The 55,583-nt window shown below is 68.1% G+C and carries 57 protein-coding genes and 1 pseudogene (1 of these 58 running past the window's edge); 25 read left to right on the top strand and 33 right to left on the bottom strand.

Features of this window, described 5'->3' with window-relative positions; genetic code table 11:
• The coding region (locus tag ABNF93_RS26410; RefSeq protein ID WP_349330888.1) for a hypothetical protein at positions 1-242 on the top strand (242 nt) is incomplete at its 5' end.
• Positions 243-465: 223 nt separating this feature from the next.
• Complete coding sequence (locus ABNF93_RS26415; protein ID WP_349330889.1) at positions 466-1,281, top strand: lytic transglycosylase domain-containing protein; 816 nt, start codon at positions 466-468, stop codon at positions 1,279-1,281.
• A 21-nt stretch (positions 1,282-1,302) separates the two neighbouring features.
• On the opposite strand, the gene ABNF93_RS26420 is transcribed toward ABNF93_RS26415, so the two are convergent.
• Complete coding sequence (locus tag ABNF93_RS26420; RefSeq protein WP_349330890.1) at positions 1,303-2,280, bottom strand: hypothetical protein; 978 nt, start codon at positions 2,278-2,280, stop codon at positions 1,303-1,305.
• Positions 2,281-2,471: 191 nt separating this feature from the next.
• Between ABNF93_RS26420 and ABNF93_RS26425 the strand changes: the two genes are divergently transcribed.
• On the top strand, positions 2,472-3,614 hold the full coding sequence (locus tag ABNF93_RS26425) for a hypothetical protein (protein WP_349330891.1): 1,143 nt from the start codon (positions 2,472-2,474) through the stop codon (positions 3,612-3,614).
• Positions 3,615-3,672: 58 nt separating this feature from the next.
• On the opposite strand, the gene ABNF93_RS26430 is transcribed toward ABNF93_RS26425, so the two are convergent.
• A complete protein-coding gene (locus ABNF93_RS26430; RefSeq protein ID WP_349330892.1) occupies positions 3,673-4,401 on the bottom strand; it encodes a cytochrome b/b6 domain-containing protein in 729 nt (242 codons plus the stop codon).
• Positions 4,391-4,867, bottom strand: coding sequence for an Ig-like domain-containing protein (locus ABNF93_RS26435; protein WP_349330893.1), 477 nt, complete (start codon positions 4,865-4,867; stop codon positions 4,391-4,393). The genes ABNF93_RS26430 and ABNF93_RS26435 overlap by 11 nt, the downstream gene beginning before the upstream one ends.
• Before the next feature lie 179 nt (positions 4,868-5,046).
• On the opposite strand from ABNF93_RS26435, the gene ABNF93_RS26440 reads away from it, so the two are divergent.
• A complete protein-coding gene (locus ABNF93_RS26440; RefSeq protein ID WP_349331009.1) occupies positions 5,047-6,198 on the top strand; it encodes an enolase C-terminal domain-like protein in 1,152 nt (383 codons plus the stop codon).
• Between the two features lie 26 nt (positions 6,199-6,224).
• Here ABNF93_RS26440 and ABNF93_RS26445 read toward each other — a convergent pair whose 3' ends face one another.
• Together ABNF93_RS26445 and ABNF93_RS26450 are read right to left on the bottom strand one after the other, a co-directional pair.
• On the bottom strand, positions 6,225-6,860 hold the full coding sequence (locus ABNF93_RS26445; RefSeq protein WP_349330894.1) for a sulfotransferase family protein: 636 nt from the start codon (positions 6,858-6,860) through the stop codon (positions 6,225-6,227).
• 43 nt (positions 6,861-6,903) lie between these two features.
• Positions 6,904-7,581 (bottom strand): Crp/Fnr family transcriptional regulator, encoded by a 678-nt coding sequence (locus ABNF93_RS26450; RefSeq protein WP_349330895.1) that lies wholly within the window; start codon positions 7,579-7,581, stop codon positions 6,904-6,906.
• Positions 7,582-7,661: 80 nt separating this feature from the next.
• On the opposite strand from ABNF93_RS26450, the gene ABNF93_RS26455 reads away from it, so the two are divergent.
• On the top strand, positions 7,662-7,931 hold the full coding sequence (locus tag ABNF93_RS26455) for a YciI family protein (protein WP_349330896.1): 270 nt from the start codon (positions 7,662-7,664) through the stop codon (positions 7,929-7,931).
• On the opposite strand, the gene ABNF93_RS26460 is transcribed toward ABNF93_RS26455, so the two are convergent.
• From ABNF93_RS26460 to ABNF93_RS26470, 3 genes are all read right to left on the bottom strand, one after another.
• Complete coding sequence (locus tag ABNF93_RS26460) at positions 7,917-8,708, bottom strand: phytanoyl-CoA dioxygenase family protein (RefSeq protein ID WP_349330897.1); 792 nt, start codon at positions 8,706-8,708, stop codon at positions 7,917-7,919. The genes ABNF93_RS26455 and ABNF93_RS26460 overlap by 15 nt on opposite strands.
• A 66-nt stretch (positions 8,709-8,774) precedes the next feature.
• A complete protein-coding gene (locus ABNF93_RS26465; protein ID WP_349330898.1) occupies positions 8,775-10,133 on the bottom strand; it encodes an FAD-binding protein in 1,359 nt (452 codons plus the stop codon).
• A 62-nt stretch (positions 10,134-10,195) separates the two neighbouring features.
• Positions 10,196-11,002 carry an alpha/beta fold hydrolase gene (locus ABNF93_RS26470; RefSeq protein WP_349330899.1) on the bottom strand — a complete coding sequence of 269 codons (807 nt, stop codon included), beginning with the start codon at positions 11,000-11,002 and terminating at the stop codon, positions 10,196-10,198.
• 110 nt (positions 11,003-11,112) lie between these two features.
• Between ABNF93_RS26470 and ABNF93_RS26475 the strand changes: the two genes are divergently transcribed.
• Complete coding sequence (locus tag ABNF93_RS26475) at positions 11,113-12,444, top strand: aminotransferase-like domain-containing protein (protein ID WP_349330900.1); 1,332 nt, start codon at positions 11,113-11,115, stop codon at positions 12,442-12,444.
• A 150-nt stretch (positions 12,445-12,594) separates the two neighbouring features.
• Here ABNF93_RS26475 and ABNF93_RS26480 read toward each other — a convergent pair whose 3' ends face one another.
• From ABNF93_RS26480 to ABNF93_RS26495, 4 genes are all read right to left on the bottom strand, one after another.
• Complete coding sequence (locus ABNF93_RS26480; protein WP_349330901.1) at positions 12,595-13,104, bottom strand: DinB family protein; 510 nt, start codon at positions 13,102-13,104, stop codon at positions 12,595-12,597.
• Positions 13,105-13,257: 153 nt separating this feature from the next.
• Positions 13,258-14,871, bottom strand: coding sequence for a glucoamylase family protein (locus ABNF93_RS26485; protein ID WP_349330902.1), 1,614 nt, complete (start codon positions 14,869-14,871; stop codon positions 13,258-13,260).
• A 24-nt stretch (positions 14,872-14,895) separates the two neighbouring features.
• On the bottom strand, positions 14,896-16,119 hold the full coding sequence (locus tag ABNF93_RS26490) for a LacI family DNA-binding transcriptional regulator (protein ID WP_349330903.1): 1,224 nt from the start codon (positions 16,117-16,119) through the stop codon (positions 14,896-14,898).
• A 48-nt stretch (positions 16,120-16,167) separates the two neighbouring features.
• Positions 16,168-16,500 carry a zinc finger domain-containing protein gene (locus ABNF93_RS26495; RefSeq protein WP_349330904.1) on the bottom strand — a complete coding sequence of 111 codons (333 nt, stop codon included), beginning with the start codon at positions 16,498-16,500 and terminating at the stop codon, positions 16,168-16,170.
• A 200-nt stretch (positions 16,501-16,700) separates the two neighbouring features.
• Here ABNF93_RS26495 and ABNF93_RS26500 point away from each other — a divergent pair, with 200 nt between their 5' ends.
• Positions 16,701-17,924 (top strand): NsdA family TPR-like regulatory protein, encoded by a 1,224-nt coding sequence (locus tag ABNF93_RS26500; RefSeq protein WP_349330905.1) that lies wholly within the window; start codon positions 16,701-16,703, stop codon positions 17,922-17,924.
• Positions 17,925-18,118: 194 nt separating this feature from the next.
• Here ABNF93_RS26500 and ABNF93_RS26505 read toward each other — a convergent pair whose 3' ends face one another.
• The 5 genes from ABNF93_RS26505 to ABNF93_RS26525 all read right to left on the bottom strand — a co-directional run bounded on the left by ABNF93_RS26505 (position 18,119) and on the right by ABNF93_RS26525 (position 23,593).
• Positions 18,119-19,009: an FAD binding domain-containing protein gene (locus ABNF93_RS26505; RefSeq protein WP_349330906.1), complete on the bottom strand. Its 891-nt coding sequence runs from the start codon at positions 19,007-19,009 to the stop codon at positions 18,119-18,121.
• Positions 18,987-21,296, bottom strand: a complete 2,310-nt coding sequence (locus ABNF93_RS26510) for a xanthine dehydrogenase family protein molybdopterin-binding subunit (protein ID WP_349330907.1) — start codon at positions 21,294-21,296, stop codon at positions 18,987-18,989. Before ABNF93_RS26510 ends, ABNF93_RS26505 begins: the two co-directional genes overlap by 23 nt.
• Positions 21,284-21,832, bottom strand: a complete 549-nt coding sequence (locus tag ABNF93_RS26515; protein ID WP_349330908.1) for a (2Fe-2S)-binding protein — start codon at positions 21,830-21,832, stop codon at positions 21,284-21,286. The genes ABNF93_RS26510 and ABNF93_RS26515 overlap by 13 nt, the downstream gene beginning before the upstream one ends.
• 145 nt (positions 21,833-21,977) lie before the next feature.
• Positions 21,978-22,769, bottom strand: coding sequence for a hypothetical protein (locus ABNF93_RS26520; RefSeq protein WP_349330909.1), 792 nt, complete (start codon positions 22,767-22,769; stop codon positions 21,978-21,980).
• A 440-nt stretch (positions 22,770-23,209) separates the two neighbouring features.
• Positions 23,210-23,593 (bottom strand): hypothetical protein, encoded by a 384-nt coding sequence (locus ABNF93_RS26525; protein ID WP_349330910.1) that lies wholly within the window; start codon positions 23,591-23,593, stop codon positions 23,210-23,212.
• A gap of 491 nt (positions 23,594-24,084) precedes the next feature.
• On the opposite strand from ABNF93_RS26525, the gene ABNF93_RS26530 reads away from it, so the two are divergent.
• Positions 24,085-24,969: a DUF6454 family protein gene (locus ABNF93_RS26530; protein WP_349330911.1), complete on the top strand. Its 885-nt coding sequence runs from the start codon at positions 24,085-24,087 to the stop codon at positions 24,967-24,969.
• Here the strand turns inward: ABNF93_RS26530 and ABNF93_RS26535 are convergent.
• Positions 24,948-25,739 carry an SDR family NAD(P)-dependent oxidoreductase gene (locus ABNF93_RS26535; protein ID WP_349330912.1) on the bottom strand — a complete coding sequence of 264 codons (792 nt, stop codon included), beginning with the start codon at positions 25,737-25,739 and terminating at the stop codon, positions 24,948-24,950. The two genes, ABNF93_RS26530 and ABNF93_RS26535, sit on opposite strands and share 22 nt — an antisense overlap.
• A 20-nt stretch (positions 25,740-25,759) precedes the next feature.
• Positions 25,760-26,458 (bottom strand): DUF998 domain-containing protein, encoded by a 699-nt coding sequence (locus tag ABNF93_RS26540; protein ID WP_349330913.1) that lies wholly within the window; start codon positions 26,456-26,458, stop codon positions 25,760-25,762.
• A 201-nt stretch (positions 26,459-26,659) separates the two neighbouring features.
• Between ABNF93_RS26540 and ABNF93_RS26545 the strand changes: the two genes are divergently transcribed.
• Positions 26,660-28,645, top strand: coding sequence for an ABC transporter substrate-binding protein (locus tag ABNF93_RS26545; RefSeq protein ID WP_349330914.1), 1,986 nt, complete (start codon positions 26,660-26,662; stop codon positions 28,643-28,645).
• Here ABNF93_RS26545 and ABNF93_RS26550 read toward each other — a convergent pair.
• The 3 genes from ABNF93_RS26550 to ABNF93_RS26560 form a co-directional block, all read right to left on the bottom strand.
• Complete coding sequence (locus ABNF93_RS26550; RefSeq protein ID WP_349330915.1) at positions 28,635-28,907, bottom strand: hypothetical protein; 273 nt, start codon at positions 28,905-28,907, stop codon at positions 28,635-28,637. The two genes, ABNF93_RS26545 and ABNF93_RS26550, sit on opposite strands and share 11 nt — an antisense overlap.
• Positions 28,908-28,912: 5 nt before the next feature.
• Complete coding sequence (locus tag ABNF93_RS26555; protein WP_349330916.1) at positions 28,913-29,995, bottom strand: hypothetical protein; 1,083 nt, start codon at positions 29,993-29,995, stop codon at positions 28,913-28,915.
• 148 nt (positions 29,996-30,143) lie between these two features.
• Positions 30,144-31,382 (bottom strand): cytochrome P450 family protein, encoded by a 1,239-nt coding sequence (locus ABNF93_RS26560; protein ID WP_349330917.1) that lies wholly within the window; start codon positions 31,380-31,382, stop codon positions 30,144-30,146.
• A gap of 81 nt (positions 31,383-31,463) precedes the next feature.
• Between ABNF93_RS26560 and ABNF93_RS26565 the strand changes: the two genes are divergently transcribed.
• On the top strand, positions 31,464-32,624 hold the full coding sequence (locus tag ABNF93_RS26565; RefSeq protein WP_349330918.1) for a TetR/AcrR family transcriptional regulator: 1,161 nt from the start codon (positions 31,464-31,466) through the stop codon (positions 32,622-32,624).
• A 54-nt stretch (positions 32,625-32,678) separates the two neighbouring features.
• Here ABNF93_RS26565 and ABNF93_RS26570 read toward each other — a convergent pair whose 3' ends face one another.
• Positions 32,679-33,221, bottom strand: a complete 543-nt coding sequence (locus ABNF93_RS26570; protein WP_502877629.1) for an HNH endonuclease signature motif containing protein — start codon at positions 33,219-33,221, stop codon at positions 32,679-32,681.
• Positions 33,222-33,562: 341 nt separating this feature from the next.
• Here ABNF93_RS26570 and ABNF93_RS26575 point away from each other — a divergent pair, with 341 nt between their 5' ends.
• A complete protein-coding gene (locus tag ABNF93_RS26575; RefSeq protein WP_349330919.1) occupies positions 33,563-34,156 on the top strand; it encodes a GNAT family N-acetyltransferase in 594 nt (197 codons plus the stop codon).
• A 537-nt stretch (positions 34,157-34,693) separates the two neighbouring features.
• A complete protein-coding gene (locus tag ABNF93_RS26580) occupies positions 34,694-35,734 on the top strand; it encodes a Gfo/Idh/MocA family protein (protein WP_349330920.1) in 1,041 nt (346 codons plus the stop codon).
• Between the two features lie 147 nt (positions 35,735-35,881).
• On the opposite strand, the gene ABNF93_RS26585 is transcribed toward ABNF93_RS26580, so the two are convergent.
• Positions 35,882-36,844, bottom strand: a complete 963-nt coding sequence (locus ABNF93_RS26585) for an aldo/keto reductase (RefSeq protein ID WP_349330921.1) — start codon at positions 36,842-36,844, stop codon at positions 35,882-35,884.
• 220 nt (positions 36,845-37,064) lie between these two features.
• Between ABNF93_RS26585 and ABNF93_RS26590 the strand changes: the two genes are divergently transcribed.
• Complete coding sequence (locus ABNF93_RS26590) at positions 37,065-38,018, top strand: hypothetical protein (RefSeq protein WP_349330922.1); 954 nt, start codon at positions 37,065-37,067, stop codon at positions 38,016-38,018.
• A gap of 26 nt (positions 38,019-38,044) precedes the next feature.
• A complete protein-coding gene (locus ABNF93_RS26595; protein ID WP_349330923.1) occupies positions 38,045-38,383 on the top strand; it encodes a DUF3140 domain-containing protein in 339 nt (112 codons plus the stop codon).
• An 11-nt stretch (positions 38,384-38,394) separates the two neighbouring features.
• Here ABNF93_RS26595 and ABNF93_RS26600 read toward each other — a convergent pair whose 3' ends face one another.
• The gene (locus ABNF93_RS26600) at positions 38,395-38,880 is read right to left on the bottom strand and encodes a hypothetical protein (RefSeq protein WP_349330924.1); all 486 of its coding nucleotides are present in this window, start codon (positions 38,878-38,880) and stop codon (positions 38,395-38,397) included.
• A gap of 92 nt (positions 38,881-38,972) precedes the next feature.
• Complete coding sequence (locus ABNF93_RS26605; protein ID WP_349330925.1) at positions 38,973-39,905, bottom strand: hypothetical protein; 933 nt, start codon at positions 39,903-39,905, stop codon at positions 38,973-38,975.
• Between the two features lie 188 nt (positions 39,906-40,093).
• Between ABNF93_RS26605 and ABNF93_RS26610 the strand changes: the two genes are divergently transcribed.
• Entirely contained in the window at positions 40,094-40,561 is a 468-nt protein-coding gene (locus ABNF93_RS26610; protein ID WP_349330926.1) for an HIT family protein, read from the top strand.
• 24 nt (positions 40,562-40,585) lie between these two features.
• Here the strand turns inward: ABNF93_RS26610 and ABNF93_RS26615 are convergent, their stop codons facing one another.
• Positions 40,586-41,221, bottom strand: coding sequence for a LysE family translocator (locus ABNF93_RS26615; protein WP_349330927.1), 636 nt, complete (start codon positions 41,219-41,221; stop codon positions 40,586-40,588).
• Between the two features lie 254 nt (positions 41,222-41,475).
• Here ABNF93_RS26615 and ABNF93_RS26620 point away from each other — a divergent pair, with 254 nt between their 5' ends.
• The 3 genes from ABNF93_RS26620 to ABNF93_RS26630 all read left to right on the top strand — a co-directional run bounded on the left by ABNF93_RS26620 (position 41,476) and on the right by ABNF93_RS26630 (position 43,899).
• Positions 41,476-42,102, top strand: a complete 627-nt coding sequence (locus tag ABNF93_RS26620) for a DUF2461 family protein (protein ID WP_349330928.1) — start codon at positions 41,476-41,478, stop codon at positions 42,100-42,102.
• A gap of 2 nt (positions 42,103-42,104) precedes the next feature.
• Positions 42,105-43,097, top strand: a complete 993-nt coding sequence (locus ABNF93_RS26625) for a transglutaminase domain-containing protein (protein ID WP_349330929.1) — start codon at positions 42,105-42,107, stop codon at positions 43,095-43,097.
• A gap of 64 nt (positions 43,098-43,161) precedes the next feature.
• Complete coding sequence (locus ABNF93_RS26630; RefSeq protein ID WP_349330930.1) at positions 43,162-43,899, top strand: nucleotidyltransferase domain-containing protein; 738 nt, start codon at positions 43,162-43,164, stop codon at positions 43,897-43,899.
• Between the two features lie 19 nt (positions 43,900-43,918).
• Here ABNF93_RS26630 and ABNF93_RS26635 read toward each other — a convergent pair whose 3' ends face one another.
• From ABNF93_RS26635 to ABNF93_RS26650, 4 genes are all read right to left on the bottom strand, one after another.
• Positions 43,919-44,485 carry a GNAT family N-acetyltransferase gene (locus ABNF93_RS26635; RefSeq protein WP_349330931.1) on the bottom strand — a complete coding sequence of 189 codons (567 nt, stop codon included), beginning with the start codon at positions 44,483-44,485 and terminating at the stop codon, positions 43,919-43,921.
• Positions 44,486-44,591: 106 nt separating this feature from the next.
• On the bottom strand, positions 44,592-45,506 hold the full coding sequence (locus tag ABNF93_RS26640; protein ID WP_349330932.1) for a phosphotransferase: 915 nt from the start codon (positions 45,504-45,506) through the stop codon (positions 44,592-44,594).
• 238 nt (positions 45,507-45,744) lie between these two features.
• On the bottom strand, positions 45,745-46,266 hold the full coding sequence (locus ABNF93_RS26645) for an HAD family hydrolase (RefSeq protein ID WP_349330933.1): 522 nt from the start codon (positions 46,264-46,266) through the stop codon (positions 45,745-45,747).
• Positions 46,267-46,381: 115 nt separating this feature from the next.
• Complete coding sequence (locus tag ABNF93_RS26650; RefSeq protein ID WP_349330934.1) at positions 46,382-47,332, bottom strand: phosphoribosylaminoimidazolesuccinocarboxamide synthase; 951 nt, start codon at positions 47,330-47,332, stop codon at positions 46,382-46,384.
• Positions 47,333-47,603: 271 nt separating this feature from the next.
• On the opposite strand from ABNF93_RS26650, the gene ABNF93_RS26655 reads away from it, so the two are divergent.
• Together ABNF93_RS26655 and ABNF93_RS26660 are read left to right on the top strand one after the other, a co-directional pair.
• On the top strand, positions 47,604-48,239 hold the full coding sequence (locus tag ABNF93_RS26655) for a hypothetical protein (protein ID WP_349330935.1): 636 nt from the start codon (positions 47,604-47,606) through the stop codon (positions 48,237-48,239).
• A gap of 64 nt (positions 48,240-48,303) precedes the next feature.
• On the top strand, positions 48,304-48,933 hold the full coding sequence (locus ABNF93_RS26660; protein WP_349330936.1) for a chloramphenicol phosphotransferase CPT family protein: 630 nt from the start codon (positions 48,304-48,306) through the stop codon (positions 48,931-48,933).
• Between the two features lie 75 nt (positions 48,934-49,008).
• Here the strand turns inward: ABNF93_RS26660 and ABNF93_RS26665 are convergent, their stop codons facing one another.
• Positions 49,009-50,127 carry a 5-methyltetrahydropteroyltriglutamate--homocysteine S-methyltransferase gene (locus tag ABNF93_RS26665; protein ID WP_349330937.1) on the bottom strand — a complete coding sequence of 373 codons (1,119 nt, stop codon included), beginning with the start codon at positions 50,125-50,127 and terminating at the stop codon, positions 49,009-49,011.
• A gap of 625 nt (positions 50,128-50,752) precedes the next feature.
• Between ABNF93_RS26665 and ABNF93_RS26670 the strand changes: the two genes are divergently transcribed.
• The gene (locus ABNF93_RS26670; RefSeq protein ID WP_349330938.1) at positions 50,753-51,568 is read left to right on the top strand and encodes an IclR family transcriptional regulator; all 816 of its coding nucleotides are present in this window, start codon (positions 50,753-50,755) and stop codon (positions 51,566-51,568) included.
• A 326-nt stretch (positions 51,569-51,894) separates the two neighbouring features.
• Here ABNF93_RS26670 and ABNF93_RS26675 read toward each other — a convergent pair.
• Positions 51,895-53,001, bottom strand: a pseudogene (locus ABNF93_RS26675) (DNA glycosylase AlkZ-like family protein); the annotation flags it as partial.
• 408 nt (positions 53,002-53,409) lie between these two features.
• On the opposite strand from ABNF93_RS26675, the gene ABNF93_RS26680 reads away from it, so the two are divergent.
• The 4 genes from ABNF93_RS26680 to ABNF93_RS26695 form a co-directional block, all read left to right on the top strand.
• Positions 53,410-53,802, top strand: coding sequence for a TOBE domain-containing protein (locus ABNF93_RS26680; protein ID WP_349330939.1), 393 nt, complete (start codon positions 53,410-53,412; stop codon positions 53,800-53,802).
• A 79-nt stretch (positions 53,803-53,881) separates the two neighbouring features.
• Positions 53,882-54,745 (top strand): molybdate ABC transporter substrate-binding protein, encoded by an 864-nt coding sequence (gene modA / locus ABNF93_RS26685; protein ID WP_349330940.1) that lies wholly within the window; start codon positions 53,882-53,884, stop codon positions 54,743-54,745.
• 6 nt (positions 54,746-54,751) lie between these two features.
• Positions 54,752-55,555 (top strand): ABC transporter permease, encoded by an 804-nt coding sequence (locus ABNF93_RS26690; RefSeq protein WP_349330941.1) that lies wholly within the window; start codon positions 54,752-54,754, stop codon positions 55,553-55,555.
• A protein-coding gene (locus tag ABNF93_RS26695; RefSeq protein ID WP_349330942.1) for an ABC transporter ATP-binding protein crosses the window boundary here: on the top strand, positions 55,552-55,583 show its 5' end (the start). 1,105 nt of this gene lie beyond the right edge of the window; 32 of the gene's 1,137 nt are visible here — the first part of the coding sequence; its start codon is at positions 55,552-55,554; its stop codon lies beyond the right edge, outside the window. The genes ABNF93_RS26690 and ABNF93_RS26695 overlap by 4 nt, the downstream gene beginning before the upstream one ends.

The following is a 55,583-nucleotide window of genomic DNA, read 5'->3' on the forward strand; positions in this document are numbered from 1 at the left end:
GGATCACGAAGGCGGCACTGGTGGAAACAGTGGTTCACGTTCCCATCACCCTCGCGGCGGCGGACACGCGGGCACCAGAGCCGACCTTGGAGATCGTCGCCCAACACCGGCCGGAACTGCTTCCGCACCTGCGCGAACCCCTGCCCGGGCGCGCCGGCCTGCTCTCCATCGCGAGGGCGCGGACGTTTCTCGGCTACCAACCGCGGTTCTCTCTGGACGCGGCCTGCCGCGACACCACCTGACCGCCGGGCGGCACGCTGTGCGGTAGGGACACGAGTGGTCGCCGAACGGATCCCGCCTTGTGGGATTGGCGGTCCAGTGTCGGGTTGCTACTGTTCACCGGATGCAGCCCTTGCCACGTAGTGGAAGCAGGGCCGGCGCGAACGTCTGTACGCAGCCGGCGTCGGCTCGCCTTCACGTGTGCGCAAGAGGATCCTTCGATGCACCGGAGAGCTTCGTTTTCCGGTGAGGTGGCCGAACTTCCTCGGCCAGATTTCCGCCCGCGCGGTGGAGATCCGTGACCGCCTGCGCGGCCAGGCTTCGCTGTTCGTCGTCCTTGCCATGGTGGCCACACCGGTGGTGGCGGGGTTCGTGACGAATCTGCGCGGGGCGTCACCGCCACATGACGGACTCCCGGGACATGCCGGCCACCACCAGCGAGGCGAGGATCGCCTGGATGCGTCACCGGTACGCATGTGGGCGGTGTACGCCGGCCAGCGCGCCGGTATTCCCGTCCGGGCGTTGGAGGCCTACGCCACCGCGGAGGCAAGGGTCGGGGCCGACGATCCGGGATGCCGGTTGCACTGGTCCACCCTGGCAGGCATCGGGTCGGTCGAATCGCACCACGGTCACATCGGGGGTCGGCTCCTTCGCGCGGACGGGCGACCGTCGATTCCCATCTTCGGCATCGCGTTGAACGGCGGGCCCGACATCCGTGCGATCCGGGACACGGACGGTGGGCGGCTCGACGGCGACCCGGTGTGGGATCGAGCCGTCGGGCCGATGCAGTTCATCCCGGACACGTGGGCGATCGCTGGCACTGACGGCGACGGCAATGGCCGCAAGGATCCACATGATCTGGACGACGCGGCCATGGCGGCAGCGCGCTATCTCTGCGCGGCGGGAGGCGATCTGAGTACCGAATCCGGCTGGCGCCGGGCGATCCTGTCGTACAACCACTCCAGCGCGTACCTGCGGGACGTCCGCGCCCGGGCGAGCCAGTACGCGAGCGCATCCGCATTCGGCCCGACGTCCGATTCTGGTGGGAGGGGACGGACCTGATCGGCTGCCTCCCGTGCGACCTCAGGACGGGAACTGGCTCGGGTCGAGTTCGGTCGTTGATGCATCACCACCGACGACAGTGTGCAGGGTGATCGTGAATGTTGACTGGTATCCGCTCGGGTAACTGAAGGGCTCGTCGAACTTTTCGAAGCCGCAGTTGCGGGTGAAGCCCTTGGCCCGGGAGTCGAAGTCCTCACCGGTGGCGAAGTAACCGGAGTAGGTGCCATAGCGGATGCCGTGGACGGTGAACGTGCCACCTTTGCGTACGTACACCGAGAAGGTCTGCGACTTGCCCGTCGCGAACGCGACGAAGGCATCCGTGTCGCCGCCGTTGTCGATGACCAGCGTGCCGTTGCCGGTACGCGACCCGGACCGCACGAACTGTCCATGGCGCAGCCGGCGGCTCGACACGTTCGGAACGGCCACCGGGTGGATGCCGGTGTCGTAGCCCCTGGTCTCGAGGCTCCTGACTGCCTGGTTCAACGAAGCGACGTCGAGGTTGGCGACGACGCTCGACGGAGGAACCGCTGCCCTGCAGGAGTTGTCCCGAGCGGGTGACGCCACCGCGCTCTCGGCCGAGACCTGGAAGGACTGGAGGCCGGCGAGGAGTTCGAGGTGGGCCGACTCCTCGCCGTTCGGCGGTCGCACCTCGTCGAGCTTGGCAGCAGTCTCGGCTGCGACGCGCCCTGCCGCCGCCAGACGGTTGTTCAACGTAGGCAGCGATTTCGCCGCCGTCACCTTCGCGAGTGCGGCATCGACGGGCGCGCCCGCAGCCGCCAGCGTCTTCCTGTACTCCTCGGGTGACGTGCTCGGAGTCGGCGACGCGGACCGTGAGGGCGACTGTTCGGCAGCGTCGGTCGGGTCAACGGCGTCACCGCCGGAACCGCAAGCGGCGAGCGTGCTCGCGCCGAGAAGCAGGAACGCCGTCGCGGCGGCACGACGAACGGCAGGCGCCGCGCTCCCCGTGGCCGTTCCCGCGTGCTTCCTGCAGAGGTTCACTCCAAGATCATCCGCTCGTACGAGGCGAATGACCAGCTCTTTCGAACCTGGTCGAAGGACCTGGCAGTGCTCGGCCGTCATGTTTGGTTGATGTGTGTTGCCAAGGCCAAGGTCGACGCCGAAGATCAAAGCTGCTGATCCGCACGACGATGACGACGGGCACCGCGGCCGAACGACGAGGGAGACACCAGATGCCTCGACCACTGACCCGGCGCTGCCTGCTCGCCGGCGTACCGGCAATCGGCCTGGCAGCGGCAGTGCCCGGCACCGCGCACGGAGCGGAGCTGGCCTATGCCGCCTTTCGAGTTGTACGACGTCTACCCGGTGAGCCCAGTCAGCCCGAGATCACGCTTCCCGCCGGCTACGACCTCGTGCCGGGCGCGAACTACTCCGTGGCCTCGCGCGCGGAGTACTACACGTTCGTCCGTGGTCCGCACGACGCCGCGGGCATCGAGGTGAACCTCCGGTGGCCGGACACGACAGTGGAGACTGTCATCCACCAGGACCTGCGGCTGCCGATCCGTCCGGATCCGACCGACCGGCACGGTCTTGCGTTCACCCTCCCGATGTCGCAGGTGTCGGTCAACGCGAACCAACCGACGATCCAGGTGTGGAGCCACCCCGACATCTCGCCTGGGATGAACTGGCGGATCGAGCACAATGACCCCGACCGCGTGGCGGGTCCGTGGACGACGGTGCCGTGGCCAGCCGGCGAAGTCCGGTCCGTGGTGCACCAGCTCGTCGCGGCACATGCGATCTGCCGTGACTCCGGGATGGTGGACGTCGCGGCGGCGAAGGGGCACCGGTTCGTCCTGATGGGTTTCGAGACCAACAACACCCTGCACGCCGACAACCCGCCGCACTGGCACATCTCGTACAACTCAGGTGCGGACTTCAGCGCGCCCACCCACAATCCGCACTTCTGGCTCGATCCCGCGGGCCGCAACTTCTACAACGGCATGGATGTGACTGGGCTCGGACGTTTCAGGTACTACGTCGGCGATCCCGCCCCGCTGTACGACTTCATCGGCGTCGCGAACGGCGGGCGGGGGAACCTCGTGCTCACGTTCACACTTCGCGAAGACGGAGGCATCGACATCGACCCGGCCGATGGCCCGGGTTATGCGATAGCCGCCGGCCGTGACGGCGGCTTGCTGGAGGAGGTGACGGCGCTGCGTGCCGGCGAGCCGTGGCTCCGGATCAGCACCGACGACGATGTCCGGCACGGTGTCCTGGTCGTCCGCGTGACGGATCTCCAGGATCCGGCCGCGTCTTCGACCAAGGTCCACCGCTACGACCGACTGACCGGCGTACTCCACACCGTTCCAGCCTGATAGCTCCGACGGGCACGGTCGCACTTGTCGTCGCTCGCTCCGAATTCCCGGCCGGTCGCTATCGGTGAGCTCCGCGCGCTCTGGTCGCCTGCTCGTCCTGCTTGTCCGGCGCGGCTTCCTGGCGTTCGTACCAGCCCGGCCAGAGCCGGCGAGCCACCGAGACCTCGAGTCGGCCGCCGAGATGCATGGACCTCCACACGCCCCGGTAGCCCGGCAGGATGCCTGCCGCGACGACGATGTGACCGAGGATCAGGGGAGTGACGGCGTACGTGGCCCAGGTGTGCAGGCGTACGAGCACGACGAACGCTGGCCCGCCATGCAGCCAGGCCATCCCCATGCCGCTGCTGATCAGGACGACGAGCCCAAGCGTCAGAGCCACGTTGAGCACCCGTTGACCGGGATCGAAGTGGCCCTCGTGGCGGTCGAACCGGCCGGTGAAGACCGCTCGTGGCCACCGCACGAGCCAGCGTCCGTCCGACCGGTCGACCCGCAACGTCTCCCTGACGAAGACGCGCACCGCGCGGGCGCCGAACGCCAACCCGCCGAGTGAGAGGATGGCGACGACCCAGCCGGTGTTCGTGTGGAGGACCGTGTCAGGAGTCCGGAAGATCCATGCCAGTGGGCTCGGCTGCCCTTCGTGTCCGAGCGTCAGCCACCAGCCGGTCGCCAACAGAATCAGAACGGTGACGTAGATGCCGGCGTGGAACCACCGGGTGCGTCGGTTGTACCGCTCGACTCTGGCCGAAGTCGCCGCGACCGATCTACGCCGCCCTCGTTCAGTAGTCATAGTCCGGCTGGTCGTTTCCGGTGTCGTCCGACGTGTCACCCGAGGTGTCGCCGGAGGGGTCATCGCCGGTGACGTCCACGGTGATCTCCACTTCGTCCCCGGTGGGCGAGTGGTCGGCGTGCTGCTTGGTGATGGTGACGGTGTGCTCGCCCGCAGGCAGCCCTTCGATCTCGAAGGTGTTCTCGGTGACGACGGTGTAGTCGGACTCCTCGCCATCGACGAAGATGTGGACGTGATCCTTGCCGGTTTCCTCCGGACCGATGTCTCCGGCATCGAACTCCAACGTGAACGGCGAGGTCACCTCCGCACCGTCCTCGGGCGACGTGATCGTGAGTGCCTCGCTACCGCTGCCGCCGCTGGCGCTCCCACCCTCCGTCGTCGACGTGCCACTGTCGGAGCCGGCGCAGCCAGCCACCAGGACGGCAACGGCCGCCATTCCAGCGAACATGACGCCAGACCAACGCATGAGTCCCTCCTCGTCCATGCACGGCGACAAGCCCATGCCGGGTGGCGTGGGTCGGACCTCCGTGCTCTAGGACCCCCTACGTCAGGGACGCCGGAAGGTACTCAATCCCTGCGGCACCTCGTTCCAGCGCCGCCCCGCTTCCCGAGCCAGATCGACGAGAGGTGATGTCCGTGAACGCGATGATCGAGAGCGTGTCCGTCAGTGTGTTTCGTACGGTGTCGAAGACATCCAGGGACAGCGACGGGCACACCCATCCCGGCGAGGCCCACGAGGTACGGCAGGCACTGCTGCGCGTCATCGACAGCGACGGCGCGACTGGGTACTGCCTGACATCGGCAGACCAGCTCCGGGAGCCGATCCTCGCCGGCCACGTCAGGAACATCCTTGTCGGCCAGGACCCGAGCGACCGCGAACGCCTGTGGCACGCGATGGCGCAGACCCAGCGCGGGTCCGGCGGCGGCTTCACCGACCGGGCCCTCGGATGCGTCGACATGGCGCTCTGGGACCTGGAGGGACGCCGCCTCGGCATGCCGGTGTGGAAGCTGCTCGGCGGTGGGCGGAGCAAGGTGCCCGCGTACGCCAGCACCATGTGCGGCGACGAGATCGCGGGTGGCCTGGCGACGCCGGAGGACTACGGCGCCTTCGCCGAGCAGCTCGTCGCCCGTGGCTACAGCGCGATCAAGCTGCACACCTGGATGCCGCCGGTGTCGTTCGCGCCGGACATCGGCATGGACGCGAAGGCCTGCGCCGCGGTGCGCGAAGCGGTCGGGCCGGACGTGCCGCTGATGCTCGACGCCAACCACTGGTACAGCCGGCTGCAGGCACTCACGCTCGGTCGGTCGCTGGAGAAGCTCGGTTACTACTGGTACGAAGAGCCGATGGAGGAGGCCTCCATCCAGTCGTACAAGTGGCTTGCCGACCAGCTGGACATTCCGGTGATCGGCCCGGAAACCGCGTGGGGCAAGGGGTTCACCCGCGCCGAGTGGATCGTCGCCGGAGCGTGCGACATCGTCCGGGCCGGAGTCGGTGACTGCGGCGGCATCACGCCGACCATGAAAGTCGTCCACCTCGCGGAGGCTTTCAACATGGAGTGTGAGATCCACGGCGGCGGCGCCGGCAACCTCGCTGTGTTGGGCGGCACGATCTTCGGCCGGTGGTACGAACGCGGCCTGCTGCATCCCCATTACGGCTACGACGAGGTGCCCCCGCACCTCAACTCCGCGATCGACGAGTTGGACGCCGAGGGCTTCGTCCACATGCCGACACGTCCAGGGCTGGGACAGGACCTCAACCTGGCCTACATCGAGGAGAACACCATCACCAGCTGGTGATTCTCGCCTTCTGTCGGGGCTCGGACTCAGGACGCGTCCGCGGCCCGGATCCGGTCCTTGGCGTACTGGCGTCGTTGGGCCGTGGTGTTGAGGCACGGAAAGGGTTCTGACGGGATCGGGACGTCGAGTGCCTGGCACAGCGGCGGCCATCCCTGCTCGGCCTGCCAGACCAGCAGGCGCGAGGAGGGGACGGTGGTGCGTACGTTGTCGAGGTGGCGTTCGTACGCCTCCACGGCCTGTCCTTCGTCGTCCCAGTGCGGGCCGATCTCCCGGGCGAGGAGTTCGAGGCTCATCGCGTGCCGGGACTCCCTACCGGGTTCCGGCGGGCGCCGGACGCGGGGGAGGATGTTCTCGTCGAAGCTGCGCCACCAGGTGCCCGCGTCCTTGCGTACGGACAGCAGGATCAGCGCGTCAGGGAAGGCGGCGCTGATCTCCCGCCAGAAGCTGGACACCGGCCAGTCGACGGCGGCCGTGCATCCCTCGAACAGTGAATGCCACTCTGGCGGCTCGTCGCGGAGGGCGCCGCGCCATTCCGCGACGTGATCGTCGTGCTCGTTGACCGTACGCATGTGGTAGCAGTCGCCACCGAGGATGGTCATCAACGCGGCTCGCAGGGAATAGGTGCCGGTTCTTGGGAAGCCGGCACCAATCACTTTCAGCATGCAGAAATCTCCCATGTGGGTCGACGGGAACGTGGTCGGACTTCTAACGCGACGAGGAAGCTGCCCGATGGGCAAGGAGTTCCGGGGCCAGCACGACAAGGGCGCCTGGCTCGATCCGGATGAGCTCGTCACGTGCGAGGTGGCGAAGGGCTCGGTTGGTGGTCACCCGGGTAGCGCCGATGGCCTCACCGAGGCCCTGTTGCCCTTGGGGCAGAGGGATCCTTCGCCCATGTGTGGCGGCGGCCTGAACGAGCCACGCCGCGGCCCGGGCGGTGGCGTCGTCAAGGGTAGCGCGGATGCGTTCGGTCTGGTGGTGGCGTACCTGTGCGGCGAGGTGGGCAAGGACGTGACGGCGTACGGCGGGAACGTCGTCGACGAGCGCCAGGACCTCGTCGCGGGGGATTCGCCGGAGTCGGGTGGTGCCGCTTGCCTGCCAGGTGGCGGTGTGGCCACCGCTGTCGAGGACGGCGGCCTTGTCCACCGCGCAGGGTGCGTGGAAGTCGCCGAGGTTGACGCGGCGGCCCTGGGTGCTGTCATGGAAGGCGGCCAACGCGCCAGATTCGACGACCAGCAGGTGGGACGCCGGTTCGCCGCGGGTGGCGACCACAGTCCCGCTGGCAATGGTACGAACAGCTGAGTGTGCGGCCAGCCTTCGGAGTCGCTGGTCGCCAAGCATGCTGAACAACGGCACAGTCGCCAACGCGCCGATCTGGTCCCTCACGGCCCCATCCTCACGGCCCACCTCGAGCCCAGTATCGCGCGATACAGCCAACGGCCCGTGGAAGGCCCTAGCGTGCGGGTATGTTCCTCCTCGAACTGAAGTTCAACGATGATCCCCGACGCATGGAATCGCGTCCGGCCCACCGGGCCCGCCTGCAGCAGTTGTACGCCGAGGGCCGGCTCGTGATGGCGGGACCATGGGCCGATGACTCGGGTGCCGCGTTGGTGTTCGACACCGACCGCGCGGGCGTGGAGCAGATCCTGGCCGACGACCCCTACTACGCGACGCCGGGTGTCGAAGTCGTGAGCGTCCGTGCCTGGAATCCGTTCATCGGGTCAGGAGGACGTTGACGGGCCGAGGTACGTGACCGGTGGTGTGGCGAACTTCGGTGTGTCGACGAGGGCCCTCCACGTGTCGGTGTCCTTGTCGTACCACCGCACGTCCTCCCGGTGATACTGCAGCGCGTAGGCCAGCCGCGGCCGGTCCGTGCTGTTGGGGCCGGATCCGTGCACCGTCCACCGGGAGAACGCGACGGCATCGCCCGCCCGCATCCGGATCGGTAGGCAGTGCAACGGATCGACGTCGACCTGCCGGTGACTGTCGCCGTCGTCGCTGGTACGGGAGTCGAGCTGTTCGCGATGCGATCCGGGCATGATCTGCAGGCAGCCGTTCTCGGGGGTCATGTCCTCGAGTGCGACCCAGATGTTGATCGAGCCGAGCGCCGGGTCGTGCCGCGTGTAGTTGTTGTCCTGGTGGAGATGGAATGTTCCACCACCGCCACCGGCCTTCACGGCCGTGAACGGGAGGTACCGGATCGCTCGCCCGCCGATCAGCCGGGACGCCACGTCGAGTGTCGCCGAGCCGTTGATGAGGCTGTCGAGCAGGGAGTCCGCGAGGTACTGCGGGCACTGGCGAAGCTTGTCCGCGGTCTTCGTCGCCCGGGCGAGAGACTCCCGCGACACGCCGTTGGCGTCGAGAACCTCGAACACCTCGGTACGCAGGCCTTCGACGGCGTCGGCCGACACGAACCCGGGCAGGCGGAGGAATCCCTGCGCGGCATAGAAATGGACCTCGCTGTCGGTCAGCGTCAGGGGTTTCACCACTGTCGCGCGATCCGGGACCGGCATGGGCATCCTCCGAGGCAGGCTGGCCAGGGCGTGCGGCGGTTCTCATCATCTCGCGAACGCCCTGTCTCAGAACACCTCGTAGCCGGGAGTAAGGCAGTGCGCCGGGTCGAAGCGTTCCTTCGCGTTGCGCACCACCGGCCACCTGGCACCGAGGTGCTCCTCCCACTCCGAAGGGGTGAGAGGGAAGGCGCTCACGGGATAGACCACCCCGCCAGCGGCACGGATGCGGGGATAGAGCGCCCGGTTCTGTTCCAGCATGTGTGTAACCTGCTGGGTGTCGGTCGAGGCGAACCGGATGAGATTGAAGGTGAACGCGACATCGCCGGCGGGCATCGTCACCAACGGTGTCCTGATCGCGTCAATGGTCAACGGGTAGAACGTGACGAGACCGTGCACGCCGAGGTCCTGGGGCTCGATGTCGGCAAGGACGCCGGCGGCGGTCTCCTCCGCTGCCGAACCAGGCAGGAAGGTCAGCCACCACGGGTGCGGGTTCGCCCACTCACCCGTCGTACGCAGGAGTTCTTCGAACTTGTCGAAGGCCTCCACGTACTCGCGGTACGAGAGGTCGTCGATCTGGGCCTGGGCGCGGTCGTCCGCGAGACCGGCCAGCACCGCGTCGTCGTCCGGCTGGTCGCCTGACGCGTGGAAGACCACCATCTCCAGCTGGTGTCGCCAGCGACCGTCGGGGGCGAGGATCGAGCCTTGGAGATGGTCCGCGCGACCTTTTCGCAGCAGCAGCCGCTGGTCGGCGGCCAGGCTTTCCAGGTCCGGGTAGACAAGGGCGTACCTGCGGGCCCGATCCGGAGCGGCGACGAGCGACAGCGTCGCGCGGGTGATGAGGGCGAACTGCCCGAGCCCGGCGCGTACGCAGTCGAACAGCTCGGGGTTCTCCTCCCTCGAACAGGTGAGAACCTTGCCTTCACCGGTGACCACCTCGAGCTCGCGCACATTGTCGGTCGCCATGCCGTACCTGTGCGTGGTCCCGCCGATTCCGCCGACGGAAAGTGTGCCCCCGACGGAAAGGTCGAGGTAGTTCGTGAGGACCGGCGGCGTGAGCTTGCGCGGCAGCGTGGCGGCGAGCACCGAACGCCACGTCGCACCCGCGCCGACGACGATGTGATCCTCGCCGACGCGATGGATGTCGCCGAAACCTGTCATGTCGATGACGATGCCGGTGTCGACCTGTGAACGGCCGAAGGTGGAATGGCCTTGTCCGCGGGCGGCGATCTTCCACCCGTTGTCCGCTGCCCATCTGGTGACGAGGGCGATGTCCTGGACCGAGCCAGGACGCAGCACCGCCAGCGGCATGCGTTCGACCACGTGCCCGAAGTCGTCGGCGGCGGCCGCTCGGACGTCGGTGTCCAGCGACAGTTCACCGTCGAGCGGCGGTAGTTCTGTAAGCGGAAGACTGCGGCCTTCGTTCACGGCGTTCTCATTCACGTCGGGTTGGTCACCGGACTCGCCACCAGCCAGCTGAAAGATCGAGGCTAAGCGGTTCTGGGCAGGGAGTGAAGCAGTTTCTCGAACGCGGCGTTGAACTCACCGGGTCGTTCGAGGTTGGGCATGTGCCCCACTCCGTCGACGATCGCGAGTGTCGCGTCGGGAATGCGTTCCTGGATGAGCCGTGCGTCACTGACCGGGGTGAACTCGTCGGCGCTGCCCACGACAACCAGCGTCGGCACGGAGATGCGGGCGAGCATGTCCACGTAGTCGCGTCGTTCGGCTCGCCCGCGCAGCGCGGCCGCGGCTCCCGCCGGGGATGTACGCCGCATCATGCCCAGCACGTGCGCGGCGACCTCCGGCATGGCCTCGAGAGTGCGCTGTGCCACCATCCCGGGGAGGAGTTCGGTGGCGTAGCCCTCCATGCCCTCGCGGAGCACCCTGTCGGCGGTGTCGTTGCGTACCTTCTTGCCGTGTTCGGTTTCGCCGGCCGCGAAGGTGTCGGCGAGAAGCAGCGCACGCACCCGGTCCGGAAACAACCGGTAGTACTCCATGACGATCTGCCCGCCCATCGACAGGCCGCCGATGACGTGGTGACCGATTCCCAGATGCTCGAGCAGGTGGGCGATGTCGCGGGCGAACGTCTCCAGCGTGGTGAGTCCTGGAACGACGGTGGATTCGCCGTACCCGCGAAGGTCCGGGACGATCACCCGCCATCCCTGCCTGCTGAAGTGTGCGACCTGTGGTTGCCACATCGAGCGGTCGAACGGATGGCCGTGGACGAGGACGAGTGGTTCGCCACTGCCCTCGTCGGTGTATCCCACGGTGATTCCGTCCAGGGTCACCTTGCTCATGGGTGTGATCCTCTCCCCGCTGCGGCTTGACACGTCGATGCTATTCGGGGCAATCTCTCCTATCAATAAGAATAATGCTCTCGGTGCAATTCTCATGAGGGTGCCAGTGCATGGACGACTACCGAGCGATTGCCGACCAGATCGCCGCCGATGTCGCGGCGGGGCGGCTGCGTCCGGGGGATCGGCTTCCACCGCAGCGTTGGTTCGCCCGGGAGCGCGGTATCGCCAGTTCCACCGCCGCACGGGTGTACGGCGAGCTGGTACGACGCGGCCTTGCCGTGGGCGAGGTCGGACGCGGGACATTCGTACGTGCCGCGACAGGCCCGGTCGATCCCGCTCTCGCCGAACCGGCAGCGGCCGCACGGGTCGACCTGGAGCTGAACTTTCCCGTCCTCCCCGAGCAGGCCGGACTGCTCGCGAAGAGCCTCGCGAGCCTGGTGCGCCCGGACGTGTTGGAGGCGACCCTGCGGCCGGTGGGCGCGGCCGGAACGCCGAGGGCCCGGCAGGCGGCCGCCGCGCTGGTGGCGCGCGGCGGCTGGGCACCCGACCCGGCGGACCTGCTCTTCGCGGGTAACGGCCGGCAGGCGATCGCGGCAGCCATCGCGGCACTCGTCCCGCCCGGTGAACGGCTCGGGGTCGAACGGCTCACCTATCCCGTGGTCAAGGGCATCGCCGCTCGGCTCGGCGTCACGCTCGTACCGCTGGCCATGGACGAGGCAGGCGTGATCCCGGACGCCCTCGCCGAAGGCCCACCACTACGCGCGATCTACGTCCAGCCGACGTTGCACAACCCGCTGGGCCTCACGATGCCGGACAAGCGCCGGGCCGCGCTCGCTGCCGCCATCCGCCAGCAGGGGATGTACGCGATCGAAGACTCGATCTACGGGTTCCTACGCCAGGACCTGCCGCCGCTCGCGGTGCTCGAGCCCGAGCGCGTCATGGTCGTCGACAGTCTCTCCAAACGGGTCGCGCCCGGGCTGACGCTGGGCTTCGTCGTGCCGCCCCGCCGGATCGCCACCGATGTCGCCGCCGCGCTCAGATCGGGGACGTGGATGGCCACCCGGTTCGCCCTCGACGCCGCGACCTGTTGGATGAACGACGGAACCGTCGCCGCGATCTGCGAAGCCAAACGCGAGGACGCGGCCGCGCGGCAGCGGATCGTAGCTGACCGGCTGGGCGCGTTCGACCTTCGTACGGATCCGCATGCGTACCACTGCTGGTGGGAGCTTCCAGAGCCCTGGCGGGCGGACACGTTCGTGGCGGCGGCCGCGCGCCGGGGGATCGCGGTGACGCCGGCGGGATCGTTCACGGTGTCGGCGGGGCATGTCCCCAACGCCGTGCGGCTCGCCCTTGCCTCGCCACCGAGGGACGTGTTGGCCACGGCCCTCGACACCCTCGCGCAGCTGGCGGGCCACGCACCGGAGGACTCGGGCCTGGAGTGACTGGCGGCATGGGCCCGGGCCCATTCGCCGCGGATCCCCGGAGCGCGGGACCGCGGACCGGGCGGCTGCTTCGGGACCGGTCAGTCGGCGTCGCCCGTTTCGACGGCAGGTTCGGCGCCGGGTTCGACGGTAGGTTCGGGCGCCCGGGTTCTATGGCAGGTTCGACGAGAGGTGGCGGTTGGCGTCGAGGAGATGGTGGCGTACCTCGTGCAAGGTGTGGACCCCGACCCAACGCAGGCTGCGTACGGTGGGTTCGGGGTAGTTGTAGACCAGCGTCCGCTCCCAGTCGCCCCGGCCGAGCCGGCTCAGCACGTGGGCGAACAGCTGCGCCGCGTCGGTGAGTTGTCTGGCCACGTCGGCGGGGTCCTGGTCGGCATAACCGTCGTGCTCGACGCGTTCGTCGCGCCCCATCGGCTCCGGTGCCGGTTGCTGGGTACGGCGAGCGTGCAGCACGCGTTCCCGCTGGACGAGCAGGACGTCCCGGAGATGGCAGCCGTACTCGAGCGGGGACCAGACCGTGGGGGCCGGCCGGGTGGTCACCGCAGGGTCGGTACGCCGGAGGAGAGTCGCGTACTCCTCCGCTCCCGCGCGGATCGAAGGACCCGCCTCCGTGGCCCCGCCCAGGTCATAGGTGAACCCGCACTCGTTGCATTGGTCCATGCCCGCACCCTAGTCAGCTGTCATCCGCCGCCGAACCACAAATGACCACGCTGCCCATGCCCGCGGTCCGTGGACAGGTGCCGACACCTGTCCCGGCTTCCGCACGCATGGGCAGCGTGGTCATTTACGGCTCCCCGGTTGCCCGCCCGGGGTTCACTGTCCCGCGCTGAACCTCTCCATCTGCATGAGCGGCTTCAGCTCACTCTTCACCTGGTCAGAGACGAAGTAGCCACGGAGCGAGTCGTCGTCCATGAAGTTGCCGAGCGCGCCCATGATCATGCCCTGGTCGAGGGACAGGTACCGCGTGGCGACCGTTCCCGACCTCACCGCGACGGCGTCGTAGAAGCCGCCAGGCCCGTACGCGTCGAAGTCGGCCCTCAGGTTGGCGAGGTTCTCGAGCGATGCCTTCGGGTCGTACTCCAGAGCGAGGAACACCGCGTGCGGCGTCACCACACCGTCGCCGTAGGCCGTCGGCTCCGGCTCGGCCGCCCGACAGTCGAGGTACGCCGGCGTGACCGTCGTACGCTCTTGGTCCGAGGTGTACCCGCCCGCGGTGGACGAGCCGCCGTCGATGCCCAACTGGTCGACGCCGTACTCGCGGTAGCCGCCGGCCGGGTTGCTGGAGGGCGAGAAGCCCCAGTAGCCGTACTTCGCCTCGTCCATGCCGTGCTCGATCTGCGCCTGTACGTACAACGGGTGGTTCACCCGCCAGGAGTGCGTACCCCAGTCGGACTCGGGCACGAACAGCCCAGGCATGAACGCCTCGAACATGTCGCCGCCCCACGACGGCACGATCCGCTTGCCGCGGTACTCGAAGGCGCCCTCGAAGACCTCTACGCCGAGATAGGTCCGCCACTCACCGACCGGCACCTGCTCGGTCCACGACCAGTCGCAGGTCGGCGGGAACGTCCGCCACGGTCCGAAGTAGTGCTCGCGCGGAATCTGCCCGGTGGCGATGCCGATGTAGGAGGCGATCCGCGGCTCGGAGTTGAACGCGCCGTAGTGGTGGCACGTGTACCAGACGTCCGGCCCGCGGTCGCGGTAGTTGCCCACGATCGAACACTCCGGCGTCGGGTCCGCGTCCCAGAACCCGCCCCGGATCAGGCCGGCTTTGACGTCCTCGCCCTTGGCCTTCGGGTCGTAGTAGAAGCCGAAGTCCATGGACTTGCGCAGCGTACGGGCTTTCGACGTCAGCTGCGGCTCCGCCCGCTCGACCACCATCAGCGCGGCCGCCAGCCAGCCGTTGTCGACGCTGGACAGAAACGGCTTGATCGGATCGCCGCTATCCGGCCACGACCGCAGCACGTCCAGCGTCTTCGGGTCGTACCAGTTGTAGAACATGCCGGAGTCGTCGTGCCGGTCCAGCCGCGCAACGGTGTCGAGGGTCGTAGCGAGCCGTTTCCGCGCGTCGGACCTGCCGACCATGCCGAGGTCGCGCGCGACGATGGTCGACCACATGTACGCACCGATGTTGGTGGGCGAGGTGTAGCCGCCGCGGCCCTGCGGGTCGAGATCGCCGGTGATGTTGTCGTCCGGGAGGCCGGTCTCCGGGTACACCATGGCGTCCATCGAAGCCCAGGTGTCCTCGGCATACGTTCTGAGCGTGGTGTGGTCCGCCGCCGTCAGTTTCTCGCCGGATCTCGAGGCTGTTGCTGAAGATCCGGACGAGGAGCCTGCCGGGGCAGCGGCCGCCGCCGAAAAGGCGGGTAACGCGAGGGCGAGCGCCCCCGCGGCCGCGGCCGCGACCACGCGTCGAGTGGTGGGCATGAACGTACCTCCTGGCGAAGTCGGTCAGCCGGTGCGGCCGACGTGGAGAGGAGCGGTGCCTTGGGTACTTCGGGTGCTGCCTGGTGCGCTTCGTGATGCGCTTCCTGATGTGTCGGTCCCCGCATGTGACCCACAGCTCGTACGGACGACAAGCTGAGTGGGAAGTACGTCGTGAAACGGTGCCGCGGCGGTGCCTTCGACGCGGGCGTGGAGCAGCCGCGCCGCCCGCTCACCGAGCTCGCGCATCGGCTGCCGCACCGTCGTCAGCGCGGGACGGGCGTGCCGGGCGGCCATGATGTCGTCCCAACCGGTGACGGCGATGTCGTCCGGTACGGCGAGACCACGCTCCTCTGCGGCCAGCAGCGCGCCCAGCGCGATCTCGTCGTTGGCGCAGACGAGGACATCCGGCAGCGTCCGGCCCTTGCGGTCGAGCACTCCGCCCGCCGCTTCGTAGCCGGCTTCCTCGTCGAGCGGGCAGCGCACCGGACGACTCGGCGGCCGGACTCCGACCTCGCGGAGCTTCTCCCGGAGTGCGACCCACCGCGCGTGCGTGTCGGGGGAGGACGCCTCGTCGCCGAGGAACGTGAACCGGCGATGGCCGTGGCTGACCAGGTGCTCGACGAGGGCGCGGGCGCCGCCGTCGTTGTCGGCCGTGATGGAGTCGATGCCGGCGACGGCAGGGCGGGCCAGGAGGACGAGCCGGCGACCAGTCGCGGCGATGTGGCGTACGGCGTCGTCGTCGACGGTCCGCCCGAGGACGACCATCCCGTCGACGCGCGAGGCGAGGTCGAGCACCATGTCGCGAGCGGCCGGCCGCTCGTGCGTGGCGAGGATGAGGACGGAGCGGCCGAGTTCGGCGGCCACCTCCTCGTAGCCAAGGACGACCTCCGCGAAGTACGGACCGGACAGGTCGGGGAAGACGATGCCGTGCGCAGCGTGCCGGCGTTCCGCGAGCGACCGGCCGAGTCGGCTGGGCGTGTACCGCAGGTCGTCCACGGCGTCGAGAACCCGGCGGCGGGTGGCGGGGGCGACGCTGGAACTTCCGCGGAGGACGCGCGAGACCGTCGCGATGGACACGTCCGCGCGGGCCGCGACCTCGTAGATCGTGACGCCGGTGCCAGCGTCCGCGTTGTCGTCGGTCGTCGCGGTGTCCCCGGCGTCCGTGGTGCTTGGAGCGCTCGCGCTGTCGTCGGACGGCTGGGCGCTGCGGTCGCCGCCATCCAGGATGCGCCGTGTAAGCGCTTTCATGGTCCGGAGTATGGCAGCACGCAAGCGGCAGCACACCTGCCGTACCGATCACGGCCAACGGCGGGGTTCACGACACCGGCTACTTAGCTCAGTAGTCCTCTGGATCAGGCCCCGCCGGGCGACGTGTTGCAGGTCGAGGTGGGCGAGGATGTTGCCGGCGGCGGTGTGGCACCACTCGCCGATGTCGGCGCTGCACGTCGGGCACACCAGGGACAGGACGCGGGCGGTCGTGTTGAGGTCCACGTCGGTGTAGCCCTGGTCCTTGAGCCGGCCCGACCAGATCCAGTCGAGCAGCCCAGAGTCGAGTGGGTCTACCGGGAAACAACCATCACCGACACGATCCCGAAAAGCATGCACACCAGGAACTTGGCGATCCGCCATCGCACCGCTACCACCTTTGCTCGTCGGGAAAGGAGGGTGCGGCGCGGCGACTGGGATGAGACCCGGGGGTGAGATGTGCAGGGAGGCCAGCCGACCTGCCGCCACGCCACGGTTTGACCTTGGTGTGACCACACGGAAGGGGGAAGGTGCCAGCTGGGTGACATGCCTCTGTCACCGATCGTTCGTGCCACACTCGACGCATGGCCGTGAATCTTCCTGCATGGGCCGAACGGATCCGCCGGGAACGTGTGCTGCGTGGCTGGTCGCAGGCCGATGCGGTTCGGGCGCTGCTGACCCATGGAGGAGACTCGCTACCTGGCCGGGAGCATGTGCTGCGCCGCTGGAAGTCATGGGAAGCCGGTGAGCACAAGCCGGATGACCGGTACCAAGGGCTGATCGCCGCCACTTTTGGAACAGCCCGCCACGCCATGTTCCCCGTTGGCCGGCGCGACGCAAGTGGTGAGCTGGTCGCCGCTACCGGCATGGACACTCTGGAGGTTATCGCCAGGGTGCGTAGATCCGACCTCGACGGGACGACCCTCGATGCCTTGCGGCTCACGGTCGACCGGCTGTGTACCGAGTATGCGTACGTGCCGGCCGAGCAGCTGGTGGTCGACGGACGGGAGTGGCTGGGCCGGGTCGCGGACTTGCGGGACGGTCGGCTCACTCTCGCCCAGCACCGGGAGGTTCTGTCGCTGGCCGGCTGGCTGGCTCTGCTGGTTGGCTGCCTCGAGTTCGACGCCGGGCATGAACCGGCGGCCGAGGCAACGAGGCGGGCTGCACTGTCTCTCGGTCAGGAGTCGGGCGACAGGGAGATCGAGGGCTGGGCACAGGAGATGCGGGCCTGGTTCGCGCTCACATCCGGCGACTACCGAGGTGTGGTAGCGGCTGCCCGTGCCGGTACGGAGGCCGCCAAGGACCACTCCGTATCTGTCCAACTCGCGGCGCAGAAGGCGAAGGCGTGGGCGCGGATTGGCGACCGCCGGCAGGTGGAGGTGGCGCTGGACCGTGGCCGGCAGATTCTGGACGCTCTCCCGTACCCCGACAACGTTGCACACCATTTCGTCGTCGACCCCAGCAAGTTCGACTTCTATGCCATGGACTGCTACCGCACTCTTGGCGACGACGCGATGGCGGAAAACCTCGCGGAGGAGGTACTCCGTACCACCGGCGACCGTTCACCGATGCGTCGCGCCGAGGCCAGGTTCACCTTGGGTGTCGTCGCGGCACGGACCGGGAACCTGGAAGGTGCCGTCGACTCTGGCCGGGCCGCTATCGCCAACGCGCGGACGTCCCTACCGCATTTCGTCATGCTCGGCCAGGAGCTGGCCAGGCTTCTCCAGCGGCGGTACCCCGGAGAGAAGGACACCCACGCGTTCCTCGAACAGCTTCGGGCGTTGTCTCGCGCCCCGAAGGCGAGCTGACGCATTTCCTGGACGTGTGAGGGGGCCGTACCGACCATGACAACGACCCGAACGCACCGCGAGCGAACAGCGTCGTTCCCGCCGTTCGCGAAACCCGGGAGGAGACGGCTCAGCGGCTGCGTATGAGCCACGTGATCGCGTGGCGGCGCGGGGATCCCGCGTACGTCGGATAAGGGTTCGCGGTGGTAGCCCTTCTACGAGATCGGCACGATCGCGTCGCGGGCGCGCCGGACGAGCGCTTCGCCCAGCTCGATCTTGAACGCCGAACCCGGCAGCGGTGTCGCACCGCTGAGCCCGCCGTCGGGAGACCCCAGCAGCCAGGGGATCGGCGCGACGCCGGCGAGGGCGATGCGTACGTCGTCGCCTCGCCGTACCGCCGCCACACCGACGAGCGGGAACGCATACCGCGCCCGGTCCATCGCCTTGAGGTAGGTGCTGGCGTCCGGCCGGGGCACGTCGAGCTCGAGGATCAGTTCGCCCCGCCGGAGCGTGGTGTTGCTGCGGTTGTCGTCGGTCGGGAGCCGGTACAGGTCGGCGATGGGGAGTTCCCGTTGGGTGGTACGGACCGTCGCCCCCAGAGCGACCAGCGCGGCCGCCGGGTCGGACGGATGTGCCGACGAGCAGTGGCTGTTGCCGAACACGGCGTGCTCGTCGCCGCGGCCGGCGCGGGCGAGGCACCGGTCGCCGCCGGCCAGCCAGCAGCTCTGGCCGAGCCGCCAGTACCAGCAGCGGGTCGCCTGCAGCAGGTTGCCGGCGATCGACCCCATGCCGCGGATCTGCGGGGACGCGGACAGCCGGCAGGCCTCCCGCAGCGCATCCGGGACGCTTTCGGGGGCGTGTTCCAGCTCGGCGAGCGTGGTGCCCGCGCCGATCCGCACACCCCCGCCCTGCCCGTCTGCACCGTCGTACGCCTCGATTCCGCGTGGCACGACCGCACGCACGTCGACGAGGGTGTCGGCCGAGAGCAGCCCGTCGCGGAGGAGCGGTACGACGTCGGTGCCGCCGGCGAGGGGCACCGAACCGTTGTCGAACCCGACCCCGCCCAGCTCGGCCGCGTCGAGGCTAGACAGTCGCTGGAGCTTCATGGCGTTCCCTCGCTGCCTTGTTGTCGGCCCGGTCGGCCCGGTCGGCTCTGTTGGCTCGGTCGGCCGCGTCGCGGAGCGCCCGGAGCATCTCCTCGCGGTCGATCGGGAGCTCGTGGACGTCGGCTCCGGTCGCGTCCCGAATGGCGTTGGCGATGGCGGCGGCGGTCGGGATGATCGGCGGCTCGCCCAGTCCCTTCGCCCCGAGGCTGGTGAGGTTCGGATCGGGGACGTCGACGAGCTCGGTGATGATCTCGGGGACGTCGGCGATCGTCGGCATCCGGTAGCTGTCGAGCGTCTGGGTGAGGACGACACCGGTCGCGGGGTCGAGCAGCCGCTCCTCGGACAGGGTGTGCCCGATGCCCTGGATCACACCGCCCTCGAGCTGACTCGACGCGCCCAGGGGGTTGATGACCCGGCCGACGTCGTGGATCGCGGCCAGCCGCTCCACCCGGATCTCGCCGGTCTCGATGTCGACCGCCACCTCGGCGACCTGCACCCCGAAGGTGTGGACACCCATGCCGGTGGGGTTGGGGCCACGCGCGCCGGTGCCGAGGATCTGCGCGTTGCCGAGCAGGCCGAGAAGCTCCTCGACCGGCCACGACTCGGCGCCGTCGGCCGTCTCGATCCGACCGGCCCGCAGGCTCAGCTCCTCCGGCGTGCGTTCGTACCGCTGGGCCGCGATGTCGAGGATCTGCCGCCGCGCGTCGCCGGCGGCAGCGCGCACCGCCGGCCCCATCGACGGGGTCGTCGACGAGCCGGCCGCGGCGACCGCGTACGGCCCGCGATCGGTGTTGCCGAGCACCAGGTCGACGCTCTCCAAGGGGAAACCGAGCTCCTCGGCCGCGATCTGCGACATGGCTGTGCGCGAGCCGGTGCCGATGTCCTGCATGGCCGTCACCACGGTGGCGCGGGCATCGGAACCCACCCGCACCCACGCATACGACGGGGGTCCGCCGCCGCCGTACCAGATCTGGCTCGCCAGACCGACGCCGCGCCGCCACGGTCCCTCGCTGCGGGCGCGTACGTCGTGTCGGCGGTCCCAGTGCTTGTCGGCGAGGTCGTAGCAGTCCAGCAGGTGGTTGGCGGAGTACGTCACACCGGACGCCGGGTCCGAGCTGGAGTAGTTGCGGCGGCGCACCTCCAGCGGGTCCATCTTCAGCTTCACCGCAAGCTCGTCGACCAGGCACTCCAGGCCGAACGTCCCCTCGACGAACCCGGGTGCGCGGAACGCCGCCATCGGTGGGGTGTTGAGCTTGGCGGCGTACTCGACGGTACGCACGTTCGGGCAGGCGTACAGCGTCTGCATCGGGCCGGCGGTCGAGGCCATCCAGCCGTTCCACCCGAGGGCCGCCACGAAGTCGCCGCCGAGCGCGACGATCGTGCCGTCGCGCTTGGCGCCGATCGTGAGGCGTTGGATGGTGGCGTTGCGGTTGCCGGCGGCGAGGTTCTCCTCCCGGCGGGTGAGCGCGCAACGAACGGGACGGCCGGTGCGTCTGGCGAGCTCGGCCGCGATGAACGTGTAGTGGCCGGCGTCGTTCTTGGCGCCGAAGCCGCCGCCCATGTACTCGCAGATCACCCGCACCTTGTCGGCGGGAACCTTCAGCGCGCGGGCGACGCCGCTGCGGACGCCCCAGATGTCCTGGGTGGACGTGTGGACGACGAGCGTGTCGCCCTCCCATGCACACACGGACTGGTGGGTCTCGAGCGAGTTGTGCAGCACGGTCTGGGTGCGGTACTCCGACTCGACCACGACGTCCGCCTCGGCGAGCGCGGTGTCGAAGTCGCCGCGGGCATAGTGGCGGGGGTCGGAGGTGAAGTGCTTTTGCCGTACGGCTTCGTCCGGGTCGAGGACCGGCTCCAGGACCTCCCAGTCGACCTCGACCAGGTCCAGCGCGGCCCGGGCCTGGGCGAAGCTGTCCGCGGCGAGGGCGGCGACGGGCGCGCCGTGGTAGCCGGCCAGCTCGTCGACCTCGGGCGCGTCGCCGGGCCCGATCGCGCCGCGGACGCCGGGTGCGTCGAGCGCGCGGGTGAGGTCGATCGCGCGTACCCGGGCATGGGCGTGGGGCGAACGCAGAACGGCCGCGTGCAGCATGCCGGGCAGGCGTACGTCGGCGGTGTAGATCGCCTCACCCCTGGCGCGGGCCGGCGCGGACTTGCGCAGCGCCGGGCGTCCGACGACGTCGCGCGGACCGGCCGGCCACTGGTCGAGTGAGTCCTCGTCGACCACCAGCCAGATCGTTTCGTACCGGCCTTCGACTTCCTTCTCGGTCTTGATCAGGCGCGCCACGAGAGGATCGCCTCCTCGATCTTGGGGTAGGCGCCGCACCGGCAGATGTTCCCGGCCATCGCGTGCCGGATCTCCTCCCGGGTCGGCTCGGGGTTGCCCTCCACGAGGGCGGCGGCGGACACGATCTGTCCTGGCGTACAGAATCCACACTGCAGGGCGTCACAGCGGACGAACGCGTCGACCATCGGGTGGTCGCGGAGGCCCTCGATCGTGGTGATCTCGGCGCCATCGACGCTGTGGGCGAGGGTGAGGCACGACAAGGTAGGCCTGCCGTCGACGAGGACCGTGCAGGCGCCGCAGTGGCCTTCGCCGCAGGCGACCTTGGTGCCGGTGAAGCCGAGGTCGTCGCGGAGGACCTCCGCGAGGGTCTGGCCCACCGGCGCGTCGACGTCGTGGCGCTGGCCGTTGAGGCTGAACCTGGTAGTTCCAGGGCTGCCGGCGGCGCGGTTGGCGCCGTCGTCGGCGTGGCTGGCGGAACCGGTTACGGCGTCGGGAGGCGACGCGGCGTCGGGAGGCGACGCGGCGTCGGCCGTCACCGCATGCTCCGGCGACGCATCCGCGGGGAAAGCTGGCGGTCGGTGTCCATGGCGGCCCCTTTGTCGAACGTCTGACGCAGCCCCCCGCCTGCCCCATCGTCCCGGATGCGTCCTCAGGACACAACGCCCTAGACCTGGGGCCGTGTCAGTGACGTCCTCGCCCGCGGTGTTGCCTCGGCACGGTCCGACCCTCGTCCACCTCGTCGTAGTCGGCGTCGTAGGCGGTCTCGACCTGCGGCGAATCGTCAGCCGGCAGCGGGGTCTTCCCGGCGACGTCGCGGACGCCTTCCCCCGCGCTCCTGCCCGCGTCCCCGACACCCTGGCCGACCTCGCTGGCGCCCTTCCCAGCTCCTCGGCCGACCTCGCCCACACCTTCGCCGGCGCCTCGGCCGACCTCGCCCACGCCTTCGCCGGCGCCTCGGCCGACCTCGCCTACACCTTCGCCGGCGCCTCGGCCGACCTCCCGCACGCCTTCGCCCGCGCCCTGGGCGACCTCCCGGACCCCTTCACCAGCGCCACGGCCGACCTCCCGGACCCCTTCACCAGCACCCTGGCCGACCTTCTCCACACCTCGGCCGATGGGTCTCGTCAGGGACGTCAGGATCTCGGGGTTGTTGTCGATGGTCCGCATCACCCGGTCGACGATCTGTGCCACCTTGTCGAGCTTCACCTTGAGCATGGCCTGGGCGCTGACGTTCTCGATGTTCAGCTCCACCTTGCCGAGGGTGGCGTCCGCGCCGACATGAATCTCCACGATGTCCAGCACTTTCGCGTGCAGGTCCACGTGTGCCTCGAGGTCTTCCACGTTGAGGGTGATCTTCTCGACTCCGAGGTCGGGAATGCTCAGGAAGACGTCGGGGTCCTGGTTGGAACCCAGCCAATCCTGCGCACTCGCATCCTCGAGACTGTGGGCGCGGTCGGCGTCGCTGTCAGTCACTCTGGAACCCCCATGACTTTCCCGGCCTAGGAGTACCTACCCTCCGCTCCTGCTGATGAACAGATGAGTAGGCCGGCAACGACGAGAAGGACGCCGGACGCAAGGAATCCACGGTCGTACGCAAACCCCACGTTGTCTGCGAGCAAAGGAATTCCGTGCCACGGGAGCACGAGATCAGTACCGCCTTTGCCGCCGGCCCGCACTCACCGGATCGTCGTCCGATCCCACAGGTGGCCGCAGGGCGAGGACCGCCATGGCGGGCGGCGACCGGCGGATGCAGCGTGCCCGGAACCGATGCCTGTTTCCAGGTGCGGCGATGAAGCGGATGCCGGGCTACACACCCTGGCGAGGGCGACGGCGTCATCGTCTGCGACACGGCAAGGCCTACATATTGTGTCTGCCGGTGTGCGAGATGTAACGAATGGCCCTGCCCACCGCGTTCACCGGCGAGCAGGGCTGTCGACGATGAGGGTTGATCTTTGCCATTTGTCGAACACGCATGGTTCAGCGCCATCAAGCAGGAGGACCTGCACAGTTGTGGCAGCGCCCCCGACGTCGAGCTTCATGGAACAGTCGGCATGCTCGTCGGTCCTGTCGCCGCTTGAGCGTTCGTTGGCGCATTCGCCGTCGCCGCACGACCGTACCCGCATTTCGATCACGTACTCGCTGCCGCGTGCCAGCCCTTTGAAGATAAGTCGATCTGCTTGCCACTCGCTGGCTGTTCCGACCACCTGACCGGAGGCGGTGCGAAGGGTGGCTTCGGCGAAGAACTCGTCGGCGTGACTGCCAGTCATTTGGTCGTTGGCCGCCGCCACTACGAGCATAGAGTCACCGGATGGGATTGGCTTCTGGCTGTTGTCCGCTGCAACAGTCCGGTCCGCGGTCTCAGGGCGGCAGGTTGGCAATGCGGTGAGGGCGAGAAGTAGGAGAACTGCTGTGGCTCGGCTCCGCATACCCCTCTGACGCCTCAGTGGCGTCGGCTGGTTGCCTGGCCGACGGCCCCCATTTGCGCCGCGCATCCGCCACCTTGCTTGGGCGGTGGCTCAAGCTGGTGGCTCAGTACAGGAACCCGTTCCAGTCTCCCAGAGCCAACGTGCGCATCTTCTCGGAACAGTAGGGGCCGACTCCGTACATCGTCAGATTCGCGTGTTGCTCGCAGAAAGTAGAATCCGGAGCCTCTGGAAAGACATCGTCCAGTCCATATACAGGCCCAGCCTCATGTGTCGTAATCGACGTCAGGTCCACCCCGCCGGAGCAGGGATCGGGCGTCGGTAGGTTGTACCAGGACAGGTGTTGGTATCCAGTGGAGAGCGACGTGACGTCGGACAATGCGCACGCTGTGCCCGCGGATGATCCGGTGACGGTGGCTTTTGCCAGAACAACCGCTGCGACCCGCTGGCGGCTGAACCGCAGCATCCCTCTGCGGTTCCCGACCCATCATCCGCAGGGTCTCGCCCTGATCGGCGACACGATTGCGCTGTCCACGGTCGAGGTGGTCGAGTGGCCAGTGCGGCGCCCGCAGCTCGCCGACGGCCACGATCGTACGCCTGGCAAGGGAATCGGCCATCTCCTCCTCATGGATCGCGACGGAAATCTGCGAGCCGACATCGAGATCGGAGACGGCACGGTCTACCACCCGGGTGGCATCGACTTCGACGGTGAGTCGGTGTGGGTGCCGGTCGCGGAGTATCGCCCGGACAGCAGGGCCATCATCTATCGGTTCGATCCGTCGACGGCGCAGGTCTCGCCGGCATTCGAGATCGATGACCACATCAGTGCGGTGGTGCGCGACCGGATCACCGGAAACCTGCACGGGATGAGCTGGGACGCCCGCGCGATGTACCAGTGGACGCCCGACGGCACAACTCTTGCACGCCAGGCGAACGAGGATCACCTGGTCGCCGTGCAGGACGCCAACTATGTCGGCTGGCGCAAGCAGATCTGCACCGGTGTGGCATCCCTACCGACCTCTGACGGCGGCCGCTACGAACTGGGCTCCGTCGTGCTGCGCGACCTGCGGGACAACCGGATCCTCCACCAGATCCCGTTCCCGTACTTCTCGAGCGCCGGCCACGTGATGACGCGCAACCCCGTGGCACTCGAGGTTGTCAATGAGACCTTGCGCCTGTTGGCCGCTCCCGATGACGGGGATGAAGGATCAGGAACCGAGCTGTTCGTCTACGAGGCACTCATGTCATAAGCGGTCCGCGGCCGCTGGGTGGCGAGCTTGCCGCCGCTCACGTCGATGAGCGTGCCGGTGATGTACTCCGCCTGGTCGGACGCGAGGAAACACACCAGGTGGGCGATGTCCTCAGGCGAGCCCCATCGGCGGATGGTCAGCAGATCCAGAAGCCGGTCCTGGACCTCGTCGGGGCGTTCGGCGAAGTGGTTCATGTCGGTGGGGATCATTCCTGGGGCGTAGGCGTTCGCGGTGATGTTCCACGGGCCGAGCTCACCGGCGATGGCGCGCGTGAAGTGTGCGACGGCGGCCTTGGCGGATGCGTACGCCGCGCCTCCCACGCTGGGGACGATCGCGGCGAACGACGACGCGTTGATGATGCGACCCGAGCGCTGCTTCTTCATGACCGGGATGACCGCCTTGCACATGAGGAACGTGCCGGTCAGGTTGACGTCCTGGCAGGAGTGCCACTGCTCCACCGGGAGGGTGTCGACCGGACCTCCCGCGGCGACGCCGGCATTGTTGACGAGGATGTCGATGCGCCCGTGGCGGCGTACGACCTCGCCGACCACCTCCTGAATGCGGTCGAGGTCGGTGACGTCGCCGACGAACTGGCTGGAGGGTACGCCGATGTCGGCGAGTTCGGCGCCGAGAGCGTCGAGATCTTCCTGGTTGACGTCGATGGCGACCGTGGTGACGCCTTCGTTCGCCAACCGCAGCACGAGCGCGCGTCCGATACCGCGTCCGCCACCGGTCACGATGGCGACGCGTCCTCCGAGATCGATGTGCATGCACGCCCTTCCTTTCGTGATCAGGATCGCAACGAACGGTCCCTCGGCAGGAGAACGGCCAACAGCAGCAGCCACGTCCACCCGACGGTGATGGTGAGGCGCTGGAGCAGTCCACCGATCTCGACCAGACCGGCAACCTGGCCAAAAGCCAGACTGGCAAGGACGAACCCGATTGTGAAGACGACGCCGGTCAGTGCCGAGTAGATCGCCCACCCGCGCTCTCCGCACCGGTTGAATCGGCGTACGAACACGAAACAGGCGATCGGCAGACCCACGAACACCGGGATCGAGAACAGATCATGAAGGAGGGCAGGCACGCTGGTGTACTCGACGAGCTGGTCAGGGGTGCCGGGTGGATAGCCGCTCACGGGATCGGTGGCGAAGATTCCCGCGCCCATCAGGCCGATGCCGTACGCACCTATCAGCACAGGTCCCCACGTCGAACCGCCCCAAGGTCGCAGTTCGCGCCACAGTCCGACCGCAAAGGCCACCGACAGGATGCCGGCGACGAGAAAGTTGGCGACCTGCGTCCATCCGTACGCTCCGAGTGCCAGGGAACTGACCGGATGGCGCACCGGGTTGTAGTCGGCCCGGGTGGCACCCTCGACGACCCACGCCAACGTGAACAGTGGGCCCGCGATCACGCCGCAAACGAGCAGCGCTCGGGTGATCGCCGGGGGGCGAGCGGGCCGGGTGGCCGTCGGTCCCGAAGTCGACATGATGACATCGAGCATAGGACGTCCCGTGTCTCCCGCGGGTGTCGTGGCGGACTGGCCCGAACCGGCCAGGACGCGTGGCCAGATTGGTGCAGCTCGATTGACGTCGGATCGCAGGATCATCAGACTTCGGGACTCCAACGTTGTAAACAGTGTGGCGTACTACCACGCGACGTGAACGGGTGGAACCTGGAGGGGGACCGGATGTCGATCGGAGACCTGGGGGCGCACAGACCGACCCGGCGGGATGTTCTCCGCTCCGCAGGCGGCGCCGCGCTCGCCACGACGTCCTTGGTCGGATGCGACCTGTTGAGCACGGATCCGGCGAGCGACAGGAACGGGGGCCCGCGCGGCAAGAAGGGCAAGGAGGCGCCCGAACTCGCCGCCCAGGTGAAGGCCGGCGCACTGCCACCGGTCAAGAACCGTCTGCCGGAGGAGCCGCTCGTGGTCGAGCCAGCGCAGGAGGTCGGCGTCTACGGCGGGACGTGGAACACCTTCATCCAGGGCATCGACGGTGCGTCGGTCTACGAGAACATCGGCTACGACGGCCTCGTGCGCTGGGCACCCGACTTCACCGGCATCATCCCGAACGTGGTGTCCTGGGATGTGGCGGCCGAGGGCAAGGAATACACGCTCCACCTGCGCAAGGGAATGAAATGGTCGGACGGCAAGCCGTTCACCACCGACGACATCGCATTCGCATACGTTGACGTCTTCAGCAACAAGGAACTCTCGCCAGTCTTTCCCCAGTGGCTCGCCCCCGGAGGCACGCCGGCGAAGTTCGAGATGGTGGATGACGTCACGTGCAGGTTCACCTTCGCCGAGCCGCACGCGTTCTTTCTGGAGCACCTGGCAAGTCCGGAGGGCAACCTTCTCGCGGCGACGCCCAAGCACTACCTGCGACAGTTCCACAAGACCTACACGCCCGATGTCGACGCGCTCGTGAAGGAGGCGAAGCTCACCAAGTGGAGCGAGCTCTACTTCGGCAAGGGGGGAGACGGCACCTCTGGTCTTGCGATCTGGCAGAACCCCGACCTGCCCGTCCTTCTCCCATGGGTCGTCTCCACCGCGCTGACGAAGAATCGCCTGGTGGCCAAGCGAAACCCGTACTACTGGAAGACCGACCCCGACGGTAGCCAGCTGCCATATCTCGATCAGGTGGTCATCGAGGTGGTGACGAGTCCCGAAACCGCGACCCTGCGGGCGAGCAACGGGGAGTTCAGCCTTCCCTCGACCGACGTCCTGACGCCGGCCAACAAGCCGGTCTTCGCACAGAACGCCGAGAAGGGCGGCTACCACCTCATCGACCAGTTGACCTCGGACATCAACGGAGGTGTGATCTGCCTCAACCTCACCCACCAGAACCGGCAGCTGCGCGAGGTGTTTCAGAACAAGGACTTTCGGATCGGGCTTTCCTACGCCATCAACCGCTCCGAACTCATCAAGGCCGTGCACCAGCGTCAGGGCGAGCCCTATCAGTCGGCGCCCCGACCGGAGTCGGACTTCTACGACGAGCAGTTGGCCAGGCAGTACACCGAGTACGACGTGGCGAAAGCCAATGACCATCTCGACCGAGCCGGCTACACGGAGCGGGACGACAGCGGATTCCGGCTGCGTCCGGACGGCGAGCGGATCACTTTCACTGTCGAACTTCCGACCGGTTTCGACCCGAGCTACCCGTCCACAGCCGAGCTGATCCAGGGATACTGGAAGGCTGTCGGCGTCGAGATGAAGGTGAAGTCGCAGGGTGGGCCGCTGTACTGGGAACGACTTTTCGCCAATCAGCACGATGCAGTCATCTACAGCGCCGAGAACGGGCTGCGGGACGCGATTCTTGATCCTGGTTGGTTCTTCCCGGTGGGTGGCCGCTGCTACTACGCCCGGCAATGGGCGGACTGGTACGCCACCGATGGTGAGGCGGGCGAGAAGCCACCGGCCGCACCGCTCGAACAGATGGAGTTGTACGACACGATCAAGACGACCGCCGACGATGCCGAGCGGCGTCGGCTCTTTGGCGAGATCCTGCGCATTTCCGCCGACGAGTTCTACACCATCGGAACGGTACTGATCGCAGGCCGCTATTCGATCGTGCAGGACACGTTTCGCAACGTCCCCGAGCCGATTCCGGAAGGTTCGCTCTATCCCGACCCCGCGCCCGTGGGACCCGAGCAGTTCTACGTCAGGGACTGAGTTCCGGGTCACCGGCAGTGGTGTCCTCGGCGGGTGGGCGGAGCGAGTCTGTTGCCTCCATCGCGTCTTGGAAGATCTCGTTGTAGGCCGAGTTGGACAGCATCTCGACCGAGGTCTGGCGACCCGATGCGAGCTCGTCGGCCATTTCGCGTACTCGTGGGTCGCTCGACGTCAGCGCGGCGTCGATCGCTTCCTGGCGGGCGGCTCGGGCTCGACTTGTCAGTTCGTGGACCTTCACCCGGATCGCATCGAGGTCTGACATCGTGGTCACCACTTCTTCTCTGGATGGTCGTAGACGACGATCGACTCCATGCGGCAGGGCGGCTCCTCCTTGAAGAGTGGCCTGGCCCGCTCTTCAAGGCCCTCTTTCGCCAACCCCAGTGTCTGGGCAATGAGGTTCAAGGCGTGCTCGATCAGTTCGAGAGCCTCGCCGCCCTTGATGAACAACCGGGTCAGACCGGCCCAGCCAAGGGGAATCGCGAGGTCGAGGATGATATTGATGCACTGGCTCACGATCTGGTGTACCTCGAAGAGATGCTCGGCGATGCTCCGATAGCCGTCGAACAGATACGACTTGTAGTAGTCGATTTCCGCTTCAGTGGCGGCGGCGAAGCTCGCGAAATGGTCTTCCGCGGCTCCTTGCGCACGTCCCCGCCAGTAGTCGGCGAGATGAGTGTATTCCCTGGCTTGGAACGCCCACATGTGATGGACGGCAGTGCCGCATCGGCGCCATGCCTTGGCAGCGTCTCGCCAGGCCTCCCAGTTGCCGACGTAGAACTCCATCACCTCTTCGACCGGATCGATGCCGTAGCCGGCCTTGAGGATCTTCCGGACCCAGTGACTCGGACTCAGGAGGTTCGACCAGAAGTCCAGTTCCTTCTGAACGGAGTTGAGGTCTATCCCGAGATCGTCGTCGGCGTCCTTGCGCTCGGCTTCGGTGACAAGATCGACGACGCCGTCTTCGTCGACTTCGAAGACCACGTGTGGATCCTTGGCGCTGCCATCCGGGACACCGTAGTGATTGACGGTATCCGGATAATATTGCTCGAGCTTCTCGGCCGACTCGCGATCTGTGTAGACGTAGAAGTGGCCTGCGCTGTTCAATGCTTCCGCACTACCGTTGGCGACTCTCCTCATGTGGCCGAGGCGGACGTCTGCGCGAACGAGGAGGTAGGCGTGGAGCGTGCCGACGAGGTTTGCGGCGTAGGAGTTCGGCACATGAACGGCCAGCTGCCAGGCGCCGAGGTCGCCGCTGGTCAGATATCGCTGCAGGTACTCGGCGTCCTTCGCGTACTGGCCAAGAAGCGCGCTGTAGCCATACAACCCGTCGGGGTCGACGTAGAACGCCACCAGTCCTCCGTCTCGAAGACGCCTCGAAAGGACGAGCGTTCCAGACCCGCACTTACAGCGGACTTACATCGGACCGGCCGACACACGGGCGACGTCCCAGTCGGCGCCGAGCCGCCGGCGGTCGTGGGGTACCGGCGGCAGGCCTGTATCAGAGGGTGACCGGCAGTGACGCCAGCCGCCAGGTGCCCGGGTCTGGGACGTGGTCCACGTCCTCCGGCGGTACGGCCAACGCGAGATCCGGAAAGCGCCGCAGCAGCCCGGCGAGTGCGACCTCCGTTTCCACGCGGGCCACGGCCGACCCGAGGCAGAAGTGCGGACCGTGACCGAGGCCCAGGTGCCCCAGTGGTGTGACGGTCCGGCGGATGTCCAGCTGGTCCGGCTGGGCCCCGGTGCCGGCGAACGCCCGCGGATCCCGGTTGGCGGCGGCGACGGAAGCTGTGACCGGTGCGCCTTTGGCGACGAGGACCCCGCCGAGCTCGACATCCTCGCGTGCGTACCGGGGAATCGTCAGGAGAGTCGGACCGCACCAGCGGATCAGCTCCTCCACAGCGCGAGGGATGAGAGCCGAATCCGCACGTAGCGCGGTGAGCTGGTCGGGGTGGGCGAGGAGTGCGCGTACGGAATTGGCGATGAGGTTCGTCGGCGTCTGTCCCGCGAGGACGAGGTGCCAGACCAGGGTGACCAGCTCGGTGTCGCTGAGGCGGTCGCCGTCCTCGGCCTGCGCTCGGATGAGGTCGGAGAGCAGGTCGTCCGCGATCTCGTCGCGTCGGCGGGCGATCGCGGCTTTGGCGCCGTTGATGATTCCTGGGACTGCCTCGGCGAACCCCTGACCTACGCCTGCCGCGACCAGGGCGCCGTAGTCCCGCCACCGCGGACGGTCGGGCTCGGCGATGCCGACCAGCTCGCAGATCACCTCGATCGGCAGCGGCCGGGCGAAATGCCGCAGTAGGTCAACCGAGCCATCGCCGGCTGCCTCGCCGTTGCCGGGCAGACCGTCGAGCAGGATTTCGACGATCCGCTCGATCCGTGGACGGAACTCCGCGGCCCGGCGTACGGAGAATGCCGGCGCGACCAGCCTCCGCAGCCGCATGTGCTCGGGCCCGTTCATCTCGGCCATGGTCCGCATGTACGGCAGACATTCGGCGGGGATGCCGGGCGGCGGTGTGAAGCTGTCGGCGTTGATCTCGAACCGCGGATCGCTCAGCATCGCCTTCGCGTCCGCATGCCGGGTGACGACCCAGACCGGGCCGATGCCGGGGATCTGGATCCGCGCCATCGGCGACCGCTCGCGCGCCGCGCCGTAGGCGGTGAACGGATCGCGCAGGACCTCGATGTCGGTCAGATCAATCTCCGGCACGCCGTCCACAGCTAGCTCGAGATCGGTCATGTGCACTCCTTGCGATCTGTCAGATGATCATGGCAGATGTTCACATCATTTCAATGGTGACGGTATCTTGGCTCGAGCCGCATGGCAACGACCGGAAAGTCGACGTTTGCACCGGGGCCCCGGACCGGCCACCGCAGGAAGCAGGGGAACTCAATGGCCCGGCTCACCAGGGCGGAGATGCAGGGGCGCAACCGCGCGAAGGTGCTGGCCGCTGCTCGCGACGAGTTCATCGAGCGCGGATTTCGCGCGGCCAAGGTCGACAGCATCGCCGAGCGCGCGGAGCTCACCCGCGGTGCTGTCTACTCCAACTTTCCTGGCAAGCGGGCGCTCTACTTCGCGGTCCTTGCCGAGGACGCCGAACGTGTGCCCGAGGAGGCACTCCCGCCCGCCGGCGAGACCGTCCAGGAGGCGCTCGAGGCGTTCAGCCGTGCGTGGCTCGCCCGTCTTCCCCTCGCCACGGACACCCAGCGCAGCGCTGGCCTGCTCGGCATGGACCTGATGCCTGAGGTCGCGGCCGACGAGCGGACGCGCCATCCGTACGCACAACTGATGAGGCTCGACGCACTCGTGCTCGGGCTCGCGCTGGAGCGGCTACGCCCACCGTCCCGTGGCGCCGGCCGCCTGGTCGGGGTCGCCGAAGCCGTCCTCACGACGTTGCAGGGCGCCAGCCAGCTGGCCGCCACGGCACCCGGGTTCGTCGAGCCGTTCAACGTTATCCGGGCCTGCGGACAGCTGGCCGCTCTCGAACTCGACGAGCGGTGGCAGCCCACGCACCTTCCCTACGTTCCTCCTGCGCGAGCGGCCGATGACGGCTGGTCGCCGCTGCCTGCGACCGATGCGATCCACGGAGAGCCTGCGCGCCTCAGCGGCGACGGCGTGGTCGCGGTCCTCGGCCTGCACCGGCTCGCGGCCATCGAGGAAGCCGTGCGCGCCGCACCGTCCGGTGCCGACGTCACGGCGGTCCTCGTCTCCAGCGCGCCGCGCGAACTGATTCCCCTTGCCCGCTTGACCATCGCCGACTTCCGCGTCTGCCTCCGCCAGGCGTTCCCGCCGTCGACGTGGCCACGGTTGCAGATCGTGTACGACGAAACCGGTGCCCTTGCCGCCGCTGCCGGTGTCCCTGCGGTCAGCGACGCCACCGAAGCGGCCGTACGCATCGAGGCGGGCAGGATCGTCGCCCGCGCGGAAGGCTACGGTGCCTGCCACGCCGCTGCGACTGCGGGCGGCCGCGCCAGCCCGTGATGATGAAGGGGAAGGCGCCTATGCGGCGCAGAACCTCACGACACGATCACGTGTCTATGTGCGGAGTCTGTTGTTGCGTAACGGGTCGCGGTTCTTGTCTATCCAGTCGGGCGGAATGAACTCCGGCATGCCGTCGTCGGCGATACGAACCTGCCAGGCTCCTTGGTGGATGAGCCGGTGGTGGTATCCGCACAACAAGACGCCGTTTCCGACGGTGGTCGGTCCGCCATGGAGCCAGGCTGTGACATGGTGTCCGTCGCACCACGACGGCGGTCGGTCGCAACCGGGGAATGCGCAGCCGCCGTCTCGTAGCTCCAACAGTCGACGGGTCTTGCCGGTGAAGAGGCGGGTGCCGTCGGTGAGGGCCGGTTCGCTGTTGATGGTGCCCCAGAGGCTGATCTTGGCATCGCACGCCACGCGTTGGGCGGTACGAGCGGAGATCGGGGTGCCGGTGTGGAGCAGGGATGCGTAGCCGGTGCCGTTGATCAGGTTGGCGTCGGTGACCGTGATGACGAGGTGTGGTTTCTCTCCGGCGTGAGTGGGTGACTGTCCTGAGCCAAGGTAGCGACGGAGGAGTTCGTGGAACCCGTCGCCCATCGTTGCGCGCTGGTCCGCATGTCGGGTCCGTCTGCGGTCGTCGGTCGGGGCTTGGCAAGTGGTTCGAGGGCGACGCGAAGGAGCTCGGTGGTCTCGGCGTCGAGCTTGCCGCGGAGGAAACTGCTCGTGCTGTAGGGATCGTCACTGATGGACAGTTCCCGCCGGCGGAGTTCTCTGGCTTCCTGATCAGCGAGTGCGCAAACGCTCTTGCCGACCTGGCGACCGCTCGTGCAGGATCTGGGGGATGCGCTCGAAGTGAGTCTGGCCGTCTTGACCTTCGGCCCCGCTGCGATCCGTCGCGTGGGACCCGACTCGTTCTCGCTCCCCTCTGGAGTTCTTCCGTGTGCGCTTCGTACGTCATTCGTGAGTATCAGGACCGAGATGCCGACAGCTGGCTTCGCTGTCGGCTGCTGAGCTTCTTCCACACCAACTACTACGACGACGTCGTGACCGAACGTCCGGCCTATGCCCACCCGTCCGCCCGCCACGTGGCGGCGGCCGACAAGTCGGTCGTGGGCATCCTGGACGCCCAGGTCGATGGGGCAAACGCGACGATCGAGGTGCTCGCCGTGCATCCGGATCATGCGCGACGCGGCATCGCGACCGCGCTTCTGCGTAAGACGGAAGCCGCACTGGCACGCTACGCGGTGAGCACGCTCGACGCGTGGACCCGGGAGGACGTGCCCGCGAACCAGTGGTACCAGCGTGCCGGATTCGTCGAAAACTTCTCGTATCTCCATGTCCACAAGGTCGACGCTGACGACGCGACCGGCTTCGAAACCCCACCAGGGTTGAGCAGGCCGCTGACGGCGTTCATGCACGCGTCTCGAGATCACGAAGCGTCGCTGCGGCAGCGGTTCCGGCGGGTCTACGTCTGCCGGCGGTACGTCAAGACATTCAATGCTCCTCCCGACTCGATGAGTGACGGGGCGTAGCCGATGCACGTCACCTTGAACTCCGGGGCGCGTCCGCGCGGACGGACTGCCGTACGACCCATGGCTGCGTACGCATGTACGCGCCGGTGGCCAACTCGACGGAGTCGCGCCGACGTCCTGGGTAATCGCGGCCTCGCTCAGCCGGTGGCGCGGGTGGACGGGCCTGCCCGTCGACGAGGACGGTCCGGTCGATGTCCCGCACGCGTTGGTGCCGGTGCAGTGCGACACGCAAGCCGGGCACGCGGTCTACGTCGAACCCAACGTCTGGGTGCGCCACGCCGTCGGCGACCTGTCGCCCACGGCCCGGGATCTGGACGGCGGCGGCTACCTGTGGCCGATGGCCTGGAGCTCGTCCAGATCGGGACAAGATCGGGACAAACTCCAGACCCTGGGACAAGTCACCCGCCACGTGTCAGGTGCCGCCGCCGTTGATCGTTTCTCCCGGTCCGCTGGCCGTGACTGGTCGGTCCGCTTGGCCCGGAACCAACCAAGCCGGCAGGCTGACAAGCGACGAACCTCGACCGAAAGGACCACGCGATGCCCGACGCACCGCTCCGGGTCGGCATTCTCGGCCTCGGCAGAAGTGGATGGAACATCCACGCCGACGCCATCGCCGAGCACGACGGCTTCGACGTGACGGCCGTCGCCGATCCGGTCGAGGACCGGCGGGGGGAGGCGCGGGAACGCTTCGGCTGCGCGACGTACATCGAGCCCGAGGAGCTGCTCGCGAACGCCGATCTCGATGTCGTCGTGGTGGCCTCCCCGTCGCACACCCATGTTCCGTTGACGATCACCGCCCTCGAGGCGGGGCGCCACGTCGTCGTCGAGAAGCCGTTCGCCGGGACCGCCGCCGAGGTGGACCAGATGATCGCCGCAGCCAAGGCCGCCGACCGGGTGCTGACCTGCTACCAGCCGCGCCGGCTCGACGCCGACTTCGAGTACGTCCAGGAGGTCCTCGCGTCCGGGCGCCTGGGCGATCTCGTGATGGTCCGTCGTACGTCCCATCGGTTCCAACGGCGCGCGGACTGGCAGATGCTGCGGAAGTACGGCGGCGGCGAACTCTCCAACACGGTGCCGCACCTGATGGACCAGGTGCTCCTGCTTCTCGGCGACGGACCGATCGAGGTGTACGCCGACCTGCGGCACACGGTCGGTCTCGGCGACGCCGAGGATCACGTCAAGCTCTGCTTGCGCGGCGGGAGTGGCCCGTTGGCCGACATCGAGTCGAGCTTCTGCGTGGCGCTGCCGCAACCCGCGTGGCAGCTCTCCGGCACGACCGGAGCGCTCGTCGGCGACGGTACGACGTTCACGCTGCGGTGGTTCGATCCGGACTCGCTGGGCGCGCTGGAACTCAACGAGGGTCCGGCAGCGGGACGGCGGTACGGCACGGGTGAGCAGATCAGCTGGGAGGAGGAGGTCCGCACGCTCGGCCGCAGGACCCGCTCCGCGGCGCTGCGGTACTACGACAAGCTCGAGTCGACGCTTCGCGAGGGGGCCGACGTGTTCGTGACGGCTGCGAGCGTACGGCGCCAGATCCAGATCATCGAGGACGCCCGCCGGCAGACCGGGTTCGCGTAGGCGGGCCACGGTGGGCGAGGGAGTCACCTCTCGGGTTCAGCGACGGTTCCGGTCGGCGGCACGTGGTGTGTCGCCGACCCCGCTGGGGTGGTCGGTTGGTCGCGCCGCTCTGCCGTACGACGCGACCAAACTCCTTCGTGCGGGGTCCTACCAGGCGTAGTCCTCCGGCGCGGTCTTGTGACCGGGGAAGATCTCGTCCAGGCGACCCAGTGCCTTGTCGTCCAGCTTGATCTCGAGTGCGCGCTCCGCGGCGTCGAGTTGGTCCATGGTGCGGGGCCCGATGATCGGCGCCGTGACCGCGGGCTGCGCGAGGATCCAGGCGAGTGCGACGTCGCCGGGCTGGTGACCGAGCTCGGCGGCGAGGCTCTCGAACTGCTCGAGCTGCGGCCGGTGGCGTTCGATCGCCTCGGCCTGCTGCCGGCGCTTTCCTTCGACCTTGCCGAGGACGCCCCCGAGCAGTCCGCCGGCGAGCGGCGACCACGGAATGATGCCGAGGCCGTAGTGCTCCGCGGCGGGGATGACCTCGAGCTCGATGGCACGGGTGAGGAGGCTGTACTTCGACTGCTCGCTGACCAGGCCGAGGTAGTTGCGCTTCTCCGCCGCGGCCTGCGCCTGGGCGATGTGCCAGCCGGCGAAGTTGCTGCTGCCGACGTAGAGGACCTTGCCCTGGGTGACGGCGACCTCGAGGGCCTGCCAGATCTCGTCCCACGGCGTGTACCGGTCGATGTGGTGGAACTGGTACAGGTCTACGTAGTCGGTCTGCAGCCGCTTGAGGCTCGCGTCGAGGTTCCGGCGGATGCTCAGGGCGGAGAGGCGCCCGGAGTTCGGCCAGTTGTTGGCCATGTCGCCGTAGACCTTGGTGGCGAGGACGGTCTTCTCCCGCCGCCCGCCGCCCTGGGCGAACCACCGGCCGATGATCTCCTCGGTGCGGCCACGATGACCCTCGCCCCCGTAGCCGTTGGCGGTGTCGTAGAAGTTGATGCCCTTGTCGTGGCCCGCGTCCATGATCGCGTGCGCGTCGGCTTCGGAGGTGTGCGGTCCGAAGTTCATGGTGCCGAGGCAGAGGCGGCTGACCTTGAGGCCGGTGCGACCGAGTTGAGTGAAGTCCATGGTGCCCATCTTGCGCGCCTTCCCGGTGAGACGTCCAACAGAAGAATCCGCTCGGTTTCAGCAGTCCCACTGCTCAGTCACCCGACGGATGGTCACAAGCCACCACGTCCGGGCCATAACCTCCCAATCGCCGCTGAACGCCCAGCAGAGTGGCCGCACGTGGACGTGCCGGCAGGGAAGCGCACCGGCACGCCGGGCTCGCCGTGAGATTCTGGCGGGCATGACTGTCCGCGACATGTTGGCGGGCGTGCTTGTGCTGGTGGGGAGCCTGGCTGTTCTCGCCGCCGTCCCCGTGATCTGGGCGGGCCAGGAGCTGCGCACCGAGGGGTACGCCGAGACCGCCGGACCGCTGATCAAGGATCCTGAGATCCAGGCGGCCATCGCGACCCGGGTGACCGACGACATCCGACGACAGGCCGACCTGCCGAAGATCGTCGACGGCACCGTCGATGCCCTTGCCGGCCTGGGGATTCCGCGCTCTCTGGTCCGCCGGCACCTGGGCAGCGTCCTCGATCCGACCGAGGCGGCACTTGCGGCGCTCATCGAGAAGGACGTCCGCGAGACGCTCGACAGTCCGGTCGCGACGCAGGTCTGGACGACCGCGCTGAGGGACGCCCGGGACGCCATCGCCACCGGCTCACCGCGCAACACCCCGATCATCGTCGAGCTGACTCCGCTGGTGGAGGAGGCGAAGCGGCGACTGGTCGACGACGGGTTCGACGCCGTCCGGGACGTACGCTCGCCGTCGCTTCGGTTCGTGGTCGTCGAGTCCGCGCCTCTCGCCGAGGCTCAGAGGTGGTACGACGTGGTGGCGATTCTCGGGGTGATCCTTCCCGTGATCGGGGCCGGAAGTTTCCTGGTGGCGCTTGCCGCGTCGCCAAGCCGGCGTACGCTCCTGGCGGTCTTGGCCGGGACCACGGTCGCGATGGCCGTCCTCGTCCTCGGAATCGCCATGGCCCGCGAGCCGACCCTGACCTCGCTCGCCCCCGACCAGCGGGTGCTCGGCGAGGCGGCCTACGACGCGTTCGCGGCGTCGCTGCGCGCTCTTGTCTGGTGGGTGTTCGGGATCGCTCTCGGCCTCGCGTTCATCGTCCGGTCCCTGCCCGACCGCCGAGACAGCAGGAGCGGCGTGCGGCCGGCTGGTTGGGCGAGTCGCATCCACGACCGCGTTTAGCCGCCGCTGATAGCGGAAGACCTGACATGGTGAAGTCCTCGTCTGTCGATGCCATCTGGAACGACTGGAAGGCAGCCGTCAACATGACGGCAAAGGAACTCGAGCGGTGGCTCGCCACCGAGAAGTCCCAGTCGGTCGGCCAGCGCCGCGACGGCGGCGAATCGACGGGCCACGAGTCCGGCCGAAAAATCGTCACGCTGCTGGGCAAGAACAAGAACGAACTGACTGATGAGGACGTCGACCACATGCGCAAAGTCGTCGGCTACGTCAAGCGTCACCTCGCGCAGCGTCCGGCCAAGGACGTGACGGAGAGCCGGTGGCGGTACTCGTTGATGAACTGGGGCCACGACCCGCTGAAGCACTGACCAGGAGGGCCCTACAGCCGCGTTCTCGCCGCGCGCCAGAGAGCCTGCACGCTTGCGTACCATCCGAGGACGTACGCTCCTCGAAGCTCGGGTGGTTGCCGCCGAAGATCGTTGGACTGGAAGGCCTCGGGCAGTTCGTCCTCCCAGCCTTCCAGGTCTTCCGGGTCGAAGTCCGCGACGCGAACCTGGTCGAGTTCGGACCAACTCTCCTCGAACGCCCGCAGGTCCTGGAGCGTTGCCGTTTCCTGCGCCCAGGTTTCGCCGTCTCTGCGTCCGCGCTGGTACCAGCGATCCTTCCAGCCCTGTTGTGCCTGCAGCCGCTCGACGAGCCGCGCGACCTTCGCCTCGTCCACGTCCGGGGCCAGCGTCTGGCCTTCGATCATGCCCAGCTCCTTTTCCAGCGCGATGGCGCACACCTTTGACGCGTTCACCCGATCGCGAAGGCGCTCCAGGCGCTCGTTCAGTTCGTCGGGAATGCTGATGTTGCGTCGAGCCATAACCCCTCATCCACTCGCGAGCGACCCCCAGGCTAACTGTAGGTGTGTATGATGCGCAACTGTCCAACTGATACACACTCGCCACGCGTGAGCTACCCGGCTGGTCGCGGCTCATCGGCCGGGACCGCATGGTCTGGCGCGGTGATGTGGCGATCGGTGGCGCGCAGTGCCTCGTGGTCGGCGGGCGTTCGTTCGACCTCGGCCGTGCAGCCGAGCCGATCGCACTCACAGGCGAACGGCAACAGCAGCGGGTCCGGTGGACCGGTTGGTCCGATGTCGGCGAGCCATGCCCTGACATTGGTGATCATGGTGTCGTTCTCCGACCGTCGGAGAGCCCGGCGCTGCCGCCCAGTTCGTGCCCGCGGAGCGTTCGCGAGCGGGTGTGCCAGGAGGTCCGCCGCATGGTCGATCATGGTCGGCAGGTCTCGTGCGCCGTCGACCTCCACGACGCGTAGGCCGTGGGCGGTCGCCTCCGAACGGACCCGAGCGTCGAGAAGATCGTTGCGGGCCAGCAGCTTCTCCTGGACGCGCTCGGCGTCGGACGTGGAGCGCGAGGCATTCCAGCGCGATGCCAGCGCGGCGCGCCGAAACTCCGGGGTCGGCAGAAGCCAGAGCCCCCAACCCGGATCCGGCAAATATGGTGCAACGAGCTCGGGGAACAACTGTGGCCCTTCGACGATCACCGCAATGTCGGTCGGCATGGCGCGCAGGTCCTCGAGGATCAGCGGAAAGCCATGCACAGAGCCCTCCACGAACCTGTCCACGAGATTCTCTACGCTTGGTGTGAGCCAGCGTTGGTCATGGGTCTCCGCCGCGGCATCGGCATGGAGCTTGCCTTTGGCGATGAGGCGGTCGCGGTGTGCGTACCCCCATGCGTCGATGCGATACCACGCCAGGTCAAAGCGGTAGGCGAGGGCCCGGGAGACGGTCGACTTGCCTGCACCGCTGCCACCGCCGATCCAGATCACGGGCGGAAGGTCGCGGAATTCCGGTGCTGGCCTATCCGTCGTCTGCTGGAACACCATGCCGGCAACTGTGGCTCCTCCTCCGGAAAATGTGAAGTCTTGTTATCCGCGGGTCGTTCATGGTGTATTTGAGGAGAGGGACCACCGCGCTCGTAGTGGTCGGCGAATTCCGTCGCTCATCCGGCGGCCCCGGTGGGCTAGCTCTCGCAGGGGTCCGGTGAAACCCCGGACCGATATGGTCCCCGATCATGCGTCGCCATGAACCGAACGACTACGTCTGCCCGTTCTGCCGGCTGCTGTGTGGCGAGGACACCGACATCAGTACGCCCGGCGGGATCGTGCATCAGGATGAGCACGTCGGCGTGATTGTCAATCCAGCAAGCTGGAACGGCCGGCCGGGCCATCTCATGGTCGTCCCCGCACGGCACGTCGAGAACCTCTACGTGCTCCCGGACGACCTTGGCGCACACCTGCTACCGGCCGCGCGGCGAGCCGCGTCCGCGTTGCTGACGGTCGACCGATGCGACGGCATTGCCGTACGCCAACACAATGAACCCGCGGGCGGTCAGGACGTGTGGCACCTGCACATCCACGTGATCTCCTGCTGGGATGGCGAGGAGTTCGGCGCGGCCGGGGCGACGAGGCGCACCGCGAGCCTGGTTGAGCAACACGAGCGGGCCGCCGCGCTCCGGCCTGCTTACGCCGCTGCGACGTAGCGACGCAGACCGCTCATGCGTACGTCATCTGGTGTCGACGGCGAGCCGAATGCCCAACGCAACAAGGACTCCACCGGTCACGCGTTCCATCCACTGGTGGACGCGCGGCCGGAGCAGGATCCGCATCCGGTGTACGGCGTAGATGAGTGTCGAATACCAGAACATGTCCAGCGTCACGATGACGAGCGCCATTGCCAACGCGGCGGGAAGGACTGCGGTCCCTGGCTCCAGGAACTGTGGGAAGAGCGCCACGAAGAACACCGCCAGCTTTGGATTGCACACGCTCGTGACGAGACCGATCCGACTGCCCGCCAAGGCCGCCCGTATCCGGCCCACCGGCTGGCGGGTACGCGGGTCGACACCGATCGGCTCGCCCTCCCGCCTGCGGGCGAGCAGCGACCGGAGGCCCAGGACGACGAGGACAACGGCTCCGGTGATCCGCAGCACGTCGTATGCGATCTGTGAGGCGAGGATCAGGGCTGAGACGCCGACGGCCGACAGTCCACCCCACAGAAGGACACCAATGCTGTTGCCGGCCACAGTGCCCTGCGCCGCTGCCCGACCGTCCTTCGCGGCCGTACGCACGATGGCCGCAGTGGCGGGTCCCGGCGTGACGGTGAGGAGGATCGCGACGAGCAGGAACTCAGGAATCGACCGCATCGGGGCAGGCTACCCGCGGCCGCTCACTCGCCGCACCGCGATAACGGCCGTCGGCAACCGCGCGCGTTACCGACCGACTCAGGCCCTTGTGCGCGGGTTGCCGCCCATCCCGCTTGCTCGAGAATGATCCGCGCGACCTCGGAAACCTCGCGCGCGACCGGATGCAGGTTCTGACTGATTGATACGAGGTGAGCAGGTCACGGGCCTCGGAGCCTGACAGCGCCTGTCGGTGGTGGGCACCACAATGGCGCGGCATGGGTAGACGATTCACGGGATGGCCCGAGGAGGCCTTCGACGTCCTGCTCCGGCTCGAAGGTGACCCGGCGGTGGTCGTCCGCGAGAGGCATCGCAAGGACCGCGACCGCCTGGTGCGGGAGCCGATGATCGCGTTGCTCCAGGACCTCGCCGACATCGAGCCGGTGTACGACGACTTCTCGGTCTGGGGTTACGGTTCGCATCCTTGGCCCTGGCAGCACCAAAGTGGCGTGATCCGGCTGGAGGGGCGCATGGAGTTGGGCATGCGCTTCGACCTCGACGGCCTGGGGATCCACGGCGGCTGGGTGATGGCGAGGCCAGGTCAGGCCGAGCTGTTTCGCGCCGCGGTCGCCGACGACGCCAGTGGCAAGGAGCTCACCGACATCGTGGAAGTCCTTCGGGAGCAGGGATTCGAGGTGTCCGGCGATGTCATGAAACGGACCCCGCGCGGCTATCCCGCCGATCATCCGCGAGCCGGGTTGCTGCGACATCGCACGCTGGTTGCGGCGCGCGAGCTGGGCTGCGACGAGTGGCTGCACACTCCTGAGGTGCTCGAGCGGGTCCGGGAGGTCTACGACGGGATGCGCCCGCTGACGGCCTGGCTCGCCACCCACGTCGGCAGGTAACGGTGGGTGAGCGCTGGCGGGAACTCTTCCAGTTGACCGGTGGCGTGCCCCCGCCGCCGGTGGAGTTGCTGGAGTGGCCAGATCCCGAGCCCGTCCTGGCCGTGACGCTTTACCGACTTCCGCCCGAGCGCGAACGTCTGCTGTCCCCGCTGCTCCCTGCGCCGGGCGCGACCGGGTGGGAGACGGCACGCGCGCTGACGGAGTGGGTGAGCGGGCGGTGGCAGCACGCCAACGACCACGTGGAGCGGTACGACGCCGTCGAGATCCTCGCACGCGTCGACGCGGGGGCGCGGTTCGCCTGCGACGAATACTCCGTCGTGCTGTGCCATGCACTCAACGCGTACCGGATTCCGGCCCGCTGGTTGGGGCTTTTCCGCCGCAATCACCACGCCGGCGTGGCGGCGGCGCATTCAGTGGCGGAAGCGTGGATCGACGAACTGTGCCGGTGGGTCGTTCTCGACGGTCAGAACGGCGCCCACTGGGTCGACGACGCGGGCGAACCCCTTGGCGTGATCGAGTTGCAGGAGGCATTCCATCGCGGCGGCGCGCGACCACGGTTCCTCAACGCGGCGGGGTCGGTTGACGACGCCGACTTCTGGTGGCAGTACTTCGCCAGTGCGCAGACGACCGGGCTGACGTCACCGCCGTCGTCCGATCTGTCCTGGGCAAGCGACTCGTACTCCCCGATCTTCCAACAGCACTTCCTGCTGGGCACCGAGCGACTGCTCAGGAGTGCGCGGCACGCCTACCCCGACCTGTCGTCGGTCTGGATCGGTGTCGCCGGATCTGCGGAGCGGCCGGCGCTGACGTTCGGGACCGATCACCCTTACCCACGGGGGTTCGCGGTGGCCGACGGCCGCGGTCTTGCCGACCTGCCGGCTCGGGAGCCGATGTGGCCACTCGACATGAGTCCCGGCGACCATGTAGCTGAGGTCAGCCTGCTCAGCCCGTACGCCCGGATGCCGGCTGGTCCCGTGCGCTACCGGGTCGGATGACGCCCCTTCGCTCGCAGGGTCAATTGGTTTGCGCCGAGTCACGAAAGCTTGCCACGCTGGCGAGATGAGCCACGATGGCCGAGACGGCCGAGGTGATCCGATCGTCGACGCGCGGGATGTTGTCGTCGAGACCTTTCCCCATGCGCGTTGGGCGCTCCTGTCCGGCAGTGTCATCACGACGCACCGCACGGCCGGTTCCGACCTCGACATCGTGGTGTTGCTGCCCGATGGCGACCCGGAGGCACCGCACCGTGCCTCTCGGCACTTTCGTGGCTGGCCGGTCGAGTTGTTCGTCCACGACGAGGAGACGCTTGCCCACTACCTGACCAAGGAACTGCCAGATCGGCGCCCGGCCCTGAACCGGATGGTCGCCACCGGTGTGCACCTGGTCGGCGATCGCACACATTCCGGTGAGATCCAGACTCTGTGTACGAACGTCCTCGCGGGCGGTCCGGCTCCGTTGACCGATACCGAACGCAACCGAATCCGTTACCAGCTCACCGATCTGCTCGATGATCTGACCCACGCCACCGATCCGGCGGAACGAACGGTGGTCGCCGCCGCGGCCTGGGCCGCTGCTGGCGAACGGGTCCTCGCCCTCAACGGGCGCTGGACCGGTACCGGGAAGTGGCTGCTGCGCGAGCTCATTGCCTACGATCCCGAGCTTGCCGAACGCTGGCTCGCGGCTCACGCCGACCCCACCGCGATCGCCCGCTTCCTCACCGGTGTACTCGACCGGTCCGGCGGGCCGCTGTTCGCGGGTTACAAGGAGCCGGGCGAACGCCCCTCGCTGCGGCCCTGAAACGGTGGGGTGCCTCGCCTTATCGAGGGATGTCGCGGAGGTGGTGCCGGAACGACACCTGGTGACCGTTGTCACGCGTACCGCCATCGGGCGTCCAGCCGGCCGAAAGGTAGAAGCGCTGCCCGCGGTCATAGTCGGCGAGAGTCCACAGGATCGCCTCGCGGTAGCCGTCGTCGCGAAGTGCGTCGAGGGCGGTACGCATGAGCACGGTGCCGACGCCGCTGCGCCAAAGGGCCGGATCGACCGCGATGGTGTCGACCTCGCCGAGGTCGGGGTCCACCGGGTCGCGGCTGGGCCCGATGCCGACGAAGCCGGCGACCACACCGGACCGAGCGGCGACCCACCATCGGGGTGCACGCGGGGTCGTCGCGATGCACGGTCCTGTCTGGGCTCGGACCGACGTGGCGGCAGGCTGCGGATCCACGGAAGCCGCCGTGGTGAGGGTCGCGGTCCAGCGGTCGATCCGGTCGTCGTCGAGCGCCTGAGGCGGCATCAGGTCACCGAATCCTGCGTTCCACGAGTCGACGTAGATCTGCGCCACGCGCGCGGCGTCGGCGCCCGTCGCGGTTCGGATCGCGATGTTCACAGCGGACAAGTCTGCCCGAGGCAGGAGTCTCGGGGCACCTCTGCGGAGAGGGGTTCCCTCGCCGTCGCCGCGTTGCGCAACCACCACCTCCGCCAAGGCCCGACGGTCACAGGAGGCGGCTCTCACCCAACCGGAGGTGGAGATCGATGACACTTCGGATGCCGGAGCGGATCACCCAGTGGAGCTTGTACAGAGTCCAGTACGCCCAGTACATGCGTAGCAGCTGCGGGGTCATCGTGGTCTCGAGGGCCTCATCCACCCGGTCGATGGCCTTTCGTTCAACACCGTTGTATCCGCCATCCGGAGCCGCCGCGGCCCAGGTGAGGTCGAAGCGGAGCCCGACGAGTGCGAAGTGGCGGTCCCCGCGCGCCACGCCGAAGTTCCAGTCGACGACGCCGGTGATCTGGCCGGAGTCGTCGAAAAGGACGTTCGGCACCGTGAAATCGGTGTGGACGAGATCATTGCCCACCATCTCGTGCCGCTCGGCGTTGCCGACTTCGCGGATCCGCCGGAGCAACCGTCGGCTGCGGTCGCTGTAGCCCGCCAGGGTCTCGTGCCGGGGGAACACCGGACCGCTCCTTCGCAGGTACAGAGGCGGGATCGCGACGTCGGGCCGATCGGCCAACAGGCCGGCGAAGCGTTCGTTGATCGCCAGCATCGCCTCGATCGCGTGGACGTCCGTACGCCTCGGCGGTGACCCAGGCAGGCGTTCCTGCACAACTGCCGCGGTGCCGTCCGCGAGTTCCAGAACGAGGTCGTGACGGGGAACCGGCAGACCCGCGGCGCGGACCGTGGCGAGGACCTCGGCGGTCTGCCGCGCCGGCTGCGGCGGAATGGGCGCGTGGGTGACCACGCCGTCGCGGCCGTCTGGCCAGCGTACGAAGGCCGCGCCTCCGCTCTCGCCCTGTGCCGCGACCTCGACGAAGGACAGGCCACTGCCCGTCCGGTCGTTGATCTCCGCGATCCACTCTCGTGGGCCGTCGCCCATGTACCCGCCTCCAGCTTCGTCGTGTCCTGTCACGTCGCGCCACCCGCCGGTCCGCTCGATCAGCCGATCGCTGACCGGCTGGCCAAACCTCGGCAGAAACTGGCTCAGCGGGTCGGGCAGTCGAGGCCGATGTGTGGGCGGACGCGTGGACGGAGTCGACCCTGCCAGAGCGCTCCTGACACCTGGTGTCAGGAGTGCGTGGCGTTCGCAGGAACGACAGTCGGACACGTGGGGACCATGAGGCACGCTCCGAGCGTGCCGGAGCCGCGCTTTACCCGGCGGGGCGAGCCGTGATGATGGAAGCAGCCTCGACGAGGTCTTTTGCCCGGCGTTGTGCTTGGGGGTGTTCGCTTCGGACGAGGATCGCCGGGATGCCGGCGTGCTCGGCGCCGACGACATCCGCCTGAAAGTTGTCACCGACCATCCACCGCGTGCGGGGATGGCCGGCGGCGCGGAGAGCGCACCGGTATGCCTCAGGGTGCGGCTTCTCGTAGCCGATTGCCGCTGAGCACACGACAACCTCGACGACCTGGTTCAGTCCGAGCAGACCGAGGTTGGTCTCGAGCTGCGGGACGTTGTTCGAGAACACGGCATGCCGCCAGCCGTCGTCCCGCAGCTGTTGGAGAACGGGAATGGTGTCCTCGAAGAGACCCCACCGCGAGCCATCGGCGTAGAACCTGCCCGCCGAGTGCGCCAGCTCGGCGGCCGTCTCGACGTATCCAACACCTTTGAACGCCTCGGCAAATACCGCTTCCAACTCGGCCCACCACTCGGCGGCCGACACCCGGCCCATGCGGGCCGTAGCCTAGCGTTCCGTCGAAGTCCCAGAAGATGACGCCAGCGCAGGTCACAACCGCCATCCCGAGTTGTCGCGCAGCAGCCACAGGTAGCGCACGGAAGGCGGGTCCCTAACCGGCGAGGACAGAGTTCACGCGGTCGACGGCAGTGTCAGGCGTTGGTTCGAACGGCCGCTGAGTGATCTCCTCGGCAAGAGCGATGTACCTGGCAGCTGTTGCCACCCGCACATCGTCTGGAAGCGCCGGTGGCGTGCCATCGCCATCGAACCCACGCTCCACGAACCACTCTCTCAGGGGCTCTTTGTCGAGCGAGCGTTGGTCCTTGCCGTCCTCGAACAAGGACTCGTACGTGTCGGCATACCAGTAGCGCGAGCTGTCCGGCGTGTGCACCTCGTCGATGAGGAAGACGTCCCCGCCGAGGACACCGAATTCGTACTTGGTGTCAACGAGGATGAGCCCCCGTTGGGAGGCCACCTCGGTTCCCCGAGCGAACAGGGCGAAGCTGAGATCGGCAATGCGGTCGAACAAGGAGGCAGTGATCAGTCCCTCGCCGATGGCATCCGCCCGACTGATATTGCGGTCGTGCTCGTCGAGCTTGGTCGCGGGCGTAAGGATCGGCTGTTGCAGCCGTTCGTTCTTGCGCAACCCCTCCGGCAAGCGATTGCCGGCAACCTCGCGCTGACCGGAGTCGTAGTTGAACCACAACGACGTCCTCGTCACTCCGGTGATGTACGCCCGGACGACGAACTCGAGCGTGACGAGCTCGCACTCACGAACGCGGATGACATTGGGATCAGACACCTCGAGCAGGTGGTTCGGAACGATGTCCGCCGTGGCGTCGAACCAGAAGTTTGCGATCGCGTTCAGTGTCTGGCCCTTGAAGGGGATGGTGCCCAAGATCCGGTCGAACGCGGACTGCCGATCGGTCGTGACGATCGTGCGAACTCCGCCGCTGACGTAGCTGTCGCGAACCTTGCCCGCATGGGCGACACCCAGGTGTGTGAAGGACGTCCGCTCAAGTGTCCCAGACAGCTCCTTGGCCATCCGCTCGTCAGATACCACTCTCTCCCCTTGTGGGCCGCGCTCGGTCGGAGCGTAGTTACGCGCTACTCCGGACGCCTGAACATAACAGAGCCGCCGAGTCCGGTGGCTTCTACCGTCGTTGGTGCTCGACCCGGCCCGCCTCGACCAGCTGTTCGGCCCGGTGGAACCCCGGGCAGCTTCCCCCTACCTCTTCCAATCAATCATCGTCGACGGCCGAATACAAGACTTGAATTCTGCCGACGTACGGACGGAACATCGACGTGCCTGTTTCCCGAGAATGGAGGACCATGTGCGGGTCACCGCCGATGATCTGGACGCCGTGATCACCTGCGTGGACGACAGTCTTCGCCCGGCAGTGGACAGGAACTGGACGGTTCGTGCGGGGACGCTGGACTGGACGTGCTGGTCGACCGCTGAGCACCTCGGTCAGTGTCTCGCGCACTACGCGTCCCAGTTGGCGATCCGGGCTCGTACGCGATACGTGCGGTGGGCCGCCGGGGCGATGAACGACGCGCCTCCTGATGGCGTCCTTGACTTCGTGACGGCGACCGGGCGGATTCTCGCAATGGTGGTTCGCGCCTCGCCGCCGCAGGTACGCACCTACCATCCGTACGGAATGGCGGATCCGGCAGCATCCGCAGGCGGGGGATGCGTGGAAGCGCTCGTTCATGCACACGACATCGCCACCGGGCTCGGCGTGGACTTCGCACCACCTCCTGATGTGTGCGGACGTGTCGTCGCCCGGATGTTTCCCCATCACGAATCGAGGCTGGCCCAGGCCGACGTGGACCCATGGACGGCGCTGCGGTGGTTGACGGGGCGGGTTGATGCACCCGGTCTGCCCGAACTCAGCGTCTGGAGGTGGCGATCCACTCCACTGAACGAGCCGTGGATCATCGCACCGCCTGCGCCTCGCGCCTTCTGACCTCACGTGTGCGTACGCGGCGTTCTTGCCTCGTGTGACAAAGGCCAACGGCACAAGGAGATACATGTCCAGAGGAGACGCGCCCGGCACCATTGTCATCCTGAACGGAACCCCACGCTCGGGAAAGTCCAGCATTGCTGCGGCGATCCAGGAGCGGTTCGCGGGCGTGTGGATGAACCTCGGAGTCGACACGTTCAAGCGAATGACCCCAGCGCGCTTCCAGCCCGGATTAGGGCAGCGGCCGGGTGGCGAACGACCCGATCTCGACTCACTCGTGGTGACGCTGTATCGCGGCATGTACGAAGCAATTGCCACGCACAGCCGGCTGGGCGTCAACGTGGTGGTCGATGCGGCGCACCATGACGCGTACTCTGTCCCGCGCGGGATTCTCCAGGCGAGTGCTCACCAGTTGACCGGACTGCCTGCCTTGTTCGTCGGCGTCCGATGCCCGGTCGAGGTGGTCCTGGAACGCCGCCGCGCCACGTGGGGTGGCGTCGGCTACGCGCAGGGCACCGTCCGCGACCCGGTGAAGCTGTGGGAACAGGCAGTGCACGAACCCGGGGTGTACGACCTCGAGGTCGACACGTCGGTACTCAGCCCCGAGGGATCAGCCGACCAGATTCGCCAGCGCCTGGACAACGGCCCACCGCCGTCGGCGCTCGATCGCCTCAGGGCGCAGGCGAGCTCCATGTGAGAGCAGGGAACACGTCCATGACCATGAAGGGAAAGTCGCGTATACGCCGCAAGACTTTCATGATCACGATCATGATCACCCCCAGACCTCGCGGGCGGTCTCGACGGTGAGCCGCAGCTTCGCGACCTCCTCGTCATAGGTCAGCACGTTGCCTTCCACCGTCGAAGAGAACCCACACTGCGGCGACAGGCACAACTGGTCGAGCGGCACGTAACGGGCGGCCTCGTCGATCCGACGCTTGAGCGTGTCCTTGTCCTCCAGCGCGCCCTTCTTGGTGGTGACGAGGCCGAGCACGACCTGCTTGCCGGGCGGTACGAACCGTAGCGGCGCGAAGCCGCCCGAGCGGTCGTCGTCGTACTCCAGGAAGAACCCGTCGACGTCCAGTTCGGAGAACAATGCCTCGGCGACGAAGTCGTACCCTCCCTCGGCCGCCCACGACGAGCGGAAGTTGCCGCGGCACATGTGCGTGGTCACCCGCAGGCCGTCGGGCCGGTTGGCCAGCGCGGCGTTGATGGTGCGGATGTACTGCTCGTGCTGGTGCTCGGCGTCCCCGCCCATGCTGGCGATCAGTTCCCGCTGCTTCGGGTCGTTCAGGTAGGCCAGGCTGGTGTCGTCGAGTTGGAGGTACGTACATCCGAGGTCGGCGACGCGCCGCACCTGCTCGGCGTACGCGCTCGTCAGGTCCGCCCAGAAACCGTCGAGCTCCGGATAGACGCATCGGTCGATGGCGGCCCGCCCGCCGCGATAGTGGACCATGCTGGGCGACGGGATCGTCAGCTTCGGCGTCTGGGCGGAGCTGGCGTTGTCGCGCAGGAAAGTGAACGCGTCGGCGAAGATCGTGTCGGCCAGCGTGATCCGGTCGTGGACCTTCAGCGCTGCGGACTCGAAGTCCAGCTCGCCCTGCTCGTTGCGGAAGTGCACCATGAGCTTCTCGTCGGTGGGGTCGATCCCGCCGAGCTGGTAGATGAAGTCCATGTGCCACGACGTACGCCGGAACTCCCCGTCGGTCACGGTCTGCAGGCCGACTTCTTCCTGCATGCGTACGACATCGCGGATCGCGGTGTCCTCGGCGGCGCGCAGGGTGTCGCCGTCGATCTCGCCGGCCTTGTGCCGTCGGCGCGCATCGAGGAGCGCGGCGGGCCGCAGCAGGCTGCCCACGTGGTCGGCGCGGAAGGGCGGCGAGGTACGAGTCATCGTGGTGACCTCCGGGCTCGAACGTACAGACAGGTGCCGCGCCGGTCGGCGCGACGAGCGACCCCGATCAACTGGCCCGATCAACTGGCCCGATCAACTGGGCCGATCAGCTGGGCCGATCAGCTGGGCCGGCCGACTTGCCCCGCCGACTGACCTGGCCGACCGACCTGGCCGACCGACCTGACCGTCCTGGTCGACTGCCTGACAGGTGACGCGGCAGGCTGGGACCACGAACGCCGCGCGGACTGACGCGGCCGCCAGCTTAGGACGGGCTCGCGCCGCCGACAGTGGCCCTTCCGTCTGACGGAAGCCGGCCTGGCGCCTTCGCGTCCGACAACGACGGCGGCGAACGCGCGGAGGCGACGGGCGCGCAACTGACCCGGCTCGCCAATCGCCCGGGGGCCTGGCTGTCCATCTCCGCCTGCGGCGGCGTGCGGACCGCCCTGGGTCCTGGAACTCTGTGCGAATGACCGCCAAGCCCACAGTGGAACCTGCACAGCCTGCTGGTGGATCCGCCACGCCTGCTGGTGGATCCGCCACGCCTGCGGGTGGATCGGCCACGCCTGCGGGCGGAGCAGGTGTGCCGTCGGAGAGTCCAGCCGCGAGGATTGGTGGCCAGGGAGGCGTGCCGGCCCGCCGGCCCGCCACACCTACGGCGGCCGGCAAGGTGCTCGGTGTGATCGGAGCATTCACGACGGACGCCGACGCGCTCACCCTTTCAGCGATCGCGCGCAAGGCCGGGCTGGCCCTTAGCACGGCCCACCGGGTCGTCGCCGAGGCGGTCGCCTGGGGCGCGCTCGAACGAGGGAGGGACGGCCGGTACCGGATCGGCCTCCGGCTCTACGAGGTCGGCGCCCTGGCACCCCGCGGCGTTGCGTTGCGCGACGCCGCGATGCCGTTCATGGAAGACCTGTACGAAGTCACTCACGAGGTGGTTCAGCTGGCGGTCCGCGAGGGCACGGAGCTGGTCTTCATCGAACGGCTCGCCGGCCGTACCTCTGTAGGCGTCCACACCCGGGTGGGCCTGCGGTTTCCCTTGCCGGCCAGCGGTGCGGGACTCGTGCTGTTGGCGTTCGCGCCGAACGACGTGCAGGAGGCCGTCCTCGCCGGCCCGTTCGAGCGGTTCACGGACAAGACCCTCACCGATCCGGTACGCCTGCGCGCGATCCTGGCAGAGGCCCGCCGCCAGGAGATCGCCGTCAGCGACGGACAGGTGACCCTCGACAGCCTGTCCGTCGGCGCTCCAGTACGTGACGCGTCCGGGACGGTGGTCGCCGCCGTGTCCGTGGTGGTACACGCCGGCTCGGTGGATCCGGCGTTCCTCGCGCCGTTGGTCCGAACGGCCGCGCGCGGCATCTCCCGCTCTCTCGCCGGGCCCTCGGCTCTGCGCGAGGCGACCGCGTACCAGACCTCGTCACGGGCGCGCCGCGAGTCCAGCTGACCTCAGCCCGCCGTCCGCGCTGATCGGACCCGCCTGGCCCGCGTGTCGAGCCGCCGCGCCAGACCTCGCCCCACCGGCCCGACGGCGAATGACCACGCTGAGCAGGCCTGTGGAACCCAGCAAGGTGTCGAGACATGTGCGGCACTCCACAGGCCTGCTCAGCGTGGTCATTTGGGCTCTCCTGACACATGTGTCAGGGGAGCCTCATTTGCCGGCGAGGACGTGGCGCCGTCGCCGCGGTACGACGCTCGGCCAGCTCGGGCCGCACCCGCAGGACCAGCTGTGCTGGGCGGCCGAGCAGGGTTTCGCCGCACGCGTACGACTGCTCACCTCCGGCGGGTGGTGGCGGCGTCGATGGTGGAGCACCAGGCGCGGAACCGCTCGAACTCGGTCGCCTCGTCCGTGTCGAGGTCCCTCCAGGGGGTCAGCGTGACGGTGCCCGCGCCGACGGTCCACTTCCACTGGGCGCACACCTCTCCGGCGGAGACCAGCGAGCCGGTCATGTGGCCTACGGGTCCGACCAGTCGCTTCTTGGCGGAGACAAGCGGCGACTCCGACCCCTTGCGGCAGAAGTACACGTTGTCGTACTCGGGCAGGACGTAACACCGCCGCGGTTCCTCGTCGATGTGCTGGGTGGCGTCGTACCAGGTCCCCCGCGCAGGACCCGTACTCTCGGCTGGGCGCCCGACCGATGGCGTCCCGACCGACGTCAGGACTGGTGCCAGCCGGGAGACCCCTGACCAGTAGCTGGCATCCGCGGTCGATGCGGGACCGAACGCCCGGAGGAAGCTTCGCACCAAGTCGGGCAGGCCCTGCGGCGCGGGAAGCAGTTCACCGGACTGTCCCGGGGTTTCTGGTTCATGATCAAGAGGCGAAAAACGGGCATTTGCGGGCTCCAGTTCCCCGTTTTCTGCCTCTTGATCATGAACGGCGGCGCCGGACGTGGTCGACCCACTCGCCCGGGCCGGCGACACCGGGCGCGAGCCGGCTACGTCGTCGAACGCCTGCTTCGCGAGGATGTAGCGGCTCCGCGCGGGTCGCCAGGACACGTCGTCAGCGACCTGCACGACCGGAAGCAGCATGCGTACGGCGAAGCCCAACTGCCGCGGCTCGGACAGGGGAAACTCCTGGCCCAGCTCCGCGCTGATCTCGGCGCGTGTGAGGCCGTCGTGCTCCCGGAGAAGCCGCGCGCCACGTCGGAGCAGCTTGTCGTGGTCGACGGTGCGCCACAGGCCAGGACAGAACTCGTTGACCGTACGTTCGAGCATCGGTTGCAGGCTGAGCCGCCAGGTGACGTACTGCCGGCGGGTCACCATGTGCACGGTGCCACGCATGAGGTTGGCCTTCACCAGCTGGTAGCTCCTGAGCGCGCGGTCGAGGTCGTCCTGGTCGAAGCTGGCCAGCCTCGTCCACAGACCGGCCGACGGCGCCCGCGGTGTTGGGCGTTGAGGCCGGCGACGGCCTCCACCACCTCGACTGGCGTGCCGGTGAACGTCTGCCCCAGGAGCTGCCTGCGCAAGTACGCCGCCATCGCTTGACCTCCGACGCTCGCGAAGGCCTGACGTTACCGAGGCCGGCCCTCGGCCTGCGCACTACGGCGTCGGGGTCACGAGTCGGGGTCACGAGTCGGGGTCAGGAGGTCGGGTCAGGAGGTCGGGTCAGGAGGTCGGGTCAGGAGGTCGGGTCAGGACGTGGGGTCACGAGGTCGGGGTCGAAGGTGCCGGCGAGGTTCCGGACCACAGCGCGCTGCCGCAAGTGCGATGCTCGCAAAGGTGCTATGGCAGAGTTTGCCATGGATATCGGCTGTACGGGCCCGCAGATTCGGCACTAGGATCGCCCGCGTGGCGGCGTTCCGGATCAGCGAGGCAGCCGAGCTGCTGGGCGTCAGCGCCGACACCGTACGCCGGTGGGTCGACGCTGGTCGGCTCGCCGCGGTTCGCGACGGGTACGGGCACCGGGTGATCGAAGGTGTCGACCTCGCCGGCTTCGCACGATCCCAGGCCGGCGAGCAGGAGGAACGGTCGGAGCACTCCTCCGCCCGCAACCGGCTCCGCGGCATCGTCACCGCCGTGGCCAAGGACACGGTGATGGCGCAGGTCGACATCCAGGCAGGGCCGTTCCGGGTGGTGTCGCTGATGAGTCGCGAAGCGGTCGACGAGCTGGATCTCCAGGTCGGCTCGATCGCTGTCGCGGTGATCAAGTCGACGACGGTCGTAGTGGAGAAGCCCCGATGACGGCCGGGCGCCGACGGGCGGCCGGCGGGGTGCCGACCGGTGACTTCGCCGCCGGGGGCAGCAGACGGAGGTCCCGCCCGTGAGATCCGGTGGGATACGTACGACGGTGGTCGGCGGTACGACCGTGGTCGGCCTCGCGACGGTGGTCGGGCTCGCGGCGGTGACCGCGCTGGCATTGGTGGGGCTGCCCGGGTGTGGCGGTGATCGACCCGACGCCGCCAGCACGACCAGTCCGGAACCCGAGAGCGGAGCCTCGACGCTCACCGGCACGGTCACGGTGTTCGCGGCGGCGTCGCTGACGGACGCGTTCACGGCGATCGGCAAGGACTTCGAGGCTGCCCATCCCGGGGTGACGGTGACGTTCAACTTCGCCGGCAGTTCGGCGCTGGCGACGCAGATCAACCAGGGCGCGCCGGCCGACGTGTTCGCCTCGGCCGCGCCGGCCTCGATGGAGGCGGTCGCCGACGCGGGCAACGGCACCGGCGAGCCGGCCGTGTTCGTCAGGAACCAGCTCGTCATCGCTGTTCCCCAGGGCAACCCGGGCGGCATCAAGCGGCTTGCCGACCTGGCGAAACCCGCCGTGAAGGTCGCGCTGTGCGCCGAGCAGGTGCCGTGTGGCGCCGCCGCCCTGACGGCGCTCGACGCCGGCGAAGTCGACCTCACTCCGGTGACCCTCGAGCAGGACGTGAAGGGCGCACTGTCCAAGCTGACCTTCGGCGAGGTCGACGCCGCGCTGGTCTACCGCACGGACGTGAAGGCGGCCGCGGGCGAGGTGGACGGAGTCGCCTTCGAGGAGGCTGCAGGCGCGATCAACGACTACCCGATCGTCGTACTGAAGGACGCACCGAACGCGGGCGCGGCCAAGGCGTTCGTCTCGTACGTACGTTTTGGCGAGGGTGCGGCCGTGCTCGGCGAGGCCGGCTTCCAGGCGCCGGACGAGTAGCCGCCCATGACCACCGGAGCACCTCGGCGGGCCGGCCGGGTTCCTCTCGCCCTGCTGGTCCCGGCCGGGCTGGGCCTGCTCTTCCTGGTGCTGCCGTTGGTCGGTCTCGTCGTGCGTACGCCCTGGACCACGCTCCCGCAGCGGCTCGCCGAGCCAGGAGTCCTCACCGCGCTCCGGCTGTCCCTGCAGTCCGCCACCCTGGCGACTCTGCTCTGCCTCGTACTCGGCGTACCCCTCGCGTGGCTGCTCGCCCGCGCGCCGTTTCCCGGCCGGCGGCTGGTGCGGGCCCTGGTCACGGTGCCGCTCGTCCTTCCGCCGGTGGTGGGCGGGGTGGCGCTGCTGCTCGTGTTCGGCCGTCAGGGCCTGGTCGGCACGTGGCTCGACGCCGCGTTCGGTCTCACGCTGCCGTTCACCATGGCGGGTGTGGTGCTCGCGGAGGCGTTCGTCGCGATGCCGTTCCTCGTCATCGCCGTGGAGGGCGCATTGCGCGGCGCGGACGCCCGCTACGAGGAAGCGGCGGCGACGCTCGGAGCCGGGCGGTGGACCACGTTCACGCACGTGACGTTGCCGCTCGTCGCTCCCGGCGTCGCCGCCGGTGCGGTGCTGTGCTGGGCGCGAGCGCTCGGTGAGTTCGGCGCGACGATCACGTTCGCCGGCAACTTCCCAGGCCGTACGCAGACCATGCCACTCGCGGTCTATCTCGCACTGGAGACCGACCTGGAGGCGGCGATCGTCCTCAGCCTGGTGCTGCTTCTCGTGTCCGTCGCGATCCTCGTCAGCCTCCGTGACCGCTGGATGACCACCCCATGACCGGCACGGATCGCGACCGTACGTACGA

The sequence above is a fragment of the Actinopolymorpha sp. B9G3 genome (assembly GCF_040120725.1).
Taxonomy (GTDB): Bacteria; Actinomycetota; Actinomycetes; order Propionibacteriales; family Actinopolymorphaceae; genus Thermasporomyces.

Coding starts and splice junctions, on each gene's coding strand:
- ABNF93_RS26425 (WP_349330891.1), top strand. CDS start 2,472: ATGCCTCGACCACTGACCCGGCGCTGCCTGCTCGCCGGCGTACCGGCA.
- ABNF93_RS26430 (WP_349330892.1), bottom strand. CDS start 4,401: ATGACTACTGAACGAGGGCGGCGTAGATCGGTCGCGGCGACTTCGGCC.
- ABNF93_RS26435 (WP_349330893.1), bottom strand. CDS start 4,867: ATGCGTTGGTCTGGCGTCATGTTCGCTGGAATGGCGGCCGTTGCCGTC.
- ABNF93_RS26440 (WP_349331009.1), top strand. CDS start 5,047: ATGATCGAGAGCGTGTCCGTCAGTGTGTTTCGTACGGTGTCGAAGACA.
- ABNF93_RS26445 (WP_349330894.1), bottom strand. CDS start 6,860: ATGCTGAAAGTGATTGGTGCCGGCTTCCCAAGAACCGGCACCTATTCC.
- ABNF93_RS26455 (WP_349330896.1), top strand. CDS start 7,662: ATGTTCCTCCTCGAACTGAAGTTCAACGATGATCCCCGACGCATGGAA.
- ABNF93_RS26460 (WP_349330897.1), bottom strand. CDS start 8,708: ATGCCGGTCCCGGATCGCGCGACAGTGGTGAAACCCCTGACGCTGACC.
- ABNF93_RS26470 (WP_349330899.1), bottom strand. CDS start 11,002: ATGAGCAAGGTGACCCTGGACGGAATCACCGTGGGATACACCGACGAG.
- ABNF93_RS26475 (WP_349330900.1), top strand. CDS start 11,113: ATGGACGACTACCGAGCGATTGCCGACCAGATCGCCGCCGATGTCGCG.
- ABNF93_RS26480 (WP_349330901.1), bottom strand. CDS start 13,104: ATGGACCAATGCAACGAGTGCGGGTTCACCTATGACCTGGGCGGGGCC.
- ABNF93_RS26485 (WP_349330902.1), bottom strand. CDS start 14,871: ATGCCCACCACTCGACGCGTGGTCGCGGCCGCGGCCGCGGGGGCGCTC.
- ABNF93_RS26490 (WP_349330903.1), bottom strand. CDS start 16,119: ATGAAAGCGCTTACACGGCGCATCCTGGATGGCGGCGACCGCAGCGCC.
- ABNF93_RS26495 (WP_349330904.1), bottom strand. CDS start 16,500: ATGGCGGATCGCCAAGTTCCTGGTGTGCATGCTTTTCGGGATCGTGTC.
- ABNF93_RS26500 (WP_349330905.1), top strand. CDS start 16,701: ATGGCCGTGAATCTTCCTGCATGGGCCGAACGGATCCGCCGGGAACGT.
- ABNF93_RS26505 (WP_349330906.1), bottom strand. CDS start 19,009: ATGAAGCTCCAGCGACTGTCTAGCCTCGACGCGGCCGAGCTGGGCGGG.
- ABNF93_RS26525 (WP_349330910.1), bottom strand. CDS start 23,593: ATGCTCGTAGTGGCGGCGGCCAACGACCAAATGACTGGCAGTCACGCC.
- ABNF93_RS26535 (WP_349330912.1), bottom strand. CDS start 25,739: ATGCACATCGATCTCGGAGGACGCGTCGCCATCGTGACCGGTGGCGGA.
- ABNF93_RS26540 (WP_349330913.1), bottom strand. CDS start 26,458: ATGTCGACTTCGGGACCGACGGCCACCCGGCCCGCTCGCCCCCCGGCG.
- ABNF93_RS26545 (WP_349330914.1), top strand. CDS start 26,660: ATGTCGATCGGAGACCTGGGGGCGCACAGACCGACCCGGCGGGATGTT.
- ABNF93_RS26550 (WP_349330915.1), bottom strand. CDS start 28,907: ATGTCAGACCTCGATGCGATCCGGGTGAAGGTCCACGAACTGACAAGT.
- ABNF93_RS26560 (WP_349330917.1), bottom strand. CDS start 31,382: ATGACCGATCTCGAGCTAGCTGTGGACGGCGTGCCGGAGATTGATCTG.
- ABNF93_RS26565 (WP_349330918.1), top strand. CDS start 31,464: ATGGCAACGACCGGAAAGTCGACGTTTGCACCGGGGCCCCGGACCGGC.
- ABNF93_RS26570 (WP_502877629.1), bottom strand. CDS start 33,221: ATGGGCGACGGGTTCCACGAACTCCTCCGTCGCTACCTTGGCTCAGGA.
- ABNF93_RS26580 (WP_349330920.1), top strand. CDS start 34,694: ATGCCCGACGCACCGCTCCGGGTCGGCATTCTCGGCCTCGGCAGAAGT.
- ABNF93_RS26585 (WP_349330921.1), bottom strand. CDS start 36,844: ATGGACTTCACTCAACTCGGTCGCACCGGCCTCAAGGTCAGCCGCCTC.
- ABNF93_RS26590 (WP_349330922.1), top strand. CDS start 37,065: ATGACTGTCCGCGACATGTTGGCGGGCGTGCTTGTGCTGGTGGGGAGC.
- ABNF93_RS26595 (WP_349330923.1), top strand. CDS start 38,045: ATGGTGAAGTCCTCGTCTGTCGATGCCATCTGGAACGACTGGAAGGCA.
- ABNF93_RS26600 (WP_349330924.1), bottom strand. CDS start 38,880: ATGGCTCGACGCAACATCAGCATTCCCGACGAACTGAACGAGCGCCTG.
- ABNF93_RS26605 (WP_349330925.1), bottom strand. CDS start 39,905: ATGGTGTTCCAGCAGACGACGGATAGGCCAGCACCGGAATTCCGCGAC.
- ABNF93_RS26610 (WP_349330926.1), top strand. CDS start 40,094: ATGCGTCGCCATGAACCGAACGACTACGTCTGCCCGTTCTGCCGGCTG.
- ABNF93_RS26615 (WP_349330927.1), bottom strand. CDS start 41,221: ATGCGGTCGATTCCTGAGTTCCTGCTCGTCGCGATCCTCCTCACCGTC.
- ABNF93_RS26620 (WP_349330928.1), top strand. CDS start 41,476: ATGGGTAGACGATTCACGGGATGGCCCGAGGAGGCCTTCGACGTCCTG.
- ABNF93_RS26630 (WP_349330930.1), top strand. CDS start 43,162: ATGAGCCACGATGGCCGAGACGGCCGAGGTGATCCGATCGTCGACGCG.
- ABNF93_RS26645 (WP_349330933.1), bottom strand. CDS start 46,266: ATGGGCCGGGTGTCGGCCGCCGAGTGGTGGGCCGAGTTGGAAGCGGTA.
- ABNF93_RS26660 (WP_349330936.1), top strand. CDS start 48,304: ATGTCCAGAGGAGACGCGCCCGGCACCATTGTCATCCTGAACGGAACC.
- ABNF93_RS26665 (WP_349330937.1), bottom strand. CDS start 50,127: ATGACTCGTACCTCGCCGCCCTTCCGCGCCGACCACGTGGGCAGCCTG.
- ABNF93_RS26690 (WP_349330941.1), top strand. CDS start 54,752: ATGACCACCGGAGCACCTCGGCGGGCCGGCCGGGTTCCTCTCGCCCTG.